The 51,022-nt window shown below is 70.9% G+C and carries 40 protein-coding genes; 17 read left to right on the top strand and 23 right to left on the bottom strand.

Going from position 1 to position 51,022, the window contains the following annotated elements:
- A partial coding sequence (gene ahcY / locus ACQKIP_RS04380; RefSeq protein WP_427742125.1) for an adenosylhomocysteinase occupies positions 1-1,257 on the bottom strand: 1,257 nt, incomplete at its 3' end.
- Between the two features lie 428 nt (positions 1,258-1,685).
- On the opposite strand from ahcY, the gene ACQKIP_RS04385 reads away from it, so the two are divergent.
- The gene (locus tag ACQKIP_RS04385; RefSeq protein WP_365863699.1) at positions 1,686-3,800 is read left to right on the top strand and encodes a fructose-specific PTS transporter subunit EIIC; all 2,115 of its coding nucleotides are present in this window, start codon (positions 1,686-1,688) and stop codon (positions 3,798-3,800) included.
- A gap of 78 nt (positions 3,801-3,878) precedes the next feature.
- Here the strand turns inward: ACQKIP_RS04385 and ACQKIP_RS04390 are convergent, their stop codons facing one another.
- The 7 genes from ACQKIP_RS04390 to ACQKIP_RS04420 form a co-directional block, all read right to left on the bottom strand.
- Positions 3,879-4,838, bottom strand: coding sequence for a cation diffusion facilitator family transporter (locus ACQKIP_RS04390; RefSeq protein WP_365863701.1), 960 nt, complete (start codon positions 4,836-4,838; stop codon positions 3,879-3,881).
- Positions 4,839-4,954: 116 nt separating this feature from the next.
- Entirely contained in the window at positions 4,955-6,112 is a 1,158-nt protein-coding gene (gene manA / locus ACQKIP_RS04395) for a mannose-6-phosphate isomerase, class I (RefSeq protein WP_365863703.1), read from the bottom strand.
- 84 nt (positions 6,113-6,196) lie between these two features.
- Positions 6,197-7,393, bottom strand: a complete 1,197-nt coding sequence (locus ACQKIP_RS04400) for an SIS domain-containing protein (RefSeq protein ID WP_365863704.1) — start codon at positions 7,391-7,393, stop codon at positions 6,197-6,199.
- A gap of 61 nt (positions 7,394-7,454) precedes the next feature.
- A complete protein-coding gene (locus ACQKIP_RS04405) occupies positions 7,455-7,631 on the bottom strand; it encodes a Trm112 family protein (protein WP_190083431.1) in 177 nt (58 codons plus the stop codon).
- A gap of 209 nt (positions 7,632-7,840) precedes the next feature.
- Positions 7,841-9,205 (bottom strand): phosphomannomutase/phosphoglucomutase, encoded by a 1,365-nt coding sequence (locus ACQKIP_RS04410; RefSeq protein ID WP_365863707.1) that lies wholly within the window; start codon positions 9,203-9,205, stop codon positions 7,841-7,843.
- Between the two features lie 156 nt (positions 9,206-9,361).
- Positions 9,362-10,978, bottom strand: coding sequence for an L-lactate permease (locus ACQKIP_RS04415; protein WP_365863709.1), 1,617 nt, complete (start codon positions 10,976-10,978; stop codon positions 9,362-9,364).
- A 229-nt stretch (positions 10,979-11,207) separates the two neighbouring features.
- Positions 11,208-11,582 (bottom strand): DUF3499 domain-containing protein, encoded by a 375-nt coding sequence (locus ACQKIP_RS04420; protein ID WP_361393196.1) that lies wholly within the window; start codon positions 11,580-11,582, stop codon positions 11,208-11,210.
- A gap of 365 nt (positions 11,583-11,947) precedes the next feature.
- Here ACQKIP_RS04420 and ACQKIP_RS04425 point away from each other — a divergent pair, with 365 nt between their 5' ends.
- Positions 11,948-12,421 carry a metallopeptidase family protein gene (locus ACQKIP_RS04425; RefSeq protein WP_365863710.1) on the top strand — a complete coding sequence of 158 codons (474 nt, stop codon included), beginning with the start codon at positions 11,948-11,950 and terminating at the stop codon, positions 12,419-12,421.
- 47 nt (positions 12,422-12,468) lie between these two features.
- On the opposite strand, the gene ACQKIP_RS04430 is transcribed toward ACQKIP_RS04425, so the two are convergent.
- From ACQKIP_RS04430 to ACQKIP_RS04440, 3 genes are all read right to left on the bottom strand, one after another.
- On the bottom strand, positions 12,469-13,971 hold the full coding sequence (locus ACQKIP_RS04430) for a DUF5719 family protein (protein ID WP_365863712.1): 1,503 nt from the start codon (positions 13,969-13,971) through the stop codon (positions 12,469-12,471).
- Positions 13,968-17,702 (bottom strand): glycosyltransferase family 2 protein, encoded by a 3,735-nt coding sequence (locus tag ACQKIP_RS04435; protein WP_427742131.1) that lies wholly within the window; start codon positions 17,700-17,702, stop codon positions 13,968-13,970. Before ACQKIP_RS04435 ends, ACQKIP_RS04430 begins: the two co-directional genes overlap by 4 nt.
- 227 nt (positions 17,703-17,929) lie before the next feature.
- Positions 17,930-18,193, bottom strand: coding sequence for a WhiB family transcriptional regulator (locus tag ACQKIP_RS04440; RefSeq protein ID WP_016642094.1), 264 nt, complete (start codon positions 18,191-18,193; stop codon positions 17,930-17,932).
- A 775-nt stretch (positions 18,194-18,968) separates the two neighbouring features.
- Here ACQKIP_RS04440 and ACQKIP_RS04445 point away from each other — a divergent pair.
- The 3 genes from ACQKIP_RS04445 to ACQKIP_RS04455 are packed head-to-tail and all read left to right on the top strand — an operon-like array spanning position 18,969 to position 21,797.
- Positions 18,969-19,484 (top strand): cysteine dioxygenase, encoded by a 516-nt coding sequence (locus tag ACQKIP_RS04445; protein ID WP_365863715.1) that lies wholly within the window; start codon positions 18,969-18,971, stop codon positions 19,482-19,484.
- Between the two features lie 34 nt (positions 19,485-19,518).
- On the top strand, positions 19,519-20,475 hold the full coding sequence (cofD, locus tag ACQKIP_RS04450) for a 2-phospho-L-lactate transferase (RefSeq protein ID WP_365863716.1): 957 nt from the start codon (positions 19,519-19,521) through the stop codon (positions 20,473-20,475).
- A complete protein-coding gene (locus ACQKIP_RS04455) occupies positions 20,472-21,797 on the top strand; it encodes a coenzyme F420-0:L-glutamate ligase (RefSeq protein WP_365863717.1) in 1,326 nt (441 codons plus the stop codon). The genes cofD and ACQKIP_RS04455 overlap by 4 nt, the downstream gene beginning before the upstream one ends.
- Before the next feature lie 194 nt (positions 21,798-21,991).
- On the opposite strand, the gene ACQKIP_RS04460 is transcribed toward ACQKIP_RS04455, so the two are convergent.
- The 3 genes from ACQKIP_RS04460 to ACQKIP_RS04470 all read right to left on the bottom strand — a co-directional run bounded on the left by ACQKIP_RS04460 (position 21,992) and on the right by ACQKIP_RS04470 (position 25,717).
- Positions 21,992-23,002 carry a DNA-3-methyladenine glycosylase family protein gene (locus ACQKIP_RS04460; RefSeq protein ID WP_365863718.1) on the bottom strand — a complete coding sequence of 337 codons (1,011 nt, stop codon included), beginning with the start codon at positions 23,000-23,002 and terminating at the stop codon, positions 21,992-21,994.
- Between the two features lie 152 nt (positions 23,003-23,154).
- Positions 23,155-24,237, bottom strand: coding sequence for an NDP-sugar synthase (locus ACQKIP_RS04465; protein WP_365863719.1), 1,083 nt, complete (start codon positions 24,235-24,237; stop codon positions 23,155-23,157).
- Positions 24,238-24,364: 127 nt separating this feature from the next.
- Positions 24,365-25,717 carry a peptidoglycan recognition protein family protein gene (locus ACQKIP_RS04470; RefSeq protein WP_365863721.1) on the bottom strand — a complete coding sequence of 451 codons (1,353 nt, stop codon included), beginning with the start codon at positions 25,715-25,717 and terminating at the stop codon, positions 24,365-24,367.
- 161 nt (positions 25,718-25,878) lie between these two features.
- Here ACQKIP_RS04470 and ACQKIP_RS04475 point away from each other — a divergent pair, with 161 nt between their 5' ends.
- From ACQKIP_RS04475 to ACQKIP_RS04490, 4 genes are all read left to right on the top strand, one after another.
- The gene (locus ACQKIP_RS04475) at positions 25,879-26,634 is read left to right on the top strand and encodes a TIGR03089 family protein (RefSeq protein WP_365863722.1); all 756 of its coding nucleotides are present in this window, start codon (positions 25,879-25,881) and stop codon (positions 26,632-26,634) included.
- Positions 26,635-26,805: 171 nt separating this feature from the next.
- Positions 26,806-28,137: an LCP family protein gene (locus ACQKIP_RS04480; protein ID WP_427742138.1), complete on the top strand. Its 1,332-nt coding sequence runs from the start codon at positions 26,806-26,808 to the stop codon at positions 28,135-28,137.
- Positions 28,138-28,363: 226 nt separating this feature from the next.
- Entirely contained in the window at positions 28,364-30,121 is a 1,758-nt protein-coding gene (locus ACQKIP_RS04485) for an LCP family protein (RefSeq protein ID WP_365863723.1), read from the top strand.
- A gap of 92 nt (positions 30,122-30,213) precedes the next feature.
- Positions 30,214-31,854 carry an LCP family protein gene (locus ACQKIP_RS04490; RefSeq protein WP_427742140.1) on the top strand — a complete coding sequence of 547 codons (1,641 nt, stop codon included), beginning with the start codon at positions 30,214-30,216 and terminating at the stop codon, positions 31,852-31,854.
- Positions 31,855-31,947: 93 nt separating this feature from the next.
- Here the strand turns inward: ACQKIP_RS04490 and ACQKIP_RS04495 are convergent, their stop codons facing one another.
- Positions 31,948-32,988 (bottom strand): glycosyltransferase family 2 protein, encoded by a 1,041-nt coding sequence (locus tag ACQKIP_RS04495; RefSeq protein WP_365863727.1) that lies wholly within the window; start codon positions 32,986-32,988, stop codon positions 31,948-31,950.
- A 72-nt stretch (positions 32,989-33,060) separates the two neighbouring features.
- Between ACQKIP_RS04495 and ACQKIP_RS04500 the strand changes: the two genes are divergently transcribed.
- Positions 33,061-34,623 (top strand): LCP family protein, encoded by a 1,563-nt coding sequence (locus ACQKIP_RS04500; RefSeq protein WP_365863729.1) that lies wholly within the window; start codon positions 33,061-33,063, stop codon positions 34,621-34,623.
- 33 nt (positions 34,624-34,656) lie between these two features.
- Here the strand turns inward: ACQKIP_RS04500 and ACQKIP_RS04505 are convergent, their stop codons facing one another.
- Entirely contained in the window at positions 34,657-35,205 is a 549-nt protein-coding gene (locus ACQKIP_RS04505; protein WP_365863731.1) for an acyl-CoA thioesterase, read from the bottom strand.
- A gap of 130 nt (positions 35,206-35,335) precedes the next feature.
- Here ACQKIP_RS04505 and ACQKIP_RS04510 point away from each other — a divergent pair, with 130 nt between their 5' ends.
- Positions 35,336-36,655, top strand: coding sequence for an LCP family protein (locus tag ACQKIP_RS04510; RefSeq protein ID WP_365863732.1), 1,320 nt, complete (start codon positions 35,336-35,338; stop codon positions 36,653-36,655).
- A 175-nt stretch (positions 36,656-36,830) separates the two neighbouring features.
- Positions 36,831-38,015, top strand: a complete 1,185-nt coding sequence (locus ACQKIP_RS04515) for a dipeptidase (protein ID WP_365863734.1) — start codon at positions 36,831-36,833, stop codon at positions 38,013-38,015.
- A gap of 181 nt (positions 38,016-38,196) precedes the next feature.
- On the opposite strand, the gene ACQKIP_RS04520 is transcribed toward ACQKIP_RS04515, so the two are convergent.
- Positions 38,197-39,540 (bottom strand): UDP-glucose dehydrogenase family protein, encoded by a 1,344-nt coding sequence (locus tag ACQKIP_RS04520; protein ID WP_365863736.1) that lies wholly within the window; start codon positions 39,538-39,540, stop codon positions 38,197-38,199.
- Positions 39,541-39,740: 200 nt separating this feature from the next.
- Between ACQKIP_RS04520 and ACQKIP_RS04525 the strand changes: the two genes are divergently transcribed.
- Positions 39,741-40,898, top strand: coding sequence for an acyl-CoA dehydrogenase (locus ACQKIP_RS04525; RefSeq protein WP_365863738.1), 1,158 nt, complete (start codon positions 39,741-39,743; stop codon positions 40,896-40,898).
- A 73-nt stretch (positions 40,899-40,971) separates the two neighbouring features.
- Here ACQKIP_RS04525 and ACQKIP_RS04530 read toward each other — a convergent pair whose 3' ends face one another.
- A complete protein-coding gene (locus ACQKIP_RS04530) occupies positions 40,972-41,445 on the bottom strand; it encodes a MarR family winged helix-turn-helix transcriptional regulator (RefSeq protein WP_365863740.1) in 474 nt (157 codons plus the stop codon).
- Positions 41,446-41,545: 100 nt separating this feature from the next.
- Here ACQKIP_RS04530 and ACQKIP_RS04535 point away from each other — a divergent pair, with 100 nt between their 5' ends.
- Positions 41,546-42,103, top strand: coding sequence for a quercetin 2,3-dioxygenase (locus ACQKIP_RS04535; protein WP_365863742.1), 558 nt, complete (start codon positions 41,546-41,548; stop codon positions 42,101-42,103).
- A 30-nt stretch (positions 42,104-42,133) separates the two neighbouring features.
- On the opposite strand, the gene ACQKIP_RS04540 is transcribed toward ACQKIP_RS04535, so the two are convergent.
- From ACQKIP_RS04540 to ACQKIP_RS04550, 3 genes are read right to left on the bottom strand one after another with little or no spacing between them, the layout of a single operon-like run.
- A complete protein-coding gene (locus ACQKIP_RS04540) occupies positions 42,134-43,318 on the bottom strand; it encodes a dipeptidase (protein WP_365863888.1) in 1,185 nt (394 codons plus the stop codon).
- Positions 43,319-43,323: 5 nt separating this feature from the next.
- The gene (gene purE, locus ACQKIP_RS04545) at positions 43,324-43,857 is read right to left on the bottom strand and encodes a 5-(carboxyamino)imidazole ribonucleotide mutase (RefSeq protein ID WP_361199272.1); all 534 of its coding nucleotides are present in this window, start codon (positions 43,855-43,857) and stop codon (positions 43,324-43,326) included.
- The gene (locus tag ACQKIP_RS04550; protein ID WP_365863744.1) at positions 43,854-45,023 is read right to left on the bottom strand and encodes a 5-(carboxyamino)imidazole ribonucleotide synthase; all 1,170 of its coding nucleotides are present in this window, start codon (positions 45,021-45,023) and stop codon (positions 43,854-43,856) included. The genes purE and ACQKIP_RS04550 overlap by 4 nt, the downstream gene beginning before the upstream one ends.
- 187 nt (positions 45,024-45,210) lie before the next feature.
- Between ACQKIP_RS04550 and ACQKIP_RS04555 the strand changes: the two genes are divergently transcribed.
- Positions 45,211-45,741 (top strand): GtrA family protein, encoded by a 531-nt coding sequence (locus ACQKIP_RS04555; RefSeq protein WP_365863746.1) that lies wholly within the window; start codon positions 45,211-45,213, stop codon positions 45,739-45,741.
- Positions 45,742-45,753: 12 nt separating this feature from the next.
- Here ACQKIP_RS04555 and ACQKIP_RS04560 read toward each other — a convergent pair whose 3' ends face one another.
- Together ACQKIP_RS04560 and ACQKIP_RS04565 are read right to left on the bottom strand one after the other, a co-directional pair.
- Positions 45,754-47,028 (bottom strand): ATP-binding protein, encoded by a 1,275-nt coding sequence (locus tag ACQKIP_RS04560; RefSeq protein ID WP_427742146.1) that lies wholly within the window; start codon positions 47,026-47,028, stop codon positions 45,754-45,756.
- 163 nt (positions 47,029-47,191) lie between these two features.
- Positions 47,192-47,869, bottom strand: a complete 678-nt coding sequence (locus ACQKIP_RS04565; RefSeq protein ID WP_190083462.1) for a response regulator transcription factor — start codon at positions 47,867-47,869, stop codon at positions 47,192-47,194.
- A 477-nt stretch (positions 47,870-48,346) separates the two neighbouring features.
- Between ACQKIP_RS04565 and ACQKIP_RS04570 the strand changes: the two genes are divergently transcribed.
- Together ACQKIP_RS04570 and ACQKIP_RS04575 are read left to right on the top strand one after the other, a co-directional pair.
- Positions 48,347-49,843, top strand: coding sequence for a peptide MFS transporter (locus tag ACQKIP_RS04570; RefSeq protein ID WP_365863749.1), 1,497 nt, complete (start codon positions 48,347-48,349; stop codon positions 49,841-49,843).
- A 177-nt stretch (positions 49,844-50,020) separates the two neighbouring features.
- Positions 50,021-50,911, top strand: a complete 891-nt coding sequence (locus ACQKIP_RS04575) for an alpha/beta hydrolase family protein (protein ID WP_365863751.1) — start codon at positions 50,021-50,023, stop codon at positions 50,909-50,911.
- Positions 50,912-51,022 lie beyond the last annotated feature (111 nt).

The raw sequence follows: 51,022 nt of genomic DNA on the forward strand, positions 1-51,022 counted from the left end.
GGTCTGGACCGCGAAGGAGTTGGACATCACGAAGGACGGGTGGCCCGTCGCGTTGCCCAGGTTCAGCAGGCGGCCCTCGGAGAGGACGATGAGGACCTTGCCGTCGGGGAACGTCCAGGTGTGGACCTGCGGCTTGACCTCGTCCTTGACGATGCCGGGGATCTTGGCGAGGCCGGCCATGTCGATCTCGTTGTCGAAGTGGCCGATGTTGCCGACGATCGCCTGGTGCTTCATCTTGGCCATGTCCGAGGCCATGATGATGTCCTTGTTGCCGGTCGTGGTCACGAAGATGTCGACCTTGTCGACGACCTCGTCGAGCGTCGTGACCTGGAAGCCGTCCATCGCCGCCTGGAGGGCGCAGATCGGGTCGACCTCGGTGATGATCACGCGCGCGCCCTGGCCGCGCAGCGACTCGGCACAACCCTTGCCGACATCGCCGTAACCGCAGACGAGGGCGGTCTTGCCGCCGATCAGGACGTCGGTGGCGCGGTTGATGCCGTCGACCAGGGAGTGGCGGCAGCCGTACTTGTTGTCGAACTTCGACTTCGTCACGGCGTCGTTCACGTTGATCGCCGGGAAGAGGAGGGTGCCGTCGCGGTGCATCTCGTAGAGGCGGTGGACGCCGGTCGTGGTCTCCTCGGTCACGCCGCGGATCTCCGAGGCGAGCTGGGTCCACTTCTGCGAGCCCTCGGTGATGGTGCGGTTGAGGAGCTGGAGGATGACGCGGTGCTCGTCCGACTCGGCGGTGTCCTCGGAGGGGACCTTGCCGGCCTTCTCGTACTCGACGCCCTTGTGGACGAGGAGGGTGGCGTCGCCACCGTCGTCCAGGATCATGTTCGGGCCGCCGGTGGGGGTGTTCGGCCAGGTCAGCGCCTGCTCCGTGCACCACCAGTACTCCTCCAGGGTCTCGCCCTTCCAGGCGAAGACCGGGATGCCCTGCGGGTCGTCCGGGGTGCCGTTCGGGCCGACGGCGATGGCCGCGGCGGCGTGGTCCTGGGTGGAGAAGATGTTGCAGGAGACCCAGCGGACCTCGGCGCCCAGGGCGACCAGGGTCTCGATGAGGACGGCGGTCTGCACGGTCATGTGCAGCGAGCCCATGATGCGGGCGCCGGCCAGCGGCTGGGTGGCCGCGAACTCCTTGCGGATCGACATCAGGCCGGGCATCTCGTGCTCGGCGAGGGTGATCTCCTTGCGGCCGAAGTCGGCGAGGGAGAGATCCGCGACCTTGAAGTCCTGGCCGTTGATGAGAGTCGACATTGGTGAGCTGCTCCTCGTGGGATTGATCGAGGGTGGGTGGACATGGCTGACCTGCGACGACGGTACGGAGAAGCACCGGCGCGCAGCAGCGCAGTCCGTCGGAGGCCCTCTCTCCCTCGGCCGGTACCCGTACAGGCACCGCCCGACCGCCATCAGCAGCGACGTCTGGCTCGGTCACAAAGCTACACCGATTGGCCCAGCGAGCCCCAGCCCGCCTCCCCGGGGTGTCAGGACGGGCGGGGCGCCCGCCGCCGGGGGCAGTCGGGGGCCGGGAGGGGACGGCCAGGGTCACGGACAGGGCCTCGTACCTGCACATTCGGGACCTTTGCGCTTTTGAACCTGTGCGCGCGTGTTGCAGGATGCCTTGAGATCGGGAACATTTGCGCGATCTTGTTTGACGAAGGCGTTAAAGGCGTTAGGAGATCCACGTGACCCGTCCGGCCGATCCCCCCATAGGCGGTGACGGCGGCGAGCAGCAGAAGAAGCTCAAGCTGCTCGCCGTGACCGCCTGTCCGACCGGTATCGCTCACACGTACATGGCGGCGGAGAAGCTCTCACAGGCGGCGGAGAGCCTCGGCATCGACATGAAGGTGGAGACGCAGGGCTCCATCGGGGCCGAGAATGTCTTGACTGACAACGATGTCAGGGAGGCTGACGGCATCATCATCGCGGCCGACAAGGACGTCGACCGCAGCCGGTTCGCGGGCAAGCGCGTGCTGTCCGTCGGGGTGTCCGAAGGCATCAGCCGCCCCGAGCAGCTGATCGAGCAGGTGCGGAGCGCGCCCGTGCACGGCGGCGGCAGCGGCGCTGACGGCGGTTCCGCCGCGGCGGCCTCCGGCGGCGGAGGCGGAGGCGGCAAGGAGCGGAGCCTCGCGTACAAGGCGCTGATGAACGGCGTCTCGTACATGATTCCGTTCGTCGTGGTCGGCGGGCTGCTGATCGCGATCTCGCTGTCGCTCGGCGGACACACGGACCCCAAGGGCGGGCTCGTCATCCCCGACGACTCGTTCTGGATGCACGTCAACCAGATCGGCACCATCGGGTTCACGCTGATGGTGCCGATCCTGTCCGGCTATATCGCCTACGCGATCGGCGACCGGCCCGCGCTCGTGCCGGGCATGATCGGCGGCTGGATCGCCAACACCGGTGAGCTGTACGACTCCAAGGCGGGCGCGGGCTTCATCGGGGCCATCGTGACCGGCTTCCTCGCCGGTTATCTGGTGCTGTGGATCAAGAAGATCAAGGTCCCGAAGTTCGCCCAGCCGATCATGCCGATCATCGTGATCCCCATCATCTCGACCACGGCACTCGGGCTTTTCTTCATCTACGTCATCGGCAAACCGATCTCGTGGATCTTCGAGCATCTGACCAGCTGGCTCAGCGGCATGACCGGGACCAGCGCGATCCTGCTCGGCGCGATCCTCGGTCTGATGATCGCGTTCGACATGGGCGGTCCCGTCAACAAGACGGCGTTCCTGTTCGGCGCGGGGCTCATCGCGACCGGCAACCAGACCGTCATGGGCATGTGCGCCGCCGCGATCCCCGTCATGCCGCTCGGCCAGGGCCTCGCGACGCTGATCCGCAAGCGGCTCTACAACGAGCAGGAACGCGAGACCGGTCTGGCCGCCTTGTTCATGGGCTTCTTCGGCATTTCGGAGGGAGCGATCCCCTTCGCTGCCGCGCGGCCCGCGCAGGTCATCCCGGCGAACATGCTCGGTGGCGCCGTCGCCGGTGCGATCGCGGGTCTGGCGAGCGTGAAGGACGCGGTGCCGCACGGCGGTCCGATCGTGGCGGTCCTGGGTGCCGTGGGCGGCGTGCCGATGTTCTTCGTCGCTGTGGCCATCGGTGCCGTCGTCACCGCCCTCACCACGGTCACCCTCGTCGACCTCAGCGAGCGCAAGCGCCGCGGGGCACCGGTCGTCGACGTGCCGGGCGGGCCCGAGCCGGTGCTCGCGGGCGTGGGAGCGGGAGCAGGAGCCGTCGCCTCCGGGACGTCCGGGGCGTCCGCGGCGTCCGCGGCATCCGCCGGCCCGCAGAAGACGGCTGCCGCAGCCGCCCCCTCCCCCGCGCCCGTGGAGGACGACGGAGAAGTCCTCTCCGGCTATCTCACCGGGCAGACCGTGAAGGTCCAGTTGGACTCCGCCGACAAGGACTCCGCGATCCGCGAGATGGCGAACCTCCTTGCCGCCACCGGCAAGGTGAACGACGTCGAGGAGCTCGTGCAGACCGCTCTGCGCCGCGAGGCCCAGGGCACCACGGGGCTCGGCGAGGAGATCGCCATCCCGCACGCCAAGACCGATGCGGTGACCTCGCCGGTCGTCGGGTTCGCGCGGTCGTCCGAGGGCATCGAGTGGGGTGCCATCGACGGTACGAAGGCCAAGCTGATCTTCATGATCTCCGTGCCGGAGTCGGCCGCGGGCGACGAGCACCTGCGGATTCTCGCGCTGCTCTCGCGCAAGCTGATGGACACCGGCTTCCGGGAGCGGCTTGAGGCCGCGCCCGACGAGGCGGCGATCCTCGGGGTGCTGCGCGAGGTTCAGTAGCTCGGCAGTAGTTCCGGATACGGCGATGGGCCCCGCACCGTGCAGGTGCGGGGCCCATCGGCGTACGTACTCAGTGAATCAGTGACCGCCGGGCGACTTCGCCGGGTTGGTGCCCTCGGCCGCTGCCGCCTCGCTGTAGATGTCCGGCTCCAGGTAGATCACGCGGGCGATCGGTACCGCGGCGCGGATGCGCTCCTCGGCGGCGTTTATGGCGGCGGCCACCTCGGCGGCCGTGTCGTCGTGCTGGACGGCGACCTTGGCGGCGACGAGGAGCTCCTCGGGGCCGAGGTGGAGCGTGCGCATGTGGATGACGCGGGTGACCGTGTCGCCGTCGACCAGGGCCTTCTCGATCTTCTGGACTTCCTCGGTGCCCGCGGCCTCGCCCAGGAGCAGCGACTTGGTCTCCGCGGCGAGGACGATCGCGATCAGGATGAGCAGGACGCCGATGCAGAGCGTGCCGATGCCGTCCCAGACGCCGTCGCCCGTGCCGAGCGCGAGACCGACGCCGACCAGGGCCAGGATCAGGCCGACGAGCGCGCCCAGGTCCTCCAGGAGCACGACCGGCAGCTCGGGTGCCTTCGCACGGCGGACGAACTGCGTCCAGGTGAGGCTGCCGCGCGTCTGGTTCGACTCCTTTATGGCCGTGCGGAACGAGAAGGCCTCGGCGATGATCGCGAACACCAGGACGCCCACCGGCCAGTACCAGTGCTCGATCTCGTGCGGGTGCTTGATCTTCTCGTAGCCCTCGTAGATCGCGAACATGCCGCCGACCGAGAAGAGCACGATGGAGACCAGGAAGGCGTAGATGTAGCGCTCGCGCCCGTACCCGAAGGGGTGTTGCGGGGTCGCCTCGCGCTGCGCCTTCTTGCCGCCGAGGAGCAGCAGCCCCTGGTTGCCCGAGTCGGCGAGCGAGTGCACGCTCTCGGCGAGCATCGACGACGAGCCACTGAAGATGAACGCGACGAACTTCGCCACCGCGATCGCGAGGTTCGCGGCGAGTGCCGCGACAATCGCCTTTGTTCCGCCTGACGCGCTCATATGTGCCCGTTGTCCCTTCGCCTGCGTACGTTCCTCGTCCACCGCCGGGCGGTGCGCGCTGCTTTGCCCGCCCTTTGCGGTGGGTCATTGTTGCAGCACGAGGCGCTGGTGGTGCGTCAGGCCACCACAGTGGCACGGAAGACCGTGCCCACTCCGGACACTTCGGTCTTTTCGTCCGCGGGGACGAACACGGACTGTCCGGGCGTGAGTTCCCCGGCGTCGCCCACCCGGACCGAGCCCGCGACGCAGAGCAGGATCTGCGGGGTCGGGGCCGTGAGGTCGTGCGGTGCCGTCGCGCCCTCGGGCAGGACGAAGCGGGAGAGGCGGAACTCGTCGATCGGGGTTTCGTAGACCTCTTCGCCGTCGGGCGATGCCTCCGGGCGCAGGACGCCGGGATCGGTCGGCTCGAAGCGGACGATGCGCAGGAGTTCGGGCACGTCGACGTGCTTGGGGGTCAGGCCGCAGCGCAGCACGTTGTCCGAGTTGGCCATGATCTCGACGCCAAGGCCGTCGAGGTAGGCGTGCGGGACTCCGGCGCCCAGGAACAGCGCCTCGCCGGGCTGCAGCCGGACGTGGTTGAGGAGCATCGCCGCGATGACGCCGGGGTCGCCGGGGTAGTGGCGCGCGATGCCCGCGTACGGGGCGTAGACGCCGCCGATGCGCTCGGCGGCCTCGGAGACCTCGTTGACGGTGGCCGCCATCTCTTCCCGGTCCGCAGTAAGTACTGCCGTCAGGACCTCGCGCAGGGCGCCGTCCCCGGGCTTGGCGTGCAGGAGGTCGACGTACGGCTTCACGGAGTCGACGCCGAGTCCGGCGAGGAGGTCCGCGGCCTCCACGGGGTCGCGGAAGCCGCAGAGGCCGTCGAACTCCGTGAGGGCGCAGATCAGTTCGGGCTTGTGGTTGGCGTCCTTGTAGTTGCGGTGCGGGGCGTCGACCGGGACGCCGCGGCTCTCCTCGTCCTCGTAGCCCTCGCGCGCCTGCTCCAGGTCGGGGTGCACCTGGAGGGAGAGCGGGGCGCCCGCCGCGAGGATCTTGAGGAGGAAGGGCAGGCGCGGGCCGAACTTGGCGACCGCCGCCCTGCCGAGCTCGCGCCCCGGGTCCTCGTCGATCACCTCGTCGAGCGGACCGCGCTCGGTGCGCGAGGGCGCGCCGGGGTGGGCGCCCATCCACATCTCGGCCTGCGGCTCACCGGTCGGCTCGACGCCGACGAGCTCGGCGATGGCGGTGGTGGAGCCCCAGGCGTAGGGGCGGATGGTGTTGGTGAGGCGGTCCACGGAGGGGGTCTCCCTTACGTACGTGCGCGGTGCGGGTGCGAGTGCGGGGGCGTGCGGATCGTGCAGCTCATGAACGGGCTGCGGTCATGATCCGTCCCTCGGGGCGAGCGACAGGTAAACGGCGGCGAAATCCGTGACGGCGATCAGCTCCGCGAGGGTCTCCAGTTCGTCGCCGTCCTCCGGTTCGAGCTCGCTGATCGCGACGTCGTGGCCGTGGGCGAGCTCGCGGGCCGCGGGGGCGGCGCTGAGGCCGCCCGCGTCCACCGGGCGGTCGCGGAGCAGGACGACGCGGGCCCGCAGGTGCTGGGGTTCCTCGACGCGGTCGCGGAAGAAGTCGTCGCCGTCGGCGCCGGGGGCCAGGTGTCCGGCGAGCAGGGCGCCGTGCGCGGGCAGCGCCTCGGGCAGCTCGCCCGCGACCGCCGGGTGCCCTGCGAGTTCGGCGAGCGTGGCGGCGAAGCGGCGGCCGACGGGGCCCGCGAGGCGGTCCTCGGTCCAGATCACCGGCAGGGCTTCGGCGAGTTCGGCGGCGAGCGTCTTGGCGGGGTTGCTGTGCGTCGCGACGACCGGACCGCAGCGTTCCGCGACGTGGTCGAGGCGGTCGGCGATCTTCTCCAGGGTCTCGGCCGGTGCGGTGATCAGGCCGGTGCGGTCCAGGAGGATGAGCAGCGGGACGAGAAGGGCCCAGAGGGTGGCGGGGGCGGACGCGGCGGCCTCGTCGTCCCGGCGGCGCGCTTCGTACGAACCGGAGGCGCGCTCTCCGTCGTGCGGGGCTTCGTACTCCCCGTACGGGGATGTGGCCATCGGGACCGTGAGGCCGTGCGAGCCTTCGACGCCCTCGGCGAGCGGGGTGCGGGCGGGGGCGACGGCCACGACGGTGCAGCCGCGGCGGTATGCCTGTTCGGCGAGGAGTTCGAGGCCCGGTTCCGTGCCGTCCGGGGTGGCGACGAGCAGCAGGTCGAGGGGGCCCGCCCAGCCGGGGAGCGCCCAGCGCAGGGCGCCTGCGGCGGGGGCGACGCCGGTGGGGGCGAGGCGGATCACGGGGCAGCCCGCTCCCGCGAGGGTGCCGAGCAGGTCGGCCACGCAGGTGGCGGCGGTGCCGGGGCCCGCGATCAGGATGGCGCGGGGGCGGCCGTCCGGCTTGAGCTGCGTGAGGCCTGCCTCCGTGGCGTGCCGGACCGCCGTACGGACGCGGGCTCCTGCTTCTGCGGCGCCGCGGAGGAGGCCGCGGCGGTCCGCCACGGCGAGGGCCTCGGGGGCGTCGAGCAGCGATTCGTCGAGCATGGGTCGGGCCTCCGATTCGCCGGGCGGCGAGCGGGGCGCCGCCGGTCGCGCTTTCCGGGCTTCAGGCGGGGCGGCGGGCCTCGTCGACGAGGAGTACGGGGATGCCGTCGCGGACGGGGTAGGCGAGGCCGCAGTCCTTGCCTTCCGCCGTGCAGACCAGCTCCGTGTCCGCCTCCTTGAGGGGGGCGTGGCACGCCGGGCAGGCGAGGATCTCCAGGAGGCCGGCTTCGAGCGGCATGGGGTGGGTCCCTTCGAGCGGGTCGGGGTGCGGATGTCGCCTGCTCAGCGTACCTCTGGCCCCTGGGCCTCAGGGTGTGTACCAGGCGGGGCTTCGCCCCGGCCTCCCCCGGGGTGGGACTGCCACGTCGTTCCTTGTCTGCGGGCCGGTGGGCGTTTGTGCCCACCCGTTCCGCCTTGCGGAACGCCTGCCCGCGGACGCGGTGGCTGTCAGGCCCTGATGATCTTCAGGGCCTCGTCCCTTGTTTTTGTCATCGTCTGCTCGTCCTTTGCCTCTACGTTCAGGCGCAGCAGGGGTTCTGTGTTGGAGGCTCGGACGTTGAACCACCAGTCCGTTGCCGTGACCGTGAGGCCGTCGAGTTCGTCGATGGTGACGCCCTCCTGAGCCTCGTACCTGGCCTTGATCGCGGCGAGGCGGGCCGTCTGGTCGTCGACCGTGGAGTTGATCTCGCCGGAGGCGGCGTACCGGTCGTACTGGGCGACGAGGGCCGACAGCGGGCCGTCCTGGCCGCCGAGTGCCGCGAGGACGTGCAGGGCGGCCAGCATGCCCGTGTCCGCGTTCCAGAAGTCGCGGAAGTAGTAGTGCGCGGAGTGCTCGCCGCCGAAGATGGCGCCCGTCTTGGCCATCTCCTCCTTGATGAAGGAGTGGCCCACCCGGGTGCGGACCGGCGTGCCGCCGTTCTCCCGCACGACCTCGGGCACCGACCAGGAGGTGATGAGGTTGTGGATGACCGTGCCCTTGCCGCCGTTGCGGGCGAGCTCGCGCGAGGCGACCAGCGCGGTGATCGCCGACGGGGAGACGGGGGCGCCGTCCTGGTCGACGACGAAGCAGCGGTCCGCGTCGCCGTCGAAGGCGACACCGAGGTCGGCACCCTCCTGGCGCACCCGCGCCTGGAGGTCGACGATGTTCTTCGGGTCGAGGGGGTTGGCCTCGTGGTTCGGGAAGGTGCCGTCCAGCTCGAAGTACATCGGTACGAGCGTCAGCGGCAGGCCCTCGAAGACCGTCGGGACGGTGTGCCCGCCCATGCCGTTGCCCGCGTCTACGACGACCTTGAGCGGGCGGATGGCGGTCAGGTCCACCAGGCCCCGCAGATGCGCGGCGTAGTCCCCCAGGGTGTCGCGCTGGGTGAGCGTGCCGGGGGTGGCCGCCGGCTCCGGGGCGCCCGACTCCGACCAGCCCTCGACCAGGGCGCGGATCTCGGCGAGGCCGGTGTCCTGGCCGACCGGGGCGGCGCCCGCGCGGCACATCTTGATGCCGTTGTACTGCGCGGGGTTGTGCGAGGCCGTGAACATCGCGCCCGGCAGGTTCAGCGCACCCGACGCGTAGTAGAGCTGGTCCGTCGAGCACAGGCCGATCTCGGTGACGTCCACGCCCAGTGCCGCGGCGCCGCGCGCGAAGGCGCGGGCCAGGCCGGGCGACGACGGCCGCATGTCGTGCCCGGTGACGATCGCGTCCGCGCCCGTCACCTTCGCGAAGGCCGCACCGAACAGCTCGGCCAAGGTCTCGTCCCACTGGTCCGGGACCACCCCGCGCACGTCGTACGCCTTCACGATCTGGGACAGATCAGCAGTCACGGCCAACCCTCTCTGCAGGTTCTGCGAGTTCAGCGAATCCGGCGAGTACTCGTCGGCGACCCCAAACTACCCGCAACTGCCGACAACCAGCTGTGAACGTCATGAAGCCATGATCATTGCGGGTCGTCGTCTGGTTCCTCCGTCGTCAGGTCCTCGTCACGGCAGCATCCAGCCGAGCACCGCCGTGCTCTGCCCCACCACGATCAGGCACATCACGAGGAGCAGCCCCAGGCTCCAGGGCAGCACCTTGCGCAGCAGGTCGCCCTCCTTGCCCGCGAGCCCGACCGCCGCGCAGGCGATCGTCAGGTTCTGCGGGGAGATCATCTTGCCGAGCACGCCGCCCGAACTGTTGGCGGCCGCGAGCAGTTCGGGCGAGAGCCCGGACTGCTGGGCCGCCGTCACCTGGAGCGCCCCGAAGAGCGCGTTGGCGGAGGTGTCCGAGCCGGAGACCGCGACGCCGAACCAGCCGAGCACCGGCGACAGGAAGGCGAGCCCCGCGCCCGCCGCGGCCACGAAGTGGCCGATGGTGGCGGCCTGTCCGGACAGGTTCATCACGTAGGCGAGGGCGAGCACGGAGGTCACCGTGAGGATCGCGAACCGCAGTTCGTGCACGGTCGCCGCCCATTCCCGTAGCGCCACGCGCGCGTGCACCCCGATGACGGCCGCCGTGGCCACCCCGGCGATCAGCACGAGCGTGCCGCCCGTCGCCACGAGCGGCAGCGAGAAGAGATTGCCGCCGACCGGGTCGCCGTCAGGGTTCGCGACGTTCAGGAAGGGCCAGTCGAAGGTCTGTGTCGCCTTGGCCAACAGGTCCTTCACGGGCGGGATCTGGGCGACGGAGAAGATGGCGACGATGAGCGCGTACGGGGCATAGGCGCGCAGGATCTCGGGGCGCGGGTCCTCGCGGTCCAGGTCTTCGCTGCGTACGCCGGTGAGGACCGCGACGCGTACGGGTTCCGACGCGGGCCTGCGCGCGCTCGGCACCGCCACGAGGGCGGCCGCGCCCGCCAACGCCGCCCCGATGTCGGCGAGCTGGGCGGAGACGTAGTTGGACGCGGCGAACTGCGCGGCTGCGAAGGCGAATCCGCAGGCCAGGGCGGGCAGCCAGGTCTCGCGCAGGCCGCGCCGCCCGTCCACGAGGCCGACCAGGAGCAGCGGTACGACGAGGGCGAGCAGCGGGGTCTGGCGGCCGACGACCGTGGCGACGGTGTCCAGCGGAAGCCCGGTGACCTGGGCGAGCGTCACCACGGGCGTGCCCATGGCGCCGAAGGCGACGGGCGCGGTGTTGGCCACGAGGGCGACGACCGCGGCCTTGACCGGGTCGAAGCCGAGCGCCACCAGCATCACCGCGGAGATGGCGACGGGCGCCCCGAAGCCGGCCAGCGCCTCCAGGAGCGCCCCGAAGCAGAAGGCCACGACGAGGGCCTGGATGCGCGGATCGTCCGAGAGCCGTCCGAAGGAGCGGCGCAGGATGTCGAAGTGCCGGGTGCGCACCGTCATCCGGTACACCCACAGGGCGTTGACGACGATCCACAGGATGGGGAAGAGCCCGAAGAGGGCGCCTTGCGCGGCGCCGGACGCCGTCTGGCCGAGCGGCATCCCGTAGACGAGCCAGGCGACCAGGGCGGCGACGCCGAGGCCGATGAGCCCCGCGCGGTGGGCTTTCATGCGGACGACGCCGAGCAGGACGAGGACGGTGAGGAGGGGCAGGGTCGCGATGAGGGCGGACAGGCCGAGCGAGTCGGCCACGGGCTCCAGCTGCTGCACGTACACGGACGGCTCCCCGGTTTCCGTGATGCGGAAAGTGATCTCTCACGAGTGGGGGAATGGTCATGTCGGCGCCATGGGCACGTCAATGGGTCGTACGCGAGAAGTTGTTCAGCGCTAAACGACAGGGGTCTACGAAGCGGGGCGTACCGCAAGGAAGAGCAACGAAGAGCGAGGAAGGTGGGGGAAGGCGGGGAAGGGCGGGGAAGAAGAACGGGGAAGAGCGGAGACCCGCTCAGGAATCCGGTGAGCGCAGCACTCGCAGATGGCCGCGGCGCGCGACCTCCGTCGGGTCCGCCCTGCGAGCGCCGCCGCCCGCCTCTGCCGCGCGCTCCTGCGGGCGGGCCGCCTCACGCACCGCGTTGGCGAGCGCTTCGAGGTCGTCACCGCTGGGGCGGGCGGGACCGGAGGCGTCGGCGAGGCGGACGACCTCCCAGCCGCGGGGCGCGGTGAGGCGCTCGGAGTGCTCGGCGCACAGGTCGTAGCAGTGGGGTTCGGCGTAGGTGGCGAGGGGGCCGAGGACCGCGGTCGAGTCGGCGTAGACGTACGTCAGCGTCGCGACGGCGGGACGGCCGCAAGCGGTGCGCGAACAGCGACGTACAGGGCTCACGATGTTGGACGGTACCGCACTCTTGAGCGGGCCGCGACGACGCCCCGCGAGGTCACCCCAATGTGTCGTGCCGTACGCCCCGCCACGACCCGTTCGTGCGACGCCTCTCTGACCTGCGGTGACACAAGAGGCCTGGGTGGTCAGTGGTGTTGAATCCGGTCACCGCTTGGCGCAAAACACGTCACTCGTCGCGAGATCGACTGCGCCCGGGAGAGATGGAATCGAGCCCGAGCCTGACCGGAATGGTCATCCGGCGACATGCGGCGCCGCGTACGGACGCCCCACGGAAGCCATGCGGAAGCCATGGGGAAGCCCGGTGGAAGCTGTGCGGAAACAGCGATCTCGAGGACTACTCTTCGTCAGTGATGGACGACCCCGTACAGCCCCCCACCTCAGACCCGAGGCCCCGCCGTCGCGACCGCCACGGCAGGGGCATGCGCGGCCCCGTGGCGCCTCCCCAGGTGCCGCTGTCCGCGAGCCGCGCCGAGGTCTTCACCGACCTGGTGCAGGACTCCGTGGAGCGGCTGGAGCGGCGCTGGCCCCAGCTGACCGAGATCGAGTTCCTGGTGCTGGAGGTGCCCGCCCTGGGGCAGGCCCCCGGTTCGGGCGCCGGCCAGGGCGAGGACGGCTGGAGCGACGACATCGTGCCGCTCGGGGGCACGGTCGAGGCCACCGAGGGGCGGCCCGCCCGCGTGGTGATCTACCGGCGCCCGGTGGAGATCCGCACCAAGGGGCGTGAGGAACGGGCCGCGCTGGTCCACGAAGTGGTGGTCGAGCAGGTCGCCGAGCTCCTGGGCCTCTCGCCCGAGTCGGTCGACCCGCGCTACGGCGAGGACTGACCGCTCCCCCGCGCCCCGATCAGCCCGCGCCCCGATGCGCCCGCGGCCTACTTCTGCAGCACCGTCAGGTCCTGTTCGGCCTCCGGCACCGACACCGTCCCCTTGTCGTCCGGCAGGGTCTGGACGGTGAACATGGGGATGCCGTCCTCCGGGGACTCCAGCATGCGGGAGCCGTAGACATCGCCCCCCGAAACCGGCTCCACCGTGAGGGCGTACGTGCCCTTGAGGCCGCTCGGGACGGGGGCCTTGATCCCCAGCGTCGTGCCGCCCTTGACCGAGTACGTCTTGCTCGTCGCCGAGCCGCCCTCGGAGCCCTCCGAAGCGGTGACCTTCACCCTGCCCGTCTTGCCGGGGGCCACGAGGGACAGCGTGGAACCCTTGGCACGGTTGTCGGCCACCGACGCGCGCGTGCCGATCGCGTTCGTGGCCGGGATGAACGCCGTCTCCTGGTCGGCGCCCTTGCCCCGGGTGACCCGCAGGGCCGCCACCACCGGTGCCGCGTCCTCGGTCGGCGTCAGGATCAGCGAGCCCGCCTCGCCCTTGGTGACGTCATCCAGGTCGACGGCGGTCGTCATACCTGACTTGACGTGCAGGTTCGCGTGTCCGGCTGGGCTGATCGAGCCGGTGGGCGAGGCCAGTTGGACCTTCAGGTCGGCGTCGTCGGCGCCGGGCGCGAAGGCCACCAGGCGCACCGACGTCGCGTCCTTGGGGATGCCGGGCAGGACCAGGCGGCTCGCGGGGTCCGCGGACGCGGGCAGCCAGTCGCCGCCGAGCTTGTCGTCCGACGACTGCACGGCGGCCGCGACCCGGCCGCTGCGCGCGGTCACGTGCATCGTGAGGTTGGTCTGCTCCTTGGGCGAGAGCGTGGAGAGCAGGACCGGGACGCTGGAGTGCGGCTGGACCTGGATCGCCTCGCCCACCTCGGTCTTGAGGGCGCCGTCCTTGCCGTACAGCTCGATGTCGACGACGGCCGCCGAGTCGTCCGGGTTGGTCAGGTGGACGTAGTCGCTGCGGTCCTTGTCGGTGCTCGCGCCGGGGAACCAGAAGTCCGTGTCGGGGGCCGTGCAGTTGGTGCCCTGCACGCCGCGGCCGCTGCCCACCGCGTACTTGGTGGTCTGCTGGACGGTCCAGCCGGGGGCGAGTCTGCCGTCGGCGGTGCCGAGGAGCGCGGGTGCGCTGCCCCCGGACTCCTCGCCGGTGACGGGCTTGCCCGGGGTCTTCGGCGTCAGGAACGGTTTGGCGGCCTTCTTCGCCTCCTTGTTGTCGCCGCCCTTCGGAGCGTCCGTCAGTTCCCTCGTCGCGGGCAGCAGTTCCGCCTTGCCCGCCTCGCCGGAGCCCTCGCCCTTGGGCGTGAACGCCGTGTACGAGGTCTCGGCGAGGTCGGACGAACTGGGCACCGGGCACAGCAGGCTCGAACGCTCGACGGGCAGCCGCGCGGCCGCCTTCGCTCCGTCGTCGCCGCTGCCGTCGGGCGCGTTGGCCACCGCGAATCCGGTGACGGCGGCGAGCGCGGCCACCGCGGCGATCAGGGACTGGGTCGTGCGGTTCACTGCTGGCTCCCGTCGGGGCGCTCACTGTCGGTGCCGTGCGGCGGCTGCGGGGGCTGCGGCGGCACCGGAGGCTGCTGGTGCCCGTACACGGGCTCGTACGGCTGCCCGTACTGCTCGCCGCCGCCCTGTGCGCCTCCGTAGGCGTACGGGTCGTACTGGCCGCCCTGGTAGGCGTCCTGGTACGCGTTCTGGTCGTAGCCGCCCGCCTGGTACTGCGTGTCCTGGTACTGCGCGTCCTGGTACTGCTGCCCGCCCTGGTACGTGCCGTAGTCGGCCCCCGTGTGCGCGGGCGCCTCCCACTCCTCGTACGACGGCTGCCGGGGCACCGCGGCGAAGGCCTCCTCCTCGGCGGGAGCAGCGGGATCAGCAGGAGCGGCTGGAGCGGCCGGAGCGGCAGGGGGAGGCGGCGGCGTACCTGCGTCGTTCTGTCCGGCAGCCTCTTGTGCCTGCGCGGCCTCCTGCTCGGCCTGGGCGGCCCGCAGCCTGCGTGCCCTGCGGCCCTCGCCCTCGACCGGCTGGGCCGGGATGACGGGCTCGTCGGGGAGGTCGTCGTCCACGTGACGGCGGCGGCCGGGAAGGGCCATGACCACCAGGACGACGGCGAGCGCTCCCTGCGCCCACAGCCAGCCCGTGTGGCTCACGGGCGCGTCATAGGTGACGTCCAGACGGCCGCCGGTCGCGGGCAGTTCGAAGCCCTGCGCCCAGCCGTCCAGCGTCGTCGCGGTCAGCGGGCGGCCGTCCAGGGTCGCCGTCCAGCCCTCGTCGGCCGCGTCGGCGAGCCGCAGGGTGCGGCCCTCGTCACCGGCCGGGATGTTCGTGTGCAGCTCCACGGGGCCCGCTGCGACCGGCTGCGGGTCGCCGGACCCCGGCACGATGGCCGCGCGCGAGACCTGGCGGTCCACGCGCCACAGGGCGCTGCCGTCCTCCTGGCTGAGACGGGTGAGGCCGGGCGTGGAGTCCAGGGTGCGGCTCATCTGGCGGGGTGCGCCGTCGCGTACGAGGACGTAGCGGACGGCGAAGCCGCCGAGCTGGTCGGCCTGGTCGGCGCCGGAGCCCGCGAGAAGCCGGGCGACGATCTTGTCGAGGTGCTGGTTCGAGCCGCCGGCCTCGGCGAGCTCGGCGTCACCGAGCCGGGCGCCCGATCCGCGGACCAGCGTGTACGAGACCCTGGCGGCCGACTCGCTGTCCAGGACGAGCGTGCGGGCCTGGTCCTGCGTGCCGCTCTCCTCGGCGACGAACGCGGGCACCTGCACGGGATCGCGCCGCTCCAGGGGGCCGTCGGCGCCGCGGATCATCCACCCGGCGGCGACGAGCAGCGGTCCTGCGGCGGCCGCGAAGGCGATGAGGACGGCCACCGGCTGGCGCCAGCCGAAGCTCTGCTCGGCGACACGCGTGCGTGCCCCGTCGGCACCGAGCGCGGCGGCGGCGAGGAGCGCGATGCCGTACCCGAGGGTGGCCGGTCCTGCCCACGCCGAGCCGTTCGAGAGCGCCGCGAAGACCAGCGAGACCAGCGCGGCGAGCCAGGCGGTGCGGACGGCGAGCTGCCGCTCGGTGCGCAGGAGCGCGGCGAGGGCGGCGAGCACGATGCCGATGAGCAGCAGCCCGTCCACGGTGCCGGGACCGCCGGGGCTGCTGCCGAGCAGGTCGAGCCCGGTCGCGGAGCCGGTACCGAATTCGAGCCCGGCCTCTTTGAAGAAGCCGAAGGGCAGCAGCGAGAGCGACCAGGGCGCGAGGATCAGGAGCGGGGTGCCGAGCGCGGCGAGGAACCGCAGGCCGTACGCCGTGATGTCGCCCCTGCGCACCACGAGGAGCGCGACGCCGAGCACCAGGGCGATCGGCCAGACGACCGGCGTGAAGGCGGTGGTGATCGTCAGGAGCAGTGCGAACGCCCATGCGGCGCGCCAGCTCCCGCGGTTGCCCTGTGCCGAGGTCAGTCCGCTCGCCGCGATGCCCGCGCGCGCCATGAGCGGCAGCAGGATCGCGAGGACGGCGGTGCCGATGCGCCCGCCCGCGAGCGCGCCCGTGGCGGCCGGCAGGAAGGCGTACGCGACCGAGGCCCAGGCGCGCAGCAGACGCGACTCGACGAGCGGCCGTGAGGCGAAGTAGGCGGCGAACCCGGCCAGCGGCACCGAGCCGACGAGGAGCACCGTGACCGCGAGTCCGGTGGACCCGAACATCAGGGTGCTGAGCCCCGCGACGAGCGCGATGTAGGGCGGCGCCGACTGTGTGCCGCCGGTCCCCACGGGGTGCCAGGCGTCCAGATAGCGGGCCCAGAGGCCGGAGGAGTCGCCGGGTGCGGGGAGCAGCGCGCCGCCCGCGAGCGCACCGCTGCCGAGGAGTTCGCGGCAGGCGATGAGGGAGGCGAACAGGAGCACCACGAAGAGCATCGGGCCCGGCTTGCGGGCCAGGCGCTTGAGCCGGGCGAACTGCTCGACCTGGAGGAAGTCGGCGTCGTCGCCGCCGGGTCCGGATTCGACGGTTCCGTGCCGTCCAGCGCCGGTGACGGCCTCGGGGTCGGAGCGGCCGATGACGTTGCCGGCGACCTGCTCGACGGTGGCGCGCACGGTGGCGCCCGGCGGCGGGAAGAGCGGCCGCATCTCGGCGGGTTCGAGCGCCGATTTGCCGCGCTTCTTGCGGGCGGCGGCGATCCGTCCGGGCCGCAGCAGCGTGCCGAGGAGACCGGCGACCTCGTCGAGGGCCTGGCCGGGCACCTTGCCGACCAGATACGCGACGGTGCGCAGCAGGGTGCCGAGCACGAGCCGGACGAGCACCCAGGGCAGCACGGCCGTACGGGCGTTGACGAGCAGGGTGTAGGCGGCGCCCGCCTTGTCCACGCGGTGCGGCGAGGTGGACGTACGGCCGACGCAGTCGACGGTGCGGCGCTCGCGGGACGAGGCCTCGGCGTGCCGTACGACGGCTTCGGGGGCGATCAGGACGCGGTGGCCCGCGTTCTGGGCGCGCCAGCACAGGTCGACGTCGTCCCGCATGAGCGGCAGGCGCCGGTCGAATCCGCCCAGTTCCTCGAAGACGTCACGCCGGATCAGCATGCCCGCGGTGGACACGGAGAGGACCGGCCGTACGTGGTCGTGCTGGCCCTGGTCCTGTTCGCGCCGGTCGATGCCGGTCCAGCGGCGGCCGCTGTTGGCGATGGAGACGCCGACTTCCAGGAGCTGGCGGCGGTCGTACCAGCCGCGCAGCTTGGGGCCGACGATCGCGACGTCCTTGCCGACCTCGCGTTCGTTCTCCACGACGCGGAGCAGTTCGGCGAGGGCGCCCGGCTCGGGCGCGCAGTCGTCGTGCAGCAGCCACAGCCACTGCTCGGGTTCGCCGTGCGGCAACTCGGGCAGGTCGTAGGCCTCGTCGCGCCAGGTCCGGCTGACCGGGTCCCAGCCGCTGGGGCGCTTGAGGTACGGCAGTTCTTCCGGTGTCAGCACGCCGGCGGTGCGGTTCGCCTCGTCGACGGCGGTGCCGAAGCCGGAGCGCCGGGCCAGGTGCAGGACGCGGTCGGGGCCGAGTGCCTCGGTGACCAGGCGGGCGGAGTCGTCCGCGCTGCCGGTGTCCGCGGCCACGGCGTTCTGCACCGGGCGCTCCTGGCCGAGCAGGCCGGCCAGGGCGTCGGGCAGCCAGCGGGCGCCGTCGTGGGAGACGATCACGGCGGTGACGACGTGCCGCGGGAACTCAGGAGCGGCAGCGTCGTGGTGAGCGGCTGCCGGATGGCTGTGCACGGACATCGAGGTACGGGCCCCGGTTCGATGGACTGCGGTGGACGCCTGCGCTTCATGGGGGCGCCGGGGCGTCTCGGACGGGGCCCCACACTAACGGCTGGCATCACAACAGCCCGCCGCCTGTGGACGACCCACGGGCGGCGGGCTGTTCGTTACGTAGGGGTGTGTGCCGATTGTTCGGGCGGAACGGGCTCTTGCTCGTGGTCTCCCGTCCGTTCCGAACTGGCCGGTATTCAGACGGCGGCCTTCTTCAGCCGGCGGCGTTCGCGCTCCGAAAGACCGCCCCAGATTCCGAACCGCTCGTCGTTCGCCAGTGCGTATTCAAGGCATTCCGAGCGAACCTCGCAGGCGAGGCAGACCTTTTTGGCCTCTCGCGTGGAGCCGCCCTTCTCGGGGAAGAAGGACTCGGGATCGGTCTGGGCGCACAGCGCGCGCTCCTGCCAGCCGAGTTCCTCGTCCGCGTCCTCGACCAGCAGTTCCTGAACCAGCTCGGTCATGTGCGCCCCTCGTCTGTCTGTGCGTCCCCGTGGTGCTTGCCGTTACCGATTTCGGCTGAACGACACGAGTGAAATTACAAGTGTGCCGATCCGGGCCAGTCAAGCCGAGATCTGCTATTGGGCCCCTTATTCACCCTGCGGAACCAAGCCAATGCGGAAAGTGTTCAAATCGGCATAAACCATGACAGCCGTCAACGGTCCCTGCCGAGTGCCCTGCGTCCGTCCTCGCCAGGCACCCTCACCAGGGAGGGACGCCACGGAGATCGATCCCGTTGCGATCCGGCCGCCGAAGCGAAGCGGATCACATTCGGGTCACGGGATCACGACGGGGTTTACGTGCCGGTCGCGCCGGTTGAAGCGCAACGTGTCCCCTGGGTGTCCCGTGCAACCGGTGCACAAACCTTTCACCTCGCAGAACAACCGGATGAGGTGAAACATGTCTCGCATAACGGACATAGAGTTGACAGGGGAGGTGTGAGCCGGTCTCCTAGTGGGCATGCTCGCGAACTTGGCTCTCTCGACGACCCGCACCAGCGGGCTCCTCGGTGCTGTCCACGCGCGCTGTCGTTGTTCCTGCTCCAGCTGTTGAGGCTGCCCGCTTCCAGCTGTTGAGCCCGCTCCGGCGTTTCGTCGCTCGAGCCGCTCTGAAGCGAAGTCCGCCAAGCTCGTCGAGCCGGGTCTCTGAGCTTCTCCCGCTTCTCTTTCTTTGAGCCTCTCCCCGCTCCACCTTCCGTCGCGACACCCCAGCACTCTCACGTTGAGGAACCACCGCACCATGAACAGCGACAGCGACCTCCAGATCGCCGGCGACATCCTCGAAGTCACGCACCTCCTCCAGCCCGCCCGCGAGCACCCCGCCACCGTGGCCGAGTTCGTCGGCATGGCGCGCGCCATCGCGGCCGACCGCACGCAGTGGGCCCACCTCGTCGAGTACGACGCGACGAGCCGCTGGTACCACCGCCTGCGCACAGGGCCCGGCTACGAGGTCTGGCTGCTCTCCTGGGTGCCCGGACAGGGCAGCGGCCCGCACGACCACGGCCTCTCCTCCGGCGTACTGACGGTCCTGGAGGGCGAACTGACGGAGCGTACGGAACGCGGGCAGCGCGCGCTCGGCGCCGGGTCCCAACGCGTGTTCGCGCCCGGGTACGTCCACGACGTCGTCAACGACTCCCTGGAACCCGCCGTCAGCCTGCACGTCTACTACCCCGGCCTCACCGACATGCCGATGCACGCGGCGCGGTGCGGCGTACGGGACACCGCCCCCTCGGCCGGAGATGTCGTAACCGCCTGACGCACTGTCGTACGTGCCTGACATGCTTGGGCCCATGCGCATTGTGGTCCTGGCCGGCGGTATCGGCGGCGCCCGTTTCCTCCGCGGGCTCAAGAAAGCCGCGCCTGACGCGGACATCACGGTCATCGGCAACACCGGTGACGACATCCACCTGTTCGGCCTCAAGGTCTGCCCCGACCTCGACACCGTGATGTACACCCTCGGCGGCGGCATCAACGAAGAACAGGGCTGGGGACGTACGGACGAGACGTTCAAGGTCAAGGAAGAGCTCGCGGCCTATGGAGTGGGGCCCGAGTGGTTCGGGCTCGGCGACCGGGACTTCGCCACGCACATCGTGCGGACGCAGATGATGGCCGCCGGATTCCCGCTCAGCGCGGTGACGGAAGCGCTGTGCGAGCGCTGGCAGCCGGGCGTGCGGCTCATCCCCATGTCGGACGACCGCGTCGAGACGCATGTCGCCGTCACGGTCGACGGCGAGCAGAAGGCCGTGCACTTCCAGGAGTACTGGGTGCGCCTGAGGGCGTCCGTGGACGCGCACGCCGTCGTGCCGGTCGGCGCCGAGCAGGCCAAGCCCGCGCCCGGTGTCCTGGAGGCGATCGCGGATGCGGACATCGTGCTCTTCCCGCCGTCCAACCCCGTGGTGAGCGTCGGGACGATCCTCGCCGTGCCGGGAATCCGCGAGGCCATCGCCGACGCGGGCGTCCCCGTCGTCGGGCTCTCCCCCATCGTCGGGGACGCGCCCGTGCGGGGCATGGCCGACAAGGTGCTCGCCGCGGTGGGCGTGGAGTCCACGGCCGCCGCGGTCGCCGAGCACTACGGAAGCGGGCTGCTCGACGGATGGCTCGTCGACACGGTGGACGCCGGGGTCGTGGAGCGCGTCGAGTCGGCGGGGATCCGGTGCCGGGCGATTCCGCTGATGATGAGCGACGTCGACGCGACCGCCGAGATGGCGCGGGCGGCGCTCGCGCTCGCGGAGGAGGTACGGGCGTGACGTCCTCGGCAGCCGGGGACTCCCCGTCGTTTCGTGTGTGGGCCGTTCCCGGGCTGCCCGAGGTGCGGCAGGGGGACGATCTCGCCAAGCTGATCGCCGCCGCCGAGCCGGGTCTCGCGGACGGTGACGTGCTCCTGGTCACCTCCAAGATCGTCAGCAAGGCCGAGGGGCGGATCGTCGAGGCGAGCGACCGCGAGGCGGCCATCGACGCGGAGACGGTACGGGTCGTGGCGCGGCGCGGGACCCTGCGCATCGTCGAGAACCGCCAGGGCCTCGTGATGGCAGCCGCTGGTGTCGACGCCTCGAACACGGCTTCGGGGACCGTCCTGTTGCTGCCCGAGGACCCCGATGCCTCGGCGCGCGCGGTGCGGGACGGGCTGCGGGACGTCCTCGGCGTGGACGTCGGCGTCGTCGTCACGGACACCTTCGGGCGGCCCTGGCGCAACGGCCTCACCGATGTCGCCATCGGGGCGGCGGGCGTGCGGGTCCTCGACGACCTGCGCGGCGGCGTGGACGCGTACGGCAATCCGCTGAGCGCAACGGTGGTCGCCACGGCGGACGAGCTCGCCGCCGCCGGGGATCTGGTCAAGGGCAAGGCCGAGGGGCTGCCGGTCGCGGTGGTCCGGGGTCTTCCGCACGTCGTGGGCGGGGCCGGGGCGCCCGACGAGGGGGCTCGCGCCATGGTGCGCGGCTCGCGCGACGACATGTTCCGGCTCGGGACCTCCGAGGCCGTACGGGAGGCCGTGACGCAGCGGCGGACCGTCCGGGAGTTCACGGACGAGCCGGTGGACCCCGGAGCCGTCAGGCGGGCCGTGGCGGCGGCGGTGACGGCGCCCGCGCCGCATCACACGACGCCGTGGCGGTTCGTCCTGCTCGAATCCGAGGACGCGCGGGTGCGGCTGCTCGACGCCATGCGGGACGCGTGGGTCGCGGACCTCCGGCGGGACGGGAAGTCCCCCGAGTCCATCGAGAAGCGGGTGCGGCGCGGGGACGTCCTGCGCAAGGCGCCCTATCTGGTGGTGCCCTGCCTGGTCATGGACGGCTCTCACACGTACGGGGACGAGCGGCGGGACCAGGCCGAGCGGGAGATGTTCGTGGTCGCCGCCGGGGCCGGGGTGCAGAACTTCCTGGTCGCGCTCGCCGGGGAGCGGCTCGGGTCCGCGTGGGTTTCCTCGACGATGTTCTGCCGGGATGTCGTACGGGAGGTTCTCGGGCTTCCGGAGTCGTGGGATCCGATGGGGGCGGTGGCCGTGGGGCATGCGGCGGGGGAGCCTGCGGCTCGGGCTTCGCGGGATGCGGGGGACTTCGTCCGGGTGTTGTAGCGGGGCCTGGCCTTCGGCCTCGGCTTGGCTGCGGCTTGGCTGAGCTGCTTTTCTGCGGGGTGTGGGGGCTTGTCGCGCAGTTCCCCGCGCCCCTGGGATGGCTGCGCCCGTCCGTCGGCTGCGGGCTCGTCGTGGTTGCTCGCGCCGTTCCCCGCGCCCCTTACGGGGCCGATCCCGCGCAGATTGCGGGGTGCTCAGATTTTGGCTATGTCGAACTTCGGCATGCCCGGTTTTCTGCGGGACGGGGTTCTGCCGCTCAGGAGGATCAGGCGGGCCGCTCGGTGGCGTTGGCCCTCGTAAGGGGCCAGGAGGCGGAGCATTTCCTCGTCGTCCGCCGTGCGGTCGTCCGCCAGGGCGTAGCCGATGATGCCCGGCAGGTGGAGGTCGCCCACCGTGACCGCGTCCGGGGCGCCGTTGCTGCGCTGGACCGTCTCCGCCGACGTCCACGGGCCGATGCCCGGGATCAGCTCCAGGCGGGCCTGCGCCTTGAGCGGCTCCATCGTCGCCGCCTCCTCCAGGCGCGCGGCGACGCGGGCCGCCCGCAGGATCGTCGAGGCGCGCTTGTCGTCCACGCCCGCCTTGTGCCACTCCCAGGACGGGATCAGGGTCCAGGTCCTCGGGTCCGGCATGACGTGCATGCGCAGCCGCTCGGGGACCGGGCCGGGGGCCGGCTCGCCGAACTTGCGGACCAGGAGGCGCCACGCGCGGTACGCCTCGTCCGTCGTGACCTTCTGTTCCAGGATCGACGGGATCAGGGACTCCAGGACCAGGCCCGTGCGGAGCAGGCGGAGGCCGGGGCGGCGGTGTGCCGTTGCCGCGAGGAGGCGGTGGCGGGGGGTGAAATCCTCCGGTGTGTCTGATTCGCCCAGGAGGTGCGGGAGTTGGTCCAGGAGCCAGGTGGCTCCGGGGCCCCATGCCTCCGCCTCGACCGACTCCGCGCGGAGGGCGACCCTGAGTGTGCCGGGGCCCTCCGGGGTGCGGGTGGCTCGCCAGGCCGAGCCGTCGGGGGTCGCGCGGAACGTGGGGTCCGCGGGGCCCCTTCGCAGGGGGCCCAGGGTCAGGCCCATGTTCAGGGGGTAGGGCGGGGTCCAGGTTCGGGTCCTGCCCGTTGTGGGGTGGCGGGGTGCTCCCCGGGGTACGACCGTTTCGCCGCCGCGCACCGTGGTGCGGGTGGGGGTGGTGCGGGGGGCGAAACGGGATGACATTTGTACGAGGGTAGGGCTTTTTTGGTCCCTACCCCGCCCCTTCCCGGCTGTATCTAATTGCGGCTGCGCCGCGGGCCGCTGGCGCGGGGGCCTTGCGCGCCGTGATCACCGGCTCCGCCGAGTTCGTCCTCAAACGCCGGACGGGCTGAGGGTTACTGGTCCGACGAGAACCGCACCGCCCCCGCCGGCAGCTCCGCCCCGCACCACACCCGTACGCCCTCCCGCAGTTCGTTGTCGGGGCCGACATGCGCGCCGTCGCCGATTACCGCGCCCGTGAGGATCGTGCGGGCGCCCACCTTTGCGCCCTCGCCGATCAGGGAGTCCGTGATCACCGCGCCCGGTTCGACGACCGCGCCCGCGAGGATCGCGCTGCCGTCGACGCGGGCGCCCTCGCCGATCACCGCGTGCTCGCCGACGACCGTGCCGCCGGTGAGCTTGGCGTCCGGGGCGACCGAGGCGGTCGGCAGGACCAGGCGGTCGCCGCAGCGGCCGGGGATCGCGGGGGACGGGGCGCGGCCGAGCACCAGGTCGGCGGAGCCGCGTACGAAGGCCTGGGGCGTGCCCAGGTCCAGCCAGTACGTCGAGTCGACCATGCCCTGGAGGTGGGCTCCGGAGGCCAGGAGGTCGGGGAACGTCTCGCGTTCGACCGAGACGGGGCGGCCCACGGGGATGGTGTCGATGACCGAGCGGCGGAACACGTACGCGCCCGCGTTGATCTGGTCGGTGACGATCTCCTCGGGGGTCTGCGGCTTCTCCAGGAAGGCCTGCACCCTGCCCGTGTCGTCGGTCGGCACGAGGCCGAAGGCGCGCGGGTCGGTGACCTTCGTGAGGTGCAGGGAGACGTCCGCTCCCGACTCCTCGTGCGTCGAGACCAGGGCCCGGATGTCCAGGCCGGTCAGGATGTCGCCGTTGAAGATCAGGACGGGTTCGTCGGGTCCCGAGCGGAGGCGCGAGGCCACGTTGCGGATCGCGCCGCCCGTGCCGAGGGGCTCGGTCTCCGTGACGTACTCGATGTGGAGGCCGAGGGCCGAGCCGTCGCCGAAGTACGGCTCGAAGACCTCGGCGAGGTACGAGGTCGCCAGGACGATGTGCTCCACGCCTGCCGCGCGGGCCCGCGCCAGCTGGTGGGTGAGGAACGGGACGCCTGCCGCCGGAACCATCGGTTTGGGGGTGTGCACCGTGAGCGGACGCAGCCGGGTGCCCTTGCCGCCGACCAGGAGGATCGCTTCTGTCACCTGTCGTCTCTGCTTCCTGCTGGGGCCGGCCGAACTTGAGTCGCGGCCGGCCAGTGTATGCAGATGGCTTTGCAGATCGTGCAGTGCGCTGTGCGGGTCGTGCGGTGTGCGTCGGCCCCGGTGTGCCTCAGCGGCCCTGGAGCCGGGCCGAGGTCGACCGGGCCTTGCCCAGCTTCTTGTACAGGCGGATACCGGGGCATTCCGTGGCGAAGCCGTCACGGTGCCCGGAGATCACATGGAGCCGGACGTTCTTGCCTTTCTTGTACAGATTGCCACCCCCGGACTTCAGATATGTCGATCCTCGCGGGTTCGCTCCGTACAGGCCGAGTTTCCACGCCGTCAGCCGGGCGATCGCTTTCACGGCGGCAGCCGGCGGACTGGCGGAGCCGTAGCTGCCGATGACGGCGATGCCCGTGCTGTTGCTGTTGAAACCGAGAGTGTGGGCCCCCAGGACGGGCTTGGCCACACCTCCGGCACGTCCTTCGTAGATGTTTCCGCACTTGTCGACCGCGAAGTTGTAGCCGAAGTCACGCCAGCCGCTGCTCTTGACGTGGTAGCGGTAGATGCTGCGCAGCACGGATCCCGCCTGTGAGCAGCGGTAGTTGTTCCCGGACGCGCTGTGGTGCACGAAGGCGGCCTTCACCGTCTTCGTGTACGCGAACTTCTTCTCGCGGAGCTTCTCGTTCGCGCCCCAGCCCTTGCGCGTGATGATGCGCGGCCGGGGTCCCACGTAGGGCTTGCCCTTCCCCGCCGCCCGGAGGCCGGGGGTCGCGGCGAGGGCGGCCTCCGTCTCCTGCCTGCTGAGCGCGGGCAGGACGGCGGCGCTCTCGCTCGTCAGGGCCGCGGCCTGGGCGCCCTGGGGCCGGGCGGCCGGCAGGGCGGGCTCGGCGCCGGGGTCGACGAGTTCGACGCGCAGACCCGCCGGGAGGACCTGGTCGGCGGGCACCCCCGCGATCGCGCGGTGCCGCGCCGCCTCGCCGCCGTGCCGCTCCCGCGCCTCGCCCCGTACGCGGATCTCGACCCCGTCCGAGTCGCCGACCCACAGGGGTGCCGTGGAGCCGCGGACCCTGCCCGAGGCGCGCTCCTCGGCGTCCGGGTCGGCGGCGTGCTCGTGGTTGTGCGTCTCGACGGCCTGCCAGGCCGACCAGTTGTCGGTGCCGGTCGCGCGCGTGCGGACCTGGACGCTGCCGTGCAGTTCGTCGTCCGGGTCGTCCCAGACGACGCCGACGAGGGAGAAGGGCCGGACCTCGCGCCGGACCAGGCCCTGTTCGCCGGACGCGCCTCCGCCCGGCGAGCGGTCGGAGCCGAGCGGGGCGAGCGGCAGGGACTGGGTGCTGCCCGGAACCGACTCCGCGGATCGCCCGGCCTGCGACTGGGCGGCTGGAGTCTCGGCACGGGCGCCGGACGACGGCAGGGTGAGGGGAAGCGCCAGGGCGGCCGCGCACGTGACGCCGATCGAGGAAGCTAGAAATCCACGCATACGACTGATAGTTGGCACAGTCGGGCATTTCTGTCCATTGCGGAATTGACGGTCCGTCTGTTCCCGTCCGCCGAATCCGTCCGTCCGTGTCCTCCGAACCGGTGGCCCGAACTCCCCCGCCACGCCCGGGCGCACCGGAGCACGCGCGTACCCTTGCGCCCGTGAACGCCACCGACCGCACCCCTGCCGACCTGCTGCGATCCGCGCTCGCCGCGGACCCGGGCCGCCCGCTCATCACCTTCTACGACGACGCCACCGGCGAGCGCGTCGAATTGTCCGTGGCCACCTTCGCCAATTGGGTGGCCAAGACCGCCAACCTGCTCCAGGGCGATCTCGCCGCCGAGCCCGGTGACCGGCTCGCGCTGCTGCTGCCCGCGCACTGGCAGACGGCGGTCTGGCTGCTCGCCTGTTCCTCCGTCGGCGTCGTCGCCGACGTGGGCGGCGACCCGGCCGGTGCCGACCTCGTCGTCAGCGGCCCCGAATCGCTCGACGCGGCCAAGGCCTGCTCCGGGGAACGGGTCGCGCTCGCGCTCAGGCCCCTCGGCGGGCGCTTCCCGCAGGCTCCCGCGGGCTTCGCCGACTACGCGGTCGAGGTGCCGAGCCAGGGCGACCGGTTCGCCCCGTACGCGCCCGTGGACCCGGACGAGACCGCCCTTGCCGTCGGCGGCGCCGGCGAGCTGACGGGTGCGGAGCTGGTGGAGCGGGCCCGCGCCGATGCCGGATCGCTCGGGCTCGCGCCCGGCTCACGGCTGCTCTCGGGGCTTTCGTACGACACCTGGGAGGGCCTGAGCTCCGGCCTGTACGCCCCGCTGGCCTCCGGCGGCTCCGTGGTGCTCTGCCGCCATCTCGGCCAGCTGTCCGGGGACGGCCTCGCGAAGCGGATCGAGGACGAGCGGGTCACCGCCACCGCCAAGTAGCCCGCGCCCCTGCCGCGCCCCTCCCCCGGCTCCCCGCGATGCCCCGGCGGCCCCCGCCGTCCCCCGTTCGGCCCACCCCGGCCCCCGGTCCGCAGGCCCCCGGCGTCACGTCGGTCCATGGTCGTAGAAGCGCACCTTGCACCGACGTCGCGATGAGGGGTGGACGTAGACGTGTCCGACACCGCAGGCATGCCCGCCGGACCGGATCGCCCGGACCCGGACGGCGACCTGCCTGGGACGCCGGGCACGCACGCACCCGGCGCGGGCTCCAGTCCCACCGGTGAGGGCGTCGCCCGGCGCAGGCGGCGCTGGCTGCGCTGGACGGCGATAGGGGCGGCCGGGCTGGTGCTCGTGGCCGGGGGCGCCGGGTGGGCGATCTACAAGAAGCTCGACGGCAACATCACCAAGGACACGGACGCCGCGGCCGAACTGGCCCGCTACGAGAAGGAGCGCCCGACGGCGCTCGTGCACGGCGCGCAGAACATCCTGCTCATCGGCTCCGACACCAGGGCGGGCCGCGGCAACAAGAAGTACGGCCGCGATCCGGGCACCCAGCGCTCGGACACCACGATCCTGCTGCACCTCGCCGCCGACCGGAAGAGCGCGACCGCGGTGTCGATCCCGCGGGACGTGATGGTGGACCTGCCCAGCTGCCGCAAGCCCGACGGGTCGCGGACACGGGCCCAGTTCGCCCAGTTCAACTGGGCCTACGAGTTCGGCGGGACGGCCTGCACCATTCGTACGGTCGAGAAGATGACGAAGATCCGCGTCGACCACCACATGGTCGTGGACTTCGCCGGGTTCAAGGACATGGTCGACGCGGTCGACGGCGTACAGGTCTGCCTCAAGCGACCGATCAACGACAAGGCCGCCCATCTGAAGATCGCCGCGGGCATGCAGACCCTCAACGGCGAACAGGCGCTCGGCTATGTGCGGGCCCGCAAGAGCATCGGCAACGGCAGTGACACCGACCGGATGGACCGCCAGCAGCAGTTCCTCGCGGCACTCGTCAACAAGGTGCAGAGCAATGACGTCCTGCTCAATCCGGGGAAGCTCTATCCCGTTCTGGACGCGGCCACTTCTTCGCTGACGACCGACCCGGCACTTGCGAGTTTGCGTGGTTTGTACGAACTGGTGCGCGGCATGCGCAACATCCCCACAGAACAGGTGCAGTTCCTCACGGTGCCGCGTCGGTCCTATGTCTACGACGCCAATCGGGATGAACTCGTGGAGCCCGCCGCGGACGAGCTCTTCTCGCGGCTCCGAAGGGACGAACCCCTCCAGGTGACACGCGAGGAGCCCGCGCCGACCCCCAGCAGCGAACAGGCGGAGGGCCGCCAGGACGATTCGCCGGGGTCCGGCGAGCAGGACGAGTACGACGACTACGAAGACTCCGGAGAGTACGACTACGAGAGCGACGAGAAGCCGGACGACCCCGCGGATACGCCGAGTCCCGCCCCCACATTCCGCGGCAACACGGCGGCCGGAACGACCTGCGAGTAAAGCCATGCTCAAGCGCAAGACCGCCCGCACAAAGAAATAGGGCGGATTGCCCAGTTGTAGGGGAGTGGAATTTGTCACCGGCGTCGTTCAGCGCTGAACTGGCCGGATAGTGTGAGCGATCCGGTGCGCAGGCCCTTCATGGCCGCGCACCGCTGGACGACTGACCGAGCGCCTTGTCTGAGGGGGGAAAGGCGCCGCGTGGCCCCGACGGAGGACGCAGACAACCGTGGACGCGCAAGGCCGTGGGCGGGCGGAGAACATCGACCCCGCAGACCAGTGGGTACTCAACCCGAACACCGGCGATTACGAACTGCGACTGAGCCCTTCCGGAGGGCAGTCGGCAGTGCCCGGACCCCGCAGATCGACGCGGTCCTCGTCACGCCAGGGAACGCGCGGCCGCGACGGCCGACGCGGTGAGCCCCGTGAGTCACGTGAGCCCCGTGACTCACGTGACGAACAGCGGGACGTGCCGCCGCAGCGCAGACGCCGGGCTCCGCAGCCGGAGCCCGCGAGCGGGCGGCGCAAGCAGAAGCCGAAGAAGTCCAAGGGCAAGAAGGCCCTGGTGTGGACGGGCGGCACGCTCGCGCTCGTCCTGGTCGCGACGGGCACCGCCGGGTACCTCTACTACCAGCACCTGAACGACAACATCACCTCCATCAACGACGACGGAGCGGGCACCGGCGGCTTCAGCAAGGACCGCGCCATCAACATCCTGGTGATGGGCACGGACAAGCGCAGCGGCAAGGGCAACGAGAAGTACGGCGACAAGGGCAGCCTCGGTCACGCCGACACGACGATCCTGCTGCACGTCTCCAAGGACCGTACGAACGCGACCGCGTTGAGCATCCCGCGCGACATGATCACGGACATTCCGGACTGTCCGACGGAGATGGAGGACGGCACCAAGAAGACCATCGCCGGCTCGAAGGGCGTCCGCTTCAACGAGAGCCTCGGCCAGAACGACCGCACGCCCAGCTGCACCATGCGTACGGTCACCGAGATCACCGGCATAAAGATGGACCACTTCATGGTGGCCGACTTCAACGCGGTCAAGACGCTCTCCAGCGCGGTCGGCGGCGTGGACGTCTGCCTGGCCAAGGACATCGACGACCCGGACTCGCACCTGAATCTGCCCGCGGGCAAGCACACCATCGAGGGCGAGGACGCGCTGGCGTTCGTCCGCACGCGCCACTCCGTGGGCACCGGCGGCGACTTGAGCCGCATCGAGCTCCAGCAGCAGTTCCTCAGCTCGCTGATGCGCAAGCTCAAGTCGAACGACACGCTCACCAGCCCGTCGAAGATGATAAAGCTGGCCGAAGCGGGCACCGAGGCACTCACCGTCGACTCCAAGATCGCGGACATCATGAAACTCCGTGACCTGGGCATGGAGCTCGGCAAGTTCGACATGAAGAACCTGAGCTTCGCGACCGTGCCCGTCGTCGACAACCCGGCGGAGAAGGTCCACACGACGGTCGTCCCGAACGAGGAGAAGGCCGAGCAGCTCTTCGCCATGATGCGCGCCGACGAGTCGCTGACCGCGGTGAAGGACCAGGAGAAGAAGGAGAAGAAGGAGATCGCCGCCCGCCTCAAGGGCAGCAAGTCCGCGGCCTCCGACGTGCGGGTCAACATCTACAACGGCAGCGGGAAGACCGGCGCCGCTCAGGCAACTCTCACGTACTTGCAGAACACTGAGGGCATGTCCAAGGCAAGCCAGCTCGGCAACGCGCCGTCCGACCTCAAGAAGACGACGCTGGAGTACGCACCCGACCAGGCCGACCAGGCCCGGCGGCTCGCCGACGTCATGGGGCTCTCGGGCTCCGCGATGAAGCCGGGGAAGAGCGAGAAGAACTCGCAGGGGCTCCCCGCCATCAAGCTGACGCTCGGCAGCGACTTCAAGGGGGCCGGGGTTTCCATCAGCGCTCCGTCGAAGGCGCCGAAGGACATCCAGAAGGTCGAAGCGGACAAGACTGTGTGTGCCAAGTGACCTGAAGCGGCCATTCTGCGTCTAACAAGGCGCAGGATGGCCGTAATTCGGGCTGGCGCGGGGAGCGCCGGGGGCGCGGGGAGGGGCAGGGGATGGGGAAGAGCAGCGTGCGTGGGGAGGGGGCGCGAGAACGTGCCCCGCACGCAAGTGATCTTGGCTTGGAAGAAAGCCCGCAGCACGAGGGCGGGAATCCACCGGCGGACGGCGGCAAGCAGCGGCACCGCGGCGGGAGCGGCGGCCCGCGCGCACCGCGTCCAAGACGCCGGATACTCCGCTGGTCGGCGACGGTCCTTTCGGTGCTGATCCTCGGCACGGCCGGCGTCGGGTACCTCTGGTACCAGCACCTGAACAACAACCTGGAGACCGACGAGCTGAACATCGGCGAGGACCGGGCCCCCGAGCCCACGCCTAACGCCGCGGGCCAGACTCCGCTGAACATCCTGCTGATCGGCTCGGACGCACGGGACTCCAAGGAGAACCAGAAGCTCGGCGGCGCCAAGGAGACCTTCGGCGGCACACCGCTCGCCGACGTCCAGATGCTGCTCCATCTGTCGGCCGACCGCACGAACATGTCGGTCATCAGCATGCCGCGCGACACGCTGCTCGACATCCCCAAGTGCACCGACCCGGACGACGGCAAGGTCTACGAGGCTTCCACGCAGCGGACGATGACGAACCAGACGCTCGGCCGCGGCGGCCCCGGCTGCACGGTCGCCACCTGGGAGAAGCTCACCAACATCCACATCAACCACTTCATGGAAGTGGACTTCTCCGGTGTGGTCGACATGGCCGACGCCATCGGCGGCGTGCCGGTCTGTGTGGACGCCAACATCCACTCGCGCGACAGCGAGGGCCACGGATCGGGTCTGAAGCTCGAAGAGGGCACCACGTCCATCAAGGGCAAGCAGGCCCTCCAGTGGCTGCGCACCCGCTACGGCTTCGACGACGGCAGCGACATCAGCCGCGCCAAGGCCCAGCACATGTACATGAACTCACTTGTGCGCGAGCTGCGCGAGAACGCCGGTCTGAGCAGCCCCAACAAGCTGCGCAAACTCGCCGAGACGGCCACCAGCGCGCTCAAGGTCGACGAGGGCCTCGGCAGCGTCAAGAAGCTCTACGACCTGAGCAACGAGCTCAAGAAGGTCTCCCCGGAGCGGACCACGATGACGACCATGCCGTTCGAGTACGTGGGCGCGCGGGTGATCCCCAAGCCGGGCGACGCCGAGCAGCTCTTCCGCCTCGTACGCGACGACGTCTCGCTGGACGGCAAGGGCAAGAAGAAGCCCGCCGAGGAGAAGGTCTCGGACGACCCGGCGGCCGACGACGCCGAGATCGCCGTACAGGTGCAGAACGGCACCCGCTCCGACACCGAGCCCCCGGTCGGCGGGCGGGCGACCACCGTCACCCAGATCCTCGCCGGGAAGGGCTTCACCAAGGCGACGGCCGATTCGACGGCGGCACTCGCGCAGGAGAAGACCGTCATCAAGTTCCCCAGCGCGGACCTGGAGGGCGACGCCCAGCGGGTCGCCAAGTCCCTCGGCATGAAGCTGAGTTCGGTGAAGAAGTCGACGGACGTCTCCGGGGTGACCCTGGTCGTCGGCGCCGACTGGCGGGAGGGGAACACCTATCCCAAGTCGAAGCAGGACGACAAGACGCCGGATTCGGCCGACGCGCTCAACGGCTCGGACAAGAAGGCCTGCATGCACGTGAACCCGAAGTTCACCTGGGAGTGACGCCGACGCCGGACCGACCCCGGCCCGGCCCCGGCCCGCAGGAAGCAGAAGCGGGCCGGGTCCGTCCGGACGTCCGGAAGGCGGTTAAGTGCCTCAGGCCTCGCTGAGCACGGCCGGGCGCCGCGAGGCGATGACCCGCTTGGCCAGCGAGCGCGGGCTGGTCAGGAAGCCCCAGCCCCACGACATGTGCATGGTCGCGAGCGCCACCGGGATCTGGAGGCGCGCCTTCAGCGGAAGCCCCTTGCCCGCGGGCAGCGAGCCCGCCACGATCGCCGCGAGGTAGCCGGCGGGGACGACGAAGCCCCACGGCGTGACCAGGGCGCCCACGACGACGCCGGCCGCGATCGCGCAGACCGCGGTCGGCGGCGCGAGGTAGCGCAGGTTGATGGAGCCTTCGTGGTAGCGGGCGACGACGTGCCGCCAGCGGCCGTAGTCCTTGTACTGCTTGGCCAGGGCCTTCACGCTCGGCCGCGGGCGGTACTGCACCTTCAGCTCGGGCGAGAACCAGATGAGTCCGCCGGCCTCGCGGATGCGGAAGTTCAGCTCCCAGTCCTGGGCGCGGATGAACTCTTCGTTGTAGCCGCCCTGCTGTTCCAGGGCCTCGCGGCGGAAGACGCCGAGGTAGACGGTCTCCGCCTGCTGGGCCTCGCCGCCGGTGTGGAAGGCGGCGTTGCCCACGCCGATCTTCGACGTCATGGCGGCGGCGACTGCGTCCTCCCAGGCGTTCTCGCCCTCGGCGTGCATGATGCCGCCTACGTTCTGCGCGCCGGTCTCCTCCAGGAGGCGCACCGCCGTGGCGATGTAGCCGGGCGAGAGGATGCCGTGGCCGTCCACGCGCACCACGATGGGGTGGCTCGACGCCTTGATCGCGGCGTTCAGGGCCGCGGGCGTGCGGCCCGTGGGGTTCGGGACGGTCTGCACCCTGGCGCGGTGCCCGGCGGTCTCGGCGACCAGTTCGGCGGCGATCTCGTCCGTGCGGTCCGTGGAGGGACCGAGCGCGACGACGACCTCCATCTCACCGTCGTAATCCTGTTCGAGGATCGCGGATACGGCAGCACGCAGATGCCGTTCCTCGTTGAGCACCGGCATGATCACGGAAACGGCAGGAAGCTGCACGTGAGGCGTCGCGTTCATCGGCGCCACGTTACCGCGAATGGGGGACACCGGCGCGCGCCGCCCGGCCTGCTGCCCCGGGTCGCAGATCGTATGGGCCTACGGTTCTGGCATTCCCCGGCCCATCGAGACTCTCCCCCACCCGTCCCGGCCACCGCGGAGGTGTCCCCTCACGTGCCCACACCGCCCCGCCGCTACCCGACGCCGCCACCGCGTGGCCAACGCCCGCCACGCGCGAGGCAGCCCGTGCAGCAGCCCACGGGTCGGCAGGTCAAGCGGCGCAGGCGGCCACGCTGGGTCGCGCGGGCGGCGACGGTGTTCTCCGTGACGGTGCTCGCGGCGGCCGGGATCGGGCACGCCGTCGTCACGAGCCTCGACACCAAGATCGACCGGGTCGACGCCTTCAAGGACATGAAGAACCGCCCCAAGGCGGGCAACGGCATGAACGTCCTGCTGGTGGGCACCGACGGCCGCGACAAGGTCACCGATGCGGACAAGGAGAAGTACCGCCTGGGCGGAGCGCCCTGTCACTGCACGGACACGATCATGATCGTGCACATCTCGGAGGACCGGAACCGCGCCAGCGTCGTGAGCCTGCCCCGGGACAGCTACGCGGAGATGCCCGAGCACGTCGACCGGAACTCCGGCGAGAAGCACAAGCCGCACCCGGTCAAGATGAACGCGGCGTACGCGGAGGGCGGCGCGAACCTCACCGTGCGGACCGTCGAGAACATGACGAAGGTCAAGATCGACCACTATCTGGAGGTCGACTTCACCAGCTTCATGAAGACCGTGGACGTGCTCGGCGGCGTCGAGATCTGCACGGCCCGCCCGCTCAAGGACTCGTACACCGGGCTCGACCTGCCCGTCGGCACGCACACGCTGAACGGCGGCGCCGCGCTCCAGTACGTCCGCACCCGGCACGTCGACGGCTCGTCGGACCTGGGCCGGATGCGCCGCCAGCAGCGGTTCCTCGCGGCGCTGATCTCCAAGGCCACCGGCAGCGGGGTGCTGCTCAACCCGCTGAAGTTCCGCGACGTGAGCCGGACGCTGCTCAGCTCGGTCCGGGCCGACGGCGGCTTCGGCACGAACGAGATGCTCTCCCTGGGGCGGGCGATGCGCGGCTTCTCGCCGCGCTCGTCGGAGTTCACCACGGTGCCGCTGCTCGACAAGGGTGTGAACGTGCCGGGCATCGGGTCGACGCTGAAGTGGGACCCGCGCAAGTCCGTGAAGCTCTTCGACGCGATCCGCGCGGACCGTCCCCTGGCCGCGCACCACGCCAAGCGGGCCATCGTCGACGTGTCCCCGCAGCAGATCCGGGTGCAGGTCGACAACGGCACGGGCAGGCCGGGCCTGGGCAAGCAGGTCGACACCGCGCTGCGGTCCACCGGCTTCCGGACGACGCGGGCTCCGGGCAACTGGCCGGGCGCCCCGCTCAAGCGCACGGTCGTCGCGTACGACCCGCGCTGGGACCGCTCGGCGAAGTCCCTGGCGACCGCGCTGCCCGGCAGCATCATGAAGCCGGTGAACGGCCTCGGCTCGACCCTGAAGGTCTTCGTGGCCCAGGACTTCAAGCGGATCAGGCCGGTACAGGCGGAGGACGCCTACCAGGGCGAGTTCGGCGCCCTGACCGGCGACCAGGTGGTGTGCCGGTAGGGGGCTCCTGACGGGCGGGGGCCGCCAGGGGGCTCAGTCGTCGAGGCCCTCGGCGGCACGCGCCTGCCGCAGCTCCTTGATGGCCCGGCGCCGCGCGAGACGGTGCGTGCGCCGGATCTGCGCCTCTTGGTAGCGGCGCCGGTCCCGCTCGGTCTCCGGGAGCACCGGCGGCACGGTGCGCGGTTTGCCGTCCGCGTCGACGGCGGCGAAGACGAGATACGCGGAGCCCACCTGCTGCGCGGGCGTCGACTCGTTCCAGCGCTCGGCCAGGACCCGGACGCCGACCTCCATGGAGCTGCGGCCCGTCCAGTTCACCTGCGCCTTCACATGGACCAGGTCGCCGACGCGCACCGGCTCCAGGAAGGCCATCTCGTCCATGGACGCGGTGACCGCGGGCCCGCCCGAGTGCCGTCCCGCGACCGCTCCCGCGGCGTCGTCCACCAGTTTCATGATCACACCGCCGTGCACCGTCCCGAGGAGGTTGGTGTCGGCGTGGGTCATGATGTGGCTGAGAGTCGTACGGGACGCCGAGGTCGGCTTGCCCGGAATCTCCGATTCCGTGCCGGGGGCCAGGTCTGTCATGGGCTCCACCCTATGTCTGACGTATGTCCCGACCGCGCCCCGGCCGCTTTGCATCAGCTCTGCAACAGCCCTGACCCGAAATCACACCGGCCCTGTAAGGCACCCTGCCGGACGCGGCACACTGGTCCACATGAGCGATTGGCCTGACGACCAGGGCGGCCGACGATACGGCCGCGGCAGCGGGAGCGCACAGCCTGAGGGCGCCCGCAGGATGCGGCATGTCCAGCGCGGCGGCCCGTCCGGCCGACCGGGCCAGCAGCAGGCGGGAGGCGTCCCGCAGCAGCAGTCCTACGACGACGGCTCCGGCCAGCGGTACGGTGACGCTCGCGACGACATGTTCGAGCCCCGCAGCCCCCGCCAGGACGGCTACGACAGCGGTTACAACACCGGTCAGGTCTACGGCTCACCGAACGGCAACGGCGGCCAGGGCGGCGGCGACGGATACGCCACCCGTGCACCCCGCCCCGCCCCGAACTGGCGGCGCCGCATCAAGATCGGCTCGATCACCCTGGTCGTGGTGCTCGTCGCGGTCTCCGTCGGCACGTACTTCTGGGCCGACTCCAAGCTCAAGCGCGAGGTCGACCTCTCCAAGGTCATCGAGCGCCCCGACGGCGGCGACGGCACGAACTACCTGATCGTCGGCTCCGACAGCCGCGAGGGCATGTCCGACCAGGACAAGAAGGACCTCCACACGGGCTCCGCCGAGGGCAAGCGCACGGACTCGATGATGATCCTGCACGTCGCGGACGACGGCGGGAACACGATGATCTCGCTGCCCCGCGACTCGAACGTGACGATCCCGTCCTTCAAGGGCGCCGAGTCCGGGAAGCTCTACCCGAACCAGGGCCGCCAGACGAAGCTCAACGCCGCGTACGCCGAAGACGGCCCCGAGCTGCTCGTGCGCACCGTCGAGTACAACACCGGCCTGCGGATCGACCACTACGCCGAGATCGGCTTCGGCGGCTTCGCGAAGATCGTGGACGCGGTCGGCGGCGTCGAGATGGACATCCCCAAGGGCTTCAAGGACGAGAAGTCCGGCGCCGACTTCGAGGCGGGCAAGCAGACCCTCGACGGCAAGCAGGCCCTGGCCTTCGTCCGCACCCGTTACGCCCTGCCGGGCAGCGACCTGGACCGTACGAAGAACCAGCAGAAGTTCCTCGCGGCCCTGGCCAACCAGGCGGCGACGCCCGGCACGGTCATGAACCCCTTCAAGCTCTACCCCACGATGGGCGCCGGCCTGGACACGCTGATCGTCGACAAGGACATGGGCCTGTTCGACGTGGCGTCCATGTTCTGGGCGATGAAGGGCGTCACGGGCGGCGACGGCAAGTCCATGAACATGCCGCTCGCGGGCTCCACCGGCGGCAACCTCCTGTGGGACAAGGCCAAGGTCAAGCAGATGGTGGAGCAGCTGAACAACGACGAGAAGGTGACGGTCTCGGGCGGCTGAGCCCCGGGCGTTCCGCTCATACGCGCAAGGGCCCCGCCGGGATCGGCGGGGCCTTTCGCATGCCGTGCGCACGGCTGCGTGCCAGGGGGGTACCCCGAACGCTCCGCCCGCCGCGAAGGCGCGGCTCCCCCGTGTCACGGTGGACCGGACCCCACCTGACGCCCGGAGCACGCCAATGGCAGATCTGCAGGTCGACCTCGACACCACCGCCGCAGCCGGAGACCTCGACCGGCCCGCCGCGCGAACCCCCGAAACCCCGCCCATATCCGACGCCTTCGAGCCCGGACCGGTGAGCGAGACGGCGACGGCGCCCGGCTCCCGGTCCAAGACGGCGGCCGGAGAGCTGCTGCCCAGACCCGAGCCTTCCGTGCCGGACCCGCTCAGGCGGGCTCGCGCGCTGCTCGCCGCGCATCCCGTCGCCGACGGCTACAGCGGGCTGCCGTGGGCGCTGAGCGGACTTCCCTGGTACGACCTGGAGCTGGGCGACAGCGCCGTGGACGCCGATGTGCCGCGCCTGCGGGCCGGCGGTGTGGGGGCGCAGTTCTGGTCCGTGCACGTCCCGGAGTCCGTCACCGGTGACCGCGTGCTCGGCGCGACCCTCGAACAGCTCGACCTCGCCAAGCACGCCGTCCGCAGCCACTCCGAGGGGCTGCGCCTCGCCACGTCGGCGTCCGAGGTGGCCGACGCCCGTCACTGCGGCCGCATCGCCGCCCTGCTCGGCCCGGCGCGCGCCGAGGCGATCGGCGACTCGCTGGCCACCCTGCGCGCCCTGCACGCCCTCGGCCTGTGCTCGCTGACGCTCTCCGGCACGTCATGGGCGGGCCCCGACGGGCTGAGTCCCTTCGGCGAGGAAGTGGTGCGCGAGCTGAACCGGCTGGGGGTGCTCGCCGAGCTGTCCGGGGCGTCCGATGCCACCGCTCGCCGGGTGCTCGCCGTCTCCAGGGCGCCGGTGGTCTTCGCCCGCTCGGGGGCCCGCGCGCTGCGGGACTCCCCGGCGAACCTCCCGGACGACCTGCTCACCGCGCTCGGCGCCGCCAAGGGCCTGTGCCTGGTGCCCCTGGCGGCCGGGCAGACGGGTTCCTCGATACGTGAGGTGGCGGACCACCTCGATCACGTACGCCGGCTCGCGGGCCCGGAGTCCGTGGGCCTCTCGGGTATGTACGACACGCCAGACGCGCACCCCGACGGCCTGGGCGACGTCTCGCACTATCCGTACCTCGTCGCCGAGCTCATCGAGCGCGACTGGCCCGACGCGGATCTCGCCCGCCTGACGTGGGGCAACGTCCAACGGGTGCTGCGCGGCGCGGACTTCGCGGCACGGGCGGCGCGCGAGAGACGACGCCGACAGGCGGCTCTCTAGCCGACGGCGCTTCAGCGGGCGGCTCTTCAGCAGGCGCAGAGTGCCGCCGTCGCCGTCGTCCTTGGGGGTGCCGCCGGCGACGGCGGCGTAGAAGCGGGCGGGCGCGAGGGGGCGGGACAGTCGGGTACGGCGACGCCGGGCGTGCGGCCTTGTCCGCCCCGGACAAGCGGCCCGACAGGCCTCAGGCCGAAGGCCGCCCCATCGCCCGGTACGTCCAGCCCGCCGCGCGCCAGACCTCCGGGTCGAGCGCGTTGCGGCCGTCCAGGATGAGGCGGTTCGACGCCACCTCGCCAAGGGCCTCCGCGTCCAGCTCGCGGAACTCCCGCCACTCCGTGAGGTGCAGCACCGCGTCGGCGCCCCGCACCGCGTCCAGGGCGCTCTCCGCGTACGCCAGCGTCGGGAAGAGCCGGCCCGCGTTCGCCATCCCCTTGGGGTCGTACACCGTGACCTGGCCGCCCTGGAGGTGGATCTGCCCGGCGACGTTCAGCGCCGGCGAGTCACGTACGTCGTCGGAGTCCGGCTTGAACGTGGCGCCGAGGACCGCGACCCGCTTGCCCAGGAAGGACCCGCCGCCCAGCGCCTCGCGCGCCATCTCCACCATCTGCCCGCGCCGGCGCATGTTGATGGAGTCGATCTCGCGAAGGAAGGTCAGGGCCTGGTCCGCCCCCAGTTCGCCCGCCCGCGCCATGAACGCCCGGATGTCCTTGGGCAGGCAACCGCCGCCGAAGCCGATCCCGGCCCGCAGGAACTTCTTGCCGATCCGGTCGTCGTAGCCGAGCGCCTCCGCCAGCTTCACGACGTCGCCGCCCGCGGCCTCGCACACCTCGGCCATCGCGTTGATGAAGGAGATCTTCGTGGCGAGGAAGGAGTTGGCCGAGGTCTTCACGAGCTCGGAGGTCGGGAAGTCGGTCACGACGAAGGGCGAGCCCTCGCCGATCGGCCCCGCGTACACCTCGCGGAGCAGCTTCTCGGCGTGCGCGCTGCGGACGCCGACGACGATGCGGTCGGGGTGCAGCGTGTCCTTCACGGCCAGGCCCTCGCGCAGGAACTCCGGGTTCCAGGCCAGCTCGGCCTCGGCGCCCGCAGGAGCCGCCGCGGCCAGCTCGCGCGCGAGGCGGTCCGCCGAGCCGACCGGCACGGTGGACTTGCCGACGACGAGCGCGGGGCGCGTCAGATGCGGGGCGAGCTGCGCGAAGGCGCTGTCCACGTAGCTCATGTCGCAGGCGTACTCGCCATGCTTCTGCGGGGTGTTCACGCAGACGAAGTGGACGTCACCGAAGGCGGCGACCTCCGCGAAGTCCATGGTGAAGCGGAGCCGCCCGCTCGAACCCTCGATCCCGGCGACGTGCTTGCGCAGCAGCTCCTCCAGACCGGGCTCGTACATCGGGACCTCGCCCCGTTGCAGCATCTCGATCTTCTCGGGCACGACGTCGAGGCCGAGCACCTCGAAACCGAGCTCGGCCATGGCCGCGGCGTGCGTCGCACCGAGGTAGCCGGTGCCGATCACGGTGATCTTGAGGGCCATGCGGTGCTCCAGGGGTATACGGCCGTCAGTGCGGTGCCCGAGCATAGTCGGGCCCTTGACCGGGCACGTTCCCGCTATTGCCGACTGCTCGCCGCCCGGCTGCCGCCCGCTGTCGGCAAGCTCACGTATCCGTCGCGTGAGCCGCCCTCTAAAATTTGGGTTACTTAACAGTAATTAGCGTCCTTGGAGCGTGAGAAACCTTGGCCGGATCGGCTGATTTCGACCTGTACCGCCCGTCCGAGGAGCACGACATGCTCCGGGACGCGATCCGTTCGCTCTCCGAGGCGAAGATCGCACCGTTCGCCGCCGCGGTGGACGAGGAGGCCCGCTTCCCGCAGGAGGCGCTCGACGCCCTCGTGGCCTCCGACCTGCACGCCGTGCACGTACCCGAGAGCTTCGGCGGCACCGGCGCCGACGCGCTCGCCACGGTCATCGTGATCGAGGAAGTGGCCCGCGTCTGCGCCTCGTCCTCCCTGATCCCGGCGGTGAACAAGCTGGGCTCGCTCCCCGTGATCCTCTCCGGGTCCGAGGAGCTGAAGAAGAAGTACATGACGCCGCTCGCCAAGGGCGAGGGCATGTTCTCGTACTGCCTCTCCGAGCCGGACGCTGGCTCGGACGCGGCGGGCATGAAGACGCGGGCCGTCCGTGACGGCGACTCCTGGGTCCTGAACGGCGTGAAGCGCTGGATCACGAACGCGGGCGTCTCCGAGTACTACACGGTGATGGCCGTGACCGACCCGACCAAGCGCTCGAAGGGCATCTCCGCCTTCGTCGTCGAGAAGTCGGACGAGGGCGTCTCCTTCGGCGCCCCGGAGAAGAAGCTCGGCATCAAGGGTTCGCCGACCCGCGAGGTCTACTTCGACAACGTTCGCATCCCCGCCGACCGCATGATCGGCGAGGAGGGCACGGGCTTCGCCACGGCGATGAAGACCCTGGACCACACCCGCATCACCATCGCGGCCCAGGCGCTCGGCATCGCACAGGGCGCCCTGGACTACGCGAAGGGGTACGTCCAGGAGCGCAAGCAGTTCGGGAAGCCGATCGGCGACTTCCAGGGCGTGCAGTTCATGCTCGCGGACATGGCGATGAAGATCGAGGCCGCGCGTCAGCTGACGTACGCCGCCGCGGCCAAGTCGGAGCGCGGTGACGCGGACCTCACCTTCCAGGGTGCGGCCGCCAAGTGCTTCGCCTCGGACGTCGCGATGGAGGTCACCACGGACGCCGTCCAGCTCCTCGGCGGCTACGGCTACACCCGTGACTACCCCGTCGAGCGCATGATGCGCGACGCGAAGATCACCCAGATCTACGAGGGCACGAACCAGGTCCAGCGGATCGTCATGGCCCGCAACCTGCCGTAACCCGAGAACGACGCAGCTGCCCTTCCCCTGCCGCGGGGGGAGGGCAGCTGTGTTTTGCGGGGGTCGGCCGGGGTCAGTCCCTGCCCGGAGCGAGTCCCGGATCCAGACCCGGCGCGAGAACCGGCGGATCGCCCCACGGGAGTTCCAGCGCCGCCCGCAGCGCCCGCACCTGCGGCTCGCCGATCCGGTCGGCGAGCTCCCGCTCGACCCGGCGCAGGACCAGCTCCGCCCTCCGGTGCGTACGTGCGCCCTCCTCGGTGCGGCGGATCAGCCGCTGGCGCCCCGACGAGGGGTCGGGCACCTGCTCCAGGAGGCCCGCGGCGACCAGGCCGTGCACCGCCTGATGGGCGGTCTGCCGGGTGACGCCCATCCGGCGGGCCAGCTCGGAGACCGTCGTGCCCTCCTCGTCGAGGACGGCGAAGAGGCCCGCCTGGGCCGGCGACACCTGCGCCTCCCCCGCCTCCTCCAGGGTCGCGAGGAGCGCGTCCTCGAACCAGCGACGGGCGTCGCCGAGGAGTTGCGGGAGGTTGCGGCCGGTGGCGTGCATGCCGAGAGCCTATGGGTACGCGGGGCCGCTCCTTGCCCGCCACGGACTCACTATGTCAGGCTGCCTGACATTCATCGTCGCCCAGCCTCCGGAAGAGCCCATGACCATCGAGTACGCCACCCGCCACCGGAGCGCTTCCCGCATCCCCGCCGAGCCGGGCAAGCCCTATGTCATCGAGAAGGGAGCGGGCGACCGCGCCCATCTGTTCGGCGACCTGATCACCATCTACGCGGGCGGCGAGCAGACCGAGAACGGCTTCAACTTCTTCACCGTCGAGGGCCCCGCGGGCAACGTCATCCCGGCCCACCTGCACCCCGACACGTACGAGGTCTTCTACGTCACCCAGGGCGCCGTCCGCCTCTTCGTCGAGGACCTGGAGGGCGAGCAGCTGGAGAAGCTCCTCACCCCCGGCGACTTCGGCTTCGTGCCCAAGAACTGCCCGCACGCCTACCGCATGGAGCGCCACCACAGCCAGGTCGTCGGCGTCGCCGCGGGGCCCGGCGGCACCTTCGAGCGGTTCTTCGAGACGCTCGGTGCGCCCGCCGAAGGGCTCGGCCTGCCGCGCGAGCCCGTGGTGCCCACGCCCGAGAAGTTCGCGACCGTCCCCGAGCAGTACGACGTGCGCTTCCTGCCCGGACACCAGTGGCGCACGCGGTGAGCGACGAGCCGTCCGGCTCGTCGCTCACCCTCAGCCGTCCAACTGCTGGAGCGTCGCGTTCGACGGACCGCGCCGGGACTGCTCGTCCCGTGCCACGTCCTCCGCGGCGCCGAGCACGCGGACCGCGTTCTGCCACGTCAGCTTGGCCAGGTCCGGCTTCGACCAGCCGCGGGTCAGGAGCTCCGCGATCAGGTTCGGGTAGCCCGAGACGTCGTCGAGGCCGTCCGGCGTGAACGCCGTGCCGTCGTAGTCGCCGCCGATGCCGATGTGGTCGACGCCCGCGACCTCGCGCATGTGGTCGAGGTGGTCGGCGACCGTCGAGGCCGTGGCGACCGGGCGCGGGGTGGACTCCTCGAAGGCCGCGTGGACCTTCATCGCCTCCGGCGTCGTGTCCAAGTGGTGGAAGCCGTGCGCCCGCATGTTCTCGTCGGCCGCCGCCGTCCAGTCGACCGCCGCCTGGAGGACGAACTTCGGCACGAACGTGACCATCGCGACGCCGCCGTTCGCGGGCAGGCGCTCCAGGACGTCGTCCGGGATGTTGCGCGGGTGGTCGCACACCGCGAGGGACGAGGAGTGCGAGAAGATCACGGGCGCCACGGACGTGTCCAGGGCCGCCCGCATCGTCGTCGCCGCCACGTGGGAGAGGTCCACGAGCATGCCGCTGCGGTTCATCTCCCGGACCACCTCGTGGCCGAACGGGGAGAGGCCCCCGACGCCCGGCTCGTCCGTCGCCGAGTCCGCCCACGCGATGTTGTCGTTGTGCGTCAGCGTCATGTAGCGGACGCCGAGCGCGTGCAACGCCCGCAGGGTCGCGAGGGAGTTGTTGATCGAGTGGCCGCCCTCGGCTCCCATCAGGGACGCGATACGGCCCTCGCCCCGCGCCGCTTCCATGTCCGCGGCCGTCAGCGCGCGCCGCAGGTCAGCGGGGTAGCGCGTGAGCAACTGGTCGACGCAGTCGATCTGTTCGAGCGTCGCGCTCACCGCCGCGTCGCCCGTCAGGTCCGTGCGGACGTACACCGACCAGAACTGCGCGCCGACACCGCCCGCCCGCAGGCGTGCGATGTCCGTGTGCAGGCTGCCCGTCTGGTCGGCCGCGATGTCGAGGCGGTCGATGTCGTAACCGGCCTTCTCGCGCAGCGCCCAGGGCAGGTCGTTGTGCCCGTCGACCACGGGGAAGTCGGCGAGCAGCGCGCGGGCCTCGTCCAGCGCAGTCATCGCGCTCACTTCCCCGAGCCGAAGCCGAAGCCGGACCCCGCGCCCTCGACCTTCGTACGGAGCCGCTTGCCCTTCTCCGTGGCCTGTTCGTTCAGCTCCTGCTGGAACTCCCGCATGCGGCCGAGGATTTCGGGGTCGTGCGCGGCGAGGATGCGCGCCGCGAGGAGGCCCGCGTTGCGCGCGCCGCCCACCGAGACCGTGGCCACCGGGACACCCGCGGGCATCTGCACGATGGACAGGAGCGAGTCCATGCCGTCGAGGTACTTGAGCGGTACGGGCACGCCGATGACCGGCAGCGGGGTCACCGAAGCGAGCATGCCCGGCAGGTGCGCGGCGCCGCCGGCCCCCGCGATGATCGCCTTGAGACCGCGGTCGGCCGCTTCCTCGCCGTACGCGACCATCTCGCGCGGCATGCGGTGCGCCGAGACGACGTCGACCTCGTAGGGGATCTCGAACTCGTCGAGAGCCTTGGCCGCGGCCTCCATGACCGGCCAGTCCGAGTCGGAGCCCATCACAATGCCAACTACAGGTGCGGTCATTCGGTGATCGTTCCTCTGAGATAGCCGGCCGCGTGACGCGCGCGCTCCAGCACGTCGTCCAGGTCGTCGCCGTAGGTGTTGACGTGGCCGACCTTGCGGCCCGGCTTCACGTCCTTGCCGTACATGTGGATCTTCAGCTGCGGGTCGCGCGCCATGCAGTGCAGGTACGCCTGGTACATGTCCGGGTAGTCGCCGCCCAGGACATTGGCCATGACCGTCCACTTCGCCCGCGGGCGCGGGTCGCCGAGGGGGAGGTCGAGCACCGCGCGCACATGGTTCGCGAACTGGGACGTGATCGCCCCGTCCTGCGTCCAGTGGCCGGAGTTGTGCGGGCGCATCGCCAGCTCGTTGACCAGGATGCGGCCGTCGTGGGTCTCGAAGAGCTCGACCGCGAGGTGGCCGACCACGCCGAGTTCCTTGGCGATGCGCAGCGCCAGCTCCTGCGCCGCGCCCGCGAGGTCCTCGGAGAGGCCGGGAGCGGGCGCGATCACCGTGTCGCAGACGCCGTCGACCTGCTGCGACTCGACGACGGGGTAGGCCACGGCCTGGCCGTGCGGCGAGCGCACGACGTTCGCCGCGAGTTCCCGTACGAAGTCGACCTTCTCCTCGGCCAGGACCGGGACACCGGCCCGGAAGGGATCTTCGGCGTCCTCGACGGAACGGACGAACCACACCCCCTTTCCGTCATAGCCGCCACGCACCGTCTTGAGGATCACGGGGAAGCCGTCGCCTTCGGCCGCGAAGGCCGCCACGTCCGCCGGATCGCGCACGATCCGGTGGCGCGGGCACGGCACGCCGATCTCCGTGAGCTTCTCGCGCATGACGCCCTTGTCCTGGGCGTGCACCAGCGCGTCGGGCCCGGGGCGCACGGGGATGCCGTCCGCCTCCAGGGCACGTAGATGCTCGGTGGGTACGTGTTCGTGATCGAAAGTGATCACGTCGCAGCCCCTCGCGAACTCGCGCAGCGTGTCGAGGTCGCGATAGTCGCCGATGACGACATCGCCGACGACCTGCGCCGCGGAGTCCTGAGGGGTGTCACTGAGGAGCTTGAATTTCAGGCCGAGGGGGATACCCGCCTCGTGGGTCATGCGGGCGAGCTGACCGCCGCCGACCATGCCGACTACCGGGAACGTCACACCCCCAGGGTATCGGCCTGTATCAGCCACGTCGGAACGGCCGGTTTCCGTGCACCGTACGGGCGCTCCCGTCACAGAGCCGCCACAGTGTGGAAGCGTCCACGCGCAACGGGCCGGGGTCGCTGGTTAGCATGGCTGGGTTGACGCGACCGAATCACCAATTACGTCGACGAGACGACGACCGAACGAATCGACGACGGGGGCTGGGGCGACCACCATGACGGAACGTGGCGCACTACGGGTGCGACTGGATCAGCTCGCGCGCGAAGTGGCCAAGTTCGGCGCCGTGGGAGCCCTGGGCACGCTGGTGAATTTCGGCGTCTCCAACCTGCTGTGGCACATGACGAGCCTCCAGGCCGTGCGCGCGAACGTGATCGCCACGGTCGTCGCCATCGCCTTCAACTACGTGGGCTTCCGTTACTTCACGTACCGGGACCGCGACAAGAGCTCCCGCACCAAGGAGCTCACGCTGTTCCTGATGTTCAGCGCGGTCGGCCTGGTGATCGAGAACGGCGTCCTGTACGCCGCGATCTACGGTTTCGACTGGGACAGCCCGCTCCAGCGCAACATCTTCAAGTTCGTGGGCATCGGCATCGCCACCTGCTTCCGCTTCTGGTCCTACCGCACCTGGGTCTTCAAGACGCTGCCCGCCCGTGACGCCGTCGCCCGTGCGGAATCGTTCCTGGACGACGGGAGCACGGCCGTGCCGGCCGAGGAGAAGCGGCCCGCAGCGCGGGGCACGCACTAGGCCCTCAGCGGTCTACCGAAGCGTCCGCTCGGGCTCCTCCGCCCGCTTCGGCGGCGTGCGCGACAGGAACAGGCCGAACACCGGCGGCTTCGTCTGGAGCATCTCCAGGCGGCCGCCGTCGGCTTCGGCCAGATCCCGGGCGACCGCCAGGCCGATACCCGTCGAGTTGCGGCCGCTGATGGTGCGCTCGAAGATCCGCGCGCCGAGATCGGCGGGAACGCCGGGGCCGTCGTCCGTGACCTCGACGACCGTCTGGTTGCCCGTGACGCGGGTGCGCAGGGCCTCTGTGCCCCCGACGTGCATGAGTGAGTTCTCGATGAGCGCCGCGAGGACCTGCGCGACCGCCCCCGGCGTGCCCACGGCCCGCAGATGCCGCTTGCCCGAGCTGACGATGGCGCGGCCCGCGCTGCGGTAGGCCGGGCGCCACTCCTCGAGCTGCTGCTTGACGACCTCGTCCAGGTCGAAGGAGACGGCGGAGCCGGTGCGCGGGTCGCGTGAGTTCGTGAGCAGCCGCTGTACGACGTCGGTGAGGCGCTCGACCTGCGCGAGCGCGATCGTGGCCTCCTCCTTCACCGTGTCCAGGTCATCGGTGACGGTGATCTCCTCCAGGCGCATGGAGAGGGCCGTCAGCGGCGTACGGAGCTGGTGCGAGGCGTCCGCGGCCAGCCGCCGCTCGGCGGTCAGCATCCGGGCGATCCGCTCGGCGCTGCCGTCCAGGACGTCCGCGACCCGGTCGAGCTCCGGCACCCCGTACCGCTTGTGGCGTGGCCTGGGGTCGCCCGAGCCGAGGCGTTCGGCGGTCTCCGCGAGGTCGGTGAGCGGCGAGGCGAGGCGGTTGGCCTGGCGTACGGCGAGGAGTACGGCGGCGACGATCGCGAGCAGGGCCACCGCGGCGATGATCAGCAGGGTGCGGCCGACCTCCTGGGTGACGGCCGTGCGCGGCTCCTCGACGGTGACCTTCTCGCCCTCCTCGCCGTCGGCCGTGTCGTGGATGACGTCGCCGGTGGGGCGTTTGCCGATCTCGATGGGGGCGCGGCCGGGGATCTCGATCAGGGCGTAGCGGTCGGTGTCGACCGCGGCGACGTCACGCAGGATCTCGGCGTTGATCCGCTCGTCGCTGATGAGCCTGCTGTCCACGATGCTGGCCAGGCGGAGTGCCTCGCTCGTCACTCGCTCCTGAGCGCTGCTGCTGATCGTTCTCGTCTCGACGATGACGAGGCTCACCCCGAAGACCGCGATCACTACGAGGACTACGGCGAGGGTGCTGCTGATCAGTCGGCGGCGCATTTACTCAGTGTCGCCGATCGAAGCCCCCCTTAGGGGCGCGGGGAACTGCGCGGCCAGCCACGACGGAGTCGCAGACGCGTATGGCCGCGGCGGTTCTACGGCGGGTGCGGGTCGTCTTGCGTTGCTCGCGCAGTTCCCCGCGCCCCTGACGGGGCGCAGCCCCTCAACTCTTCTCGAAGCGGAAGCCGACGCCCCGCACAGTGGCGATGTAGCGGGGGTTCGCCGCGTCGTCGCCCAGTTTTTTGCGGAGCCAGGAGATGTGCATGTCCAGGGTCTTGGTGGACGACCACCACGTCGTGTCCCAGACCTCGCGCATCAGCTGGTCACGGGTGACCACCCGGCCCGCGTCCCGGACAAGCACCCGCAGCAGGTCGAACTCCTTGGCCGTGAGCTGGAGCTCCTCCTCGCCCATCCAGGCACGGTGCGACTCGACGTCGATCCGTACGCCGTGCGTGGCCGGCGCCTGCTGCGGCTCGGCGGCGCCGCGCCGGAGCAGGGCCCGGACCCGGGCGAGCAGCTCGGCAAGCCGGAAGGGCTTGGTCACGTAGTCGTCGGCGCCCGCGTCCAGGCCGACGACGGTGTCCACCTCGTCGGCGCGGGCGGTCAGGATGAGGATCGGCGCCGTGTGCCCCTCGGCACGGAGGCGGCGGGCCACCTCCAGGCCGTCCATTCCGGGCAGCCCCAGGTCGAGTACGACAAGGTCGACGCTGCCCTGCAGCCCGGCGTCGAGGGCGGTCGGGCCGTCCTCACGCACTTCGACCTCATACCCCTCCCTGCGCAGGGCACGGGCCAGCGGCTCCGAGATGGACGCGTCGTCCTCGGCGAGCAGTACACGGGTCATGGGGTGATGGTAGTCCGCGCCGGACCACCGAAGTGGGGTGATCGCCTTCCGTCGGTCGACGCCTGCGGCTATGCGGTGCGATCCTGTGGATCACCTTTAAATGTGGGCGGCGGTTCCACCGTAACCTGTGATCCATCTCTCAAGTCCTTCCATATCCCTCCTTCACATGGCGTATGGTGACCCAACGCCTGATGCACTATGCAAGGACCTTTGGCCCACTGTGCGGCCTTAGGTCTCTTTTATGTGCAGGCCGGCTCTGCCAGCCTTTGAAGGAATGACCTGTGGTCGGGCCCTGTGTGCATGTACGCGCCAGGGCGTGGATCTCGGAGTCGCCGTCCACCAGCGCCGCTCCTGGCAACGGAGCGCGAACTCCCCCGGGCGTGGGGGTGTGCGGACGGTACGACCCCGGTGCCGACCGCCCCCCACCGGGCGCGCACACGCTCTTGCCGCGCGTCCCGAACTCACGAGGATCGACCCATGGCGTCCAGCCTGACGAAGGACTCCGCCGGTACCCCTGGCTCTGAGAAGACCTTCTTCGGCCACCCCCGCGGACTGGCCACACTGTTCATGACCGAGATGTGGGAGCGCTACAGCTTCTACGGCATGAAAGCACTGCTCCCGCTGTACTTGATCGCCCCCGGCGGCATGAACATGAGTGCCACGACGGCGACGGCGATCTACTCCGTCTACATGTCGATGGTCTACCTGCTCGCCATGCCCGGCGGCTGGGTCGCGGACCGCTTCTGGGGACCGCGCAAGACGGTCGCCGTCGGCGCCGGCGTGGTCATCCTCGGCCACATCACCCTCGCCCTGCCGAGCTCGGCCTCCTTCTTCGCGGGCCTCGCGCTCGTCGCGCTCGGCTCCGGCCTCCTGAAGGCCAACATCTCCACGATGGTCGGCCACCTCTACGACGGCCCGGAGGACCCGCGCCGTGACGGTGGCTTCACGCTGTTCTACATCGGCATCAACATGGGCGCCTTCCTCGCCCCGCTGACGATCGGCACCGTGGGCGAGAACGTCAACTGGCACTTCGGCTTCGCGCTCGCCGCGGTCGGCATGGCCCTCGGCCTCGCCCAGTTCATGCTCGGCTCGCGCCACCTGAGCGGCGAGAGCAGCGTCGTCTCCAAGCCCGCCACGCCCCAGCAGCGCAAGTCCGCCCTGCGCACCGGCCTGATCTGGCTGATCGTGGCGGCCGCGCTCTACACGTTCCTCGCCGTGACCGGAAACTTCGCCGACTGGGCGCTGATGCCGCTCACCATCGCCGGTCTGGTCATCCCGGTCACCGTCCTGGTCCGCATGAAGCGCGACAAGGAGCTGACGACCCTGGAGCAGTCCAAGCTCTCCGGCTACGTCTGGTTCTTCATCGTCGCCGCCGTCTTCTGGATGATCTACGACCAGAACGGCTCGACCCTGTCGATCTTCGGCGAGCACTCCACGACGAACCACCTGCTCGGGTTCGACTTCCCGACCTCCTGGTACCAGTCGCTGAACCCGATCTTCATCATGGCGCTCGCCCCCGTGGTCGCCTCGGCGTGGCTGTGGCTGAACAAGCGGGGCAAGGAGCCGAGCACGGCGGTCAAGTTCGCCTCCAGCCTCACGCTGATCGGCATCTCCTTCCTCGTCTTCCTCATCCCGCTGATCGACACCGCCAACAACGGCGGCAAGGTCAGCCCGATGTGGCTGGTCGCGATCTACTTCATCCAGACCGTCGGCGAGCTCTGCCTCTCCCCGGTCGGCCTCTCGGTCACCACGAAGATGGCCCCGGCGAAGTACACCGCCCAGATGATGGGTGTCTGGTTCCTCGCGGTCACCGCGGGCGACTCCGTCACCGGCCTGCTGACGTCGCCGCAGCTCGGCATCGACCTGAACAACTCGGGTGCGGTCGCCGTCGAGGCGGTCATCGCGGTCATCGCGGGCTTCGGCATCTGGCTGAACCGCAAGAAGGTCAAGGAACTCATGGGTTCCGTGAACTGACGTCGCCCACGCCCCCCGCGGGCCGACGACGACGGCGAGGGCCGCCGCACCTCAGGGTGCGGCGGCCCTCGCGTGCGTTCGCCCACTCGCGCGAACAAGGGATCGTTCGCTAACCCGTGGCGGTGACGCGATACGTTTCTGCGGCGGCGCCGGTGCCGGGCGGTGAACCATCTGGCCATGCGTCGTACGTTGCCGGTCATCGCCCTCTGCGTGGCGTTGCTGTCGTCCAGTGCCGCGGTCGAGGCCGCACCCGAACCGCCGCCGGCCAAGGCTGCCGCACCCGAACCGCCGCCGGTCCAGGCCGCCGCCCCCGGGCCGCCCCCGGCCGCGACTTTCTCGTACGGGAGGCATGCCCGCCAGAACATCACCGTGTACGGCGACCGGTCCGGGCATCCCGCCCTGATGATCCTGCACGGCGGCTCCTGGCTGCGGGACACCGACTGGAGCGGGTGGGCGCGGTGGTTCGCGGCGCGCGGATTCACCGTCTACGACACCGACTACCGGCTGACGTCCGACGCCGCATGGCCCGCGCAGCGCGACGACGTGCTCGCGGCCCTGCGGTGGGTGAAGCGGCGGGGCGGCGGTACTCCCGTGGTGCTCGGGTCGTCCGCCGGGGGGCATCTCGCCGTCAGTGCAGGGACCTACGGCGCCGGGCGCAAGCGGGTGCGTGCCGTGGCGGCGCTCTCCCCCGTGGCCTCGCCCTACCGGGCCTGGACGGACGGCGGGATGACCGCCGCGTCCTCCGCTCAACGGGGGCTGCGGGACGCCGCCGAGCGGCTCGCGGGGTGCTCTCCGGCAGGGGGCACGGCGCGGTGCCTGGCGCGGTGGGAGGATCTCGCCGCCAAGTCGCATGCCTCGGGCAAGGACGACGCCCCGATGCTGCTCACGCACTCGGCGGCGGACTTCGTGCCGGTGGCGCACTCCACCGACCTCGCGCACGCCGAGTCGGTGGCGGGCCTGCGGGACGTGACGGTACGCATCGAGCCGGGCTCGGCGCACGGGGGTGTGCTCCTGAAGAATCCGGCGCTCGCCAAGGCCGTGCTGGCGTGGCTCCGTAAGCACAGGTGAGGGGGACGCCCCGTCAGGGGCGCGGGGAACTGCGCGAGCAACCACGGCGTGCCCGCACCCGCGCGGTGGCCGCCGCAGGCAGACGCGTCTGCGAGGTCTGGACCGTTGGCC

It is taken from the genome of Streptomyces sp. NPDC059900 (assembly GCF_050270335.1).
Classification (GTDB): Bacteria; Actinomycetota; Actinomycetes; order Streptomycetales; family Streptomycetaceae; genus Streptomyces.

What these genes read in the sequence shown, in the direction of transcription:
- ACQKIP_RS04390 (WP_365863701.1), bottom strand. Translation starts at nt 4,838, where the DNA reads ATGAGCGCGTCAGGCGGAACAAAGGCGATTGTCGCGGCACTCGCCGCG.
- ACQKIP_RS04400 (WP_365863704.1), bottom strand. Translation starts at nt 7,393, where the DNA reads ATGCTCGACGAATCGCTGCTCGACGCCCCCGAGGCCCTCGCCGTGGCG.
- ACQKIP_RS04405 (WP_190083431.1), bottom strand. Translation starts at nt 7,631, where the DNA reads ATGCCGCTCGAAGCCGGCCTCCTGGAGATCCTCGCCTGCCCGGCGTGC.
- ACQKIP_RS04425 (WP_365863710.1), top strand. Translation starts at nt 11,948, where the DNA reads ATGGACGACCCCGTACAGCCCCCCACCTCAGACCCGAGGCCCCGCCGT.
- ACQKIP_RS04435 (WP_427742131.1), bottom strand. Translation starts at nt 17,702, where the DNA reads ATGTCCGTGCACAGCCATCCGGCAGCCGCTCACCACGACGCTGCCGCT.
- ACQKIP_RS04440 (WP_016642094.1), bottom strand. Translation starts at nt 18,193, where the DNA reads ATGACCGAGCTGGTTCAGGAACTGCTGGTCGAGGACGCGGACGAGGAA.
- ACQKIP_RS04445 (WP_365863715.1), top strand. Translation starts at nt 18,969, where the DNA reads ATGAACAGCGACAGCGACCTCCAGATCGCCGGCGACATCCTCGAAGTC.
- cofD (WP_365863716.1), top strand. Translation starts at nt 19,519, where the DNA reads ATGCGCATTGTGGTCCTGGCCGGCGGTATCGGCGGCGCCCGTTTCCTC.
- ACQKIP_RS04460 (WP_365863718.1), bottom strand. Translation starts at nt 23,002, where the DNA reads ATGTCATCCCGTTTCGCCCCCCGCACCACCCCCACCCGCACCACGGTG.
- ACQKIP_RS04470 (WP_365863721.1), bottom strand. Translation starts at nt 25,717, where the DNA reads ATGCGTGGATTTCTAGCTTCCTCGATCGGCGTCACGTGCGCGGCCGCC.
- ACQKIP_RS04490 (WP_427742140.1), top strand. Translation starts at nt 30,214, where the DNA reads ATGGGGAAGAGCAGCGTGCGTGGGGAGGGGGCGCGAGAACGTGCCCCG.
- ACQKIP_RS04495 (WP_365863727.1), bottom strand. Translation starts at nt 32,988, where the DNA reads ATGAACGCGACGCCTCACGTGCAGCTTCCTGCCGTTTCCGTGATCATG.
- ACQKIP_RS04500 (WP_365863729.1), top strand. Translation starts at nt 33,061, where the DNA reads ATGGGCCTACGGTTCTGGCATTCCCCGGCCCATCGAGACTCTCCCCCA.
- ACQKIP_RS04505 (WP_365863731.1), bottom strand. Translation starts at nt 35,205, where the DNA reads ATGACAGACCTGGCCCCCGGCACGGAATCGGAGATTCCGGGCAAGCCG.
- ACQKIP_RS04510 (WP_365863732.1), top strand. Translation starts at nt 35,336, where the DNA reads ATGAGCGATTGGCCTGACGACCAGGGCGGCCGACGATACGGCCGCGGC.
- ACQKIP_RS04515 (WP_365863734.1), top strand. Translation starts at nt 36,831, where the DNA reads ATGGCAGATCTGCAGGTCGACCTCGACACCACCGCCGCAGCCGGAGAC.
- ACQKIP_RS04520 (WP_365863736.1), bottom strand. Translation starts at nt 39,540, where the DNA reads ATGGCCCTCAAGATCACCGTGATCGGCACCGGCTACCTCGGTGCGACG.
- ACQKIP_RS04530 (WP_365863740.1), bottom strand. Translation starts at nt 41,445, where the DNA reads ATGCACGCCACCGGCCGCAACCTCCCGCAACTCCTCGGCGACGCCCGT.
- ACQKIP_RS04535 (WP_365863742.1), top strand. Translation starts at nt 41,546, where the DNA reads ATGACCATCGAGTACGCCACCCGCCACCGGAGCGCTTCCCGCATCCCC.
- ACQKIP_RS04540 (WP_365863888.1), bottom strand. Translation starts at nt 43,318, where the DNA reads ATGACTGCGCTGGACGAGGCCCGCGCGCTGCTCGCCGACTTCCCCGTG.
- purE (WP_361199272.1), bottom strand. Translation starts at nt 43,857, where the DNA reads ATGACCGCACCTGTAGTTGGCATTGTGATGGGCTCCGACTCGGACTGG.
- ACQKIP_RS04555 (WP_365863746.1), top strand. Translation starts at nt 45,211, where the DNA reads ATGACGGAACGTGGCGCACTACGGGTGCGACTGGATCAGCTCGCGCGC.
- ACQKIP_RS04560 (WP_427742146.1), bottom strand. Translation starts at nt 47,028, where the DNA reads ATGCGCCGCCGACTGATCAGCAGCACCCTCGCCGTAGTCCTCGTAGTG.
- ACQKIP_RS04565 (WP_190083462.1), bottom strand. Translation starts at nt 47,869, where the DNA reads ATGACCCGTGTACTGCTCGCCGAGGACGACGCGTCCATCTCGGAGCCG.
- ACQKIP_RS04570 (WP_365863749.1), top strand. Translation starts at nt 48,347, where the DNA reads ATGGCGTCCAGCCTGACGAAGGACTCCGCCGGTACCCCTGGCTCTGAG.
- ACQKIP_RS04575 (WP_365863751.1), top strand. Translation starts at nt 50,021, where the DNA reads ATGCGTCGTACGTTGCCGGTCATCGCCCTCTGCGTGGCGTTGCTGTCG.